Source organism: Jatrophihabitans sp. (assembly GCF_051960575.1).
Taxonomy (GTDB): Bacteria; Actinomycetota; Actinomycetes; order Mycobacteriales; family Jatrophihabitantaceae; genus JBQCEE01.
The window spans coordinates 1-57671 of sequence record NZ_JBQCEE010000306.1; the positions used below are offsets into that span (position 1 = coordinate 1).

The window sequence follows — 57671 nt, forward strand, 5'->3', positions numbered from 1 at the left end:
TCGGTGCGGTCGGTGCGCGACGTGCGTGTCGCGCAGAAGCACGAGCGCAAGGCCGAGTCGCGCCAGCGCAGCGTCACCGAGGCCGCGTACCAGCGGGGCCGTGAGGACGAGGCCGCCGAGCGTGAGCGGGCGATGGCGAACGCGGGTGCCGGCGCCGGTGCCGGCATGGCCGGTGCCCCGGGTACCGAGCCGCAGCACCACCGCGGCCTGCACTTCGGCCACTCGCACGCCGACCGCGTCCCCGAGCAGACCCAGCAGGCCCAGCCCGGCTACCCCCAGGCCACGCCGGACGGCGGCTACCCGCCCGCGCCGCCGCAGCAGGGCTACCCGCAGCCGGAGCAGCCTCCGCGCACCTGAGCGACGCGGAACCCCCCGCTCTGGCCCAGTTTTCGTCTCGGAAACGGGCCAGAGCGGGGGGTTTTCGCTTGTCCGGTCAGCGGTGCTCGGCGAGGACGGCGTCGGCGAGGGCGGGCCAGGCGTCGATCGCCCAGGGTCCGAACGGGCGGTCGGTGAGGGCGACGAGGGCCAGGTCGGCGACCGGGTCGATCCAGACGAACGTGCCGCGCTGCCCGAAGTGCCCGTAGGTGGACGGCGAGTTGCCGGCGCCCGTCCAGTGCGGCTGCTTGTGCGCGCGGATCTCGAACCCCAGGCCCCAGTCGTTCTCGGCCTGCGGCCCGTACCCCGGCAGCACGCCGCGCAGGCCGGGGTACTGCACGGTGCGCAGGTCGGCGAGGGTCTCGGCGGCCAGGAACCCGGTCGGACGCAGCAGCTCGGCCACCACCCGCGCCAGGTCGGCGACCGAGGCGCGGCCGCCGTGGCCGGCCGAACCGTCCAGCGTGGTGGCCGTGAGCCCGAGCGGGCGCACGACGGCCTCGCTGAAGTAGTCGCCGAACGGCATGCCGGTGCCCGCCTCGACCAGCCGCGCGGCCTGCTCGATCGCCGCGTTCGTGTAGATCCGGCGCGTGCCCGGGGGCGCGACGACGCGGGCGCGGCGCAGCGGCGGGATGTCCGTCGGGCCCGTGCGCACGTTGTCCTCGTTCAACCCGGACGCGTGCGCGAGCAGGTGGCGCAGGGTCGCGCCGGGCAGCAGCTCGGGGTCGGCGGGGTCGTCGAGCGACACCGCCTCCTCCTCGACCGCGACCAGCACTGCCAGCGCGGCCAGTGGTTTCGTGACGGACGCGAGCCAGAACGGCTCGTCCACCGGCCCGATCGTGTCGACGACGCCGGACGGCCCGATCACCGCCGCCGCGGCCGTCGGCACCGGCCACGACGCGACCGCCTCGAGCGCGGTCACTGGGTGAGCCGCGCGCGGGCGGCGGCGAAGAGCAGGCGCAGCTCGTCGTCGATGCCGTCGGGCAGCTCGTCCCAGCCGAACCAGCGCAGATCGAGCGACTCGTCGCTGCGCACCGGCTCGGCGCCATCCGGCGCGACGGCGAGGAAGCGGACGTCGAAGTGCCGGGTGGGCGCGCCGAGCGAGCAGGTCAGCGGGTGCACGTCCAGGCCGAGCGGTTGCGGGTCGAAGGACAGCGCGCCGATGCCGCTCTCCTCGCGCGCCTCGCGGGCGGCGGCGTCGAGCAGGGTGCGGTCGCCGGGTTCGCAATGGCCGCCGAGCTGCACCCACCTGCCGATGCGCGGATGCAGCGTCAGCAGCACGGCGCCGCGGCTGCGGTCGACGACGACGGCCGAGGCGGTGAGGTGGCCGGGGGCGCAGCTGCGGGCCATCGCGTCCGGCCGCGCGGCGAGGAAGCCGAGGAACGACTCGCGCAGCGCGGCCTCGGCGGGCGAGTGCGTCGCGAGCGCCGTGATCGTCGCGACCGCGTCGGCGTGCAGGGCAGGGTCGCTGTCGGCGCCGATGCCCGCGTCGGCCCGCCCGGCGGCGATCGCCTCGACGGTGCCGAGCCGGAACATGTCGTCGGCCGCACCGCGCAGCAGCGACCGGCTGCCCAGGCCGTCGTCGACGAGCTTGCCGTCGGGCGCGAGCCCGCGCACGACCGCGACCGGGATGCCCGCGAGCTTGCCCTTCACCAGGTCGGCGGCCGCGGCGATCTCGTCGGCCACGGCCACGCGGGTCACCTCGAGCACGTTGCCGTAGACGTCGCGCTGCCCGCGCGGGTCGGTGACGGCCGCCAGCCCGGCGACGCCGATGGCGTTGTCGACGATGCCGTCGCGCCAGGGGCGTCCCATCGAGTCGGTGACGATCACACCGAGCTCGACGCCGAGGCGTTCGCGCAGGGCCTCGCGCAGCAGCGCGGCGGACGCGTCCGGTTCGGCGGGCAGCAGCGCGAGCTCGTCGCGCGCGACGTTCGAGGCGTCGACGCCGGCTGCGGCGAGCACCAGCCCCTGGCGGGTCTCGACGATGCGCAGCGTGCCGCGCTGGGCGACGACGCGCACGGTCTCCTGCTCGATGGCCCGCTGCCGCGCGGCCTCGCGCTCGGCCGGGTCGTCGGAGTCGAGGCGCAGCAGGCGTCCCTCGACCTTCGAGACGGCCTTCGACGTCACGACCAGCACGTCGCCGTCCTGCAGCGGCGGCGCGGCCTCGGCGATGATCGCGGCCAGGTCGTCGCCCGGACGCAGGTCGCCGATGCCGAGCACCGGGAAGACCTCGAGCCGGGGCGCGTTGTGGTCGGCCGTCACGCGAGCTCCACCGCCGCGCGGGCGATCGCCGCGGAGGCCTCGTCGTCGGTCATCAGCAGCGGCACGGCGCGCACCTCGACACCCGGCACGTCGGCGGTGTCGCCGCTCGCGACGAGCCAGCCGTCGAGCAGCCCGCCGGTCTTGCGGGCGCCGTAGTGGGCGCCGACGCCCTGCGCGGACACCTCGACGCCGATCGCCGGCAGGCAGCGGTCGGCCATGCCGCGCACGGGGGCGCCGCCCACGATCGGCGAGACACCGACGACGGGCGCCGACGTCTCGACCACGGCGGCGCGGATGTCGGCCAGCCCGAGGATCGTGCCGATCGACACGACCGGGTTGCTGGGGGCGACGAGCAGCACGTCGGCGTCCGCGATCGCCTCGAGCACGCCGGGCGCGGCCACGGCCTGGTCGACGCCGACCTGCACGAACGCGAGCGGGTCGAGCGAGGCGCGGTGCTTGATCCACCACTCCTGGAAGTGGATCGCCTTGCGCGCGCCCTCGAGCTCGACCACGACGTGCGTCTCGCAGCGCTGGTCGCTCATCGGCAGCAGCTGCACGCCGAGCTGCCAGCGCTCGCAGATCGCCGCGGTGACGTCGCTCAGCGGGTAGCCGGCGTCGAGCATGCGGGTGCGCACCAGGTGCGTGGCGATGTCGAGGTCACCGAGGCCGAACCAGGTCGGCTCGGCGCCGTAGGCCTCGAGCTCGGCCTTGATGCGCCAGGTCTCGCCTGTGCGTCCCCAGCCGCGGCGGTGGTCGTGCACGCCGGCGAGGGTGTACATGCAGCTGTCGAGGTCGGGGCAGATCCGCAGGCCGTGCAGGGTCACGTCGTCGCCGGTGTTGACGACCGCGGTGATCGTCGCGTCCGGGTAGGCGGCGCGCACGCCGCGCAGGAAGCGGGCGCCGCCGATGCCGCCGGCCAGCACTGTCAGTCGCACCGTTCGAACCTACCCGCGAGCGACGGCCGCCCGCCGACGGCGCAGCAGGGCGCCGACCTCGTGCATCGTCACCTCGATCGCGCCCAGCTCGATCGCCCGCGGACGCAGGGGAGCGGGCAGGTCGTGGTGCCAGCGCCACGGGTGGTCCTGGAAGAACCGCTGCGGGATGCCGAGCGCCTCGGCCATGGCGTGCAGCTCGTCGCGCGTGTCGGCGAGCAGGTGGCAGAACTCGGTGTGCCGCAGTCCCGCGTCCGGATACGACCGCACCGTGTCGACGTAACAGGCCATGATCAACACCCGTCCAGACCGGTCAGGGGCGGTCGCAAGGGGTGTTGATCACTTCTTGGCCGCGACCAGCAGGCCGTCGGACACCGGCAGCAGGACGCTGACCAGCCGGTCGTCGTCGCGCACGGTGCGCGAGAGCTCGCGCAGCACGCTGGTCTCGTGGTCGCGCTGGGTCGGGTCGGCGACGCGGTCGTGCCAGAGCACGTTGTCGAACGCGACGATCCCGCCGGTGCGCAGCAGCCGCACCGCCTGCTCGTAGTACATCGGGTAGGTCGACTTGTCGGCGTCGACGAAGACGACGTCGTAGGCCTCGTCGCGCAGCCGCGGCAGCACCTCGGGCGCCGAGCCGTTGATGAGCCGGTAGCGGGACGCCGCGATGCCGGCCTCCGACCACGCCTCCTTCGCCGCCCGCTGGTGCTCGCCCTCGATGTCGATGCTGGTGAGGATGCCGTCGGGCCGCATGCCGGCGAGCAGGTACAGGCCCGAGACGCCCGCGCCGGTGCCGACCTCGACCACGCTGCGGGCGGCCGTCACGGTGGTCAGCAGCCGCAGCGTCGCCGCGCCCGCCGGACCGATCGGCGTGCAGCCGAACTCGGCGCCGCGCTCGCGGGCCTTCGTGACGGTCTCGTCCTCGACGTGGAACGACTCGGCGTACGACAGACTCGCGGTGTTCAGCATCGCCTCGGCCATGCGCGGAACCCTATGCCATCGAGTCGATGATCAACTTCAGGTCGTCGGCGGTCGTCAGCGGGTTGACGACGGCGAAGCGCGCGCACATGCGTCCGCGATGGGTCGTCGGCGTCACGAAGGCGACCTGCTCGGCGAGCAGCTGCGCGCTCCAGGCGGTGTACTCGGCGTCGGTCCAGCCGAGACGCTCGAACACCAGCACCGACAGGTCCGGCTCGACGAGCAGCCGCAGGTGCTCGGCCTCGGCGATCAGCCGGGCCCCCTCGCGCGTCACGGCGAGCGTCGTCTCGACGGCGTCGCGGTAGGCGTCGCTGCCGTGCACGGCGAGGGAGAACCAGAACGGCAGGCCGCGCGCCCGGCGGGTCAGCTGGATCGCGAAGTCCGACGGGTTCCACTCGCCCTCGACGGTCACCGGGTCGAGGTAGCCCGCGCGCTGGGTGTGCGCGGCCCGGGCCAGGGCGGGCTCGCGGTAGAGCAGCGCGCACGAGTCGAACGGCGCGAACAGCCACTTGTGCGGGTCGACGATGAACGAGTCGGCCCGCTCGACACCCGAGAACAGGTGCCGGACGGACGGTGTAGCCAGCGCCGCCCCGCCGTAGGCGCCGTCGACGTGGAACCACCAGCCGTGCTCCTCGGCCACGTCGGCGATGCCGGCGAGGTCGTCGACGATGCCGAGGTTGGTCGTGCCGGCCGTGCCGACGACGGCGAAGATGCCGTCGCGCACCTTCGGCGACAGGGACGCGACGGTGTCGCGCAGCGTCGCGCCGACCATGCGGCCGCGGTCGTCGCCGGGCACCTCGATCATGTCGACGTCCATGATCACCGAGAGGGCGTGCTTGACCGACGAGTGCGACTCGCCGGTGACGCAGACGGCCCAGCGGTGCGGCGCCTGGCCGCCGCGGCGCTTGAGCGCGGTCTCGCGCGCGGCCACCAGGGCCGACAGGTTGCCGATGGTGCCGCCGGTGGTGAAGACGCCGCCGGCGCCCTCGGGCAGCCCGGCGAGGTCGGCGATCCAGCGCAACGCCTGGTTCTCGGCGTAGACGGCGCCCGAGCCCTCGAGCCACGACCCGGCGTAGACGTTGGCGGCGCTTACCAGCATGTCGAAGCCCGCCGCGGCCTTGGTCGGGGCGTTCGGGATGAAGGCCAGGTAGCGGGGGTGGTCGACCGAGAGGCACGCGGGCCCGAGCACCTTCACCCAGAGCTGGATCGCGGTGTCGACGCCGATGCCGTCCGCCGTGATGGTCTGGCCGACCAGCTCGTCCAGCTCGGCCGGCGGCAGGGGGCGGTCGAGCGGGGCCTGCATGGCCAGGCGCTCGAGGCAGTAGGCGGCGAGTTCACGGACGGCGCGCTCGGTGTCGCCGGTGAGCCTGTGCACGACCGACAAGGCTAGGTCAGGTGCGCGCCGACGGCTTCCCCCGCCCGCGTGTTGCGCAGCACGTGGGCGGGAACGGGAACGTGAGGGACGGCTGCGACGTTCAGCTGGCATCTACATTGGTGGTGTTCCGTCGACCGTGCAGCACACGGTGTGACGGCAGAGGTGAGGACATGAGCACGGTCGAGGCAACCGCGGTCGCGGCCCCCTGGGCGCCGCCGAGCTGGGACGAGATCGTCCGCGAGCACGCGGACCGCGTCTACCGGCTCGCGTTCCGCCTGAGCGGCAACCGCGCCGACGCCGAGGACCTCACGCAGGAGACGTTCATCCGCGTGTTCCGGTCGCTCGCCAAGTACCAGCCCGGCACGTTCGAGGGCTGGCTGCACCGCATCACCACCAACCTGTTCCTCGACATGGTGCGGCGGCGCCAGCGCATCCGCTTCGACGCCCTGCCCGACGACGTCGGCGACCGGCTGGCCAGCCACGAGGCCGGCCCCGACCAGACCTACCAGGACACCCATCTCGACCCCGAGATCCAGCGCGCGCTCGACGCCCTGCCGCCGGACTTCCGCGTCGCCGTCGTCCTCTGCGACCTCGAACAGCTGAGCTACGAGGAGATCGCCGCGACCCTGGGCATCAAGGTCGGGACGGTCCGCTCGCGCATCCACCGCGGCCGCGTGCTGCTGCGCGAGGCGCTCGCGCACCTCGCCCCGGGGGTGCGCCCGGCGGAGCCGGGGCTCGACGCAGTCGCTGCCGGAGGCGCCTGATGTCCGGCACCCACCTCTCGGACGAAGCGGTCGCCGCCTTCGCCGACGGCAAGCTCAGCGGCCTGGCCCGTGACCGCGCCGTGCGGCACACACGCGCCTGCGCCGAGTGCAACCACGCGGTGGCCGTGCAGCGCGAGGCGGTCTGGGCCCTGCGCGCGGCGCCCGCGCCCGGGCTGCCCAGCGGCCTGATGGACCGGCTGCGCGGCCTGCCCGAGGTCACCCCGATCACCCCGCTGCCGACGGTGCTCGCACCCGACGGCACGACGATGCTGTCGGTGTTCGCGCCGACCGCGGCACTGGTCGCCGCCCCCGCCCCCGAGCGTCCGTCGCGGGCCAAGCACGTGGCCGGCGCGGCCGCGTTGCTCACCACCTTCGGCGTGCTCGCTGCCGGGTCGGCGTCCGCCACGGCCGACGGCCCGGCGCTGCCGGCCGCGCCGGTGCACGCCACCTTCGTCCACCAGACAGGTCGTTGATCCGCTCGTTGGCCGCCGGTCGCCGTCCTCAGGCACACTCGACGGGGACGCACGGCGATCGGGAGGTATGGGCGTGACCGAGCACGGCGGGACGCCCGCGCCGCAGGCCGCGCAGCCACCGGTCGATCCGGACGGTGCCTTCGGGCGCCCGGACGGCGTGGCCGGCGGGTTCGCGCCGCGTGCCGAGCCGCCCGCCTACGCGCCGCCGCCGCCGACCGTCTCGCCGGCCGAGCAGGCCGTCTTCGGCCGCCCGCAGGGCGCGGGTGCCTTCGCGCCCGCCCCGGGTGAGCGGCTCGCGCCCACCTACCAGCCGCCACAGCCGACGCCGCGGATCTACAGCGAGGCGTTCGGGCCGACGCCCGGCGCTCGCGACGGCTTCGCGCCGGCGCCGGGTACCCGGCTCGAGCCCCGCGCCGCCGGCCCCGGATCGCCCTGGTGGAAGCCGGACGCCCAGCGCGACCCCTGGCGCGACCCGAACTCGCCGTTCTGGCTGGGCCGGGGAGCGATCTTCGCCCGCGGCCAGTTCGCCCAGCGGGCGCCGGAGCTGGACGAGGAGACCGCGGCCGACGACGAGGTCGAGGACGCCGACGAGGCGACGCCGGCCGCGGCCGCGCCCGTCGCGGCGACCCCGCGGCTGCGTCTGCTGGTGCTCATGACCGTCGTCGCCCTGCTCGTCGGCGCCGTCGGCGGGGTGGTCGGCTGGTTCATCGCCGACACCACCGGCAACGCCCTGCACCGCGACGACGTCTCGCTCGCCCAGGTCGACAAGCCCGCGAACCGGCCGCCCGGCTCGGTCGCCGACCTCGCCCGGCGCGTCGGCCCGGCGGTCGTGCAGATCGACGTCCAGACGCCGCAGGGCGCGGGCGTCGGCTCGGGCGTCGTCATCGACAAGCACGGGTACGTGCTCACGAACAACCCCGTCGTCGCCGGCGCGACGAACATCCTGGTCGTCTTCAGCGACGAGGCGACCTCCGATGCGAAGATCGTCGGGACGGACCCGGTGAGCGACCTCGCGGTGATCAAGGTGTCGGCCGACAAGCTCACCGTGGCGACCCTGGGCAACAGCGACACCCTGGCGGTCGGCGACCCGGTGATCGCTATCGGCTCGCCGCGCGGGCTCACGGGCACGGTCACCGCGGGCATCGTGTCGGCGAAGAACCGGCCGGTGCCGGTGGCGAACGAGGACGGCTCGGCCGACGCCGTGCTGGACGCGATCCAGACCGACGCCCCGATCAACCCCGGCAACTCCGGGGGTGCGCTCGTCGACGCCGCCGGCGCGGTGGTCGGCATCAACTCCGCCGCCGCGCTCGGGTCGTCCAACGGCGTGACCTTCAGCGGGCTGGGCTTCGCGATCCCCATCAACTACGCGCGCGACATCGCCCAGCAGCTGATCCGCACCGGCAAGGCCGTGCACGGGTCGCTGTCGGCGCGCGGGCACAGCGTGCAGTCGGGCATCCGGTTCGGGGCGTACCTGTCGCAGGTGCAGCCCGGCGGCGCCGCGGCGAAGGCCGGACTGCGCAACGGTGACGTCATCGTCGTCGCGACCGGCCGGGTCGTGCAGACCTTCGACGCCCTGCAGGTCGTCGTCGAGGAGCACAAGCCCGGCGACAAACTCGACCTGACGTTCTACCGAGGATCGGCCAAGCACACGGTGACCGTCACCCTCGACAAGGCCTAACCTTCCATCGTGTTCAACATCGGGCCGATGGAGATGCTGGTGCTCGCCATCGTGGGCCTCGTCGTGCTCGGGCCCGACCGGCTGCCCGACATCGCCCGCGACGCCGCCCGCTTGCTGCGCACGCTGCGCGACATCGCGACCGGCGCCCGCCAGCAGCTCAAGGACGAGCTCGGCCCCGAGTTCGCCGACGTCGACCTGCGCAACCTCAACCCGCGCACGGCGGTGCAGCGGGCGCTGCTCGGCGAGGAGTTCGACCCGGCGTCGGTCTCGCTGCGCAAGTACCACCCGCGCAACGCGCTGCAGGACCTGCTCATCGGCGACCCGGACGACGGCATCGCCGAGGAGGTCGCGTCCGCCAACGGGCGTGCGAACGGTGTCTCGAGCAACGGGGTCTCGGCGAACGGCCACTCGCCGAACGGCGCGGTGTCGATGAGCAAGCCCGACGGCCCGTCCGGCACGAAGCCGGCCGATCCTGGGGGCCCGACCGCGCGCCCGCGGCCGCGTCCGGCGCCGGCGGCACCTGAGGACGCGCCGAAGTACGACCCGGACGCGACCTGACCACCACCCGTCGCGACGGGTTCCGTTCAGGCGGGCGGGGGCACGCTGGCCCCGTGCTCGACACCGTCCGGATGACCCGCGCCGAGCGCGTCTCGCCCCGGCGCCCGGCGGCCCTGGTCGTGGCCCTGCCGGTCCTGGTGATCGCGACGCTCGGGCTCTGGGACCTGGGGCGGCCGTCGATGTACGGCACCGAGGCGGTGACGTGGTGGGCCGCGCACCTGAGCCTGCCGCAGCTCGGGCACGTGCTGCTGCACGTCGACGCGGTGCACGGCACGTACTACCTGCTGATGCACGCCGTGCTCGCCGCCGGCGGCGGCACGTTCATGCTGCGGCTGCCGTCGGTCATCGGCGCGTGCGTCGCGGTCGCGGCGACCGCGCTGCTCGTCCGGCGCCTCACCGGACGCGACCGGCCGGCCCTCTTCGCCGGGCTCGCCCTCGCCGTGCTGCCCCTGACCAGCGCGACCGCACAGCAGGGCCGCTCGTACGCCATCGACATCGCCGCCGCCGTGCTCGCCTGGCACCTGTTCGTGCGCGCCCTCGACGACGGGGCGGCTGCCGGCGCGTGGCGCCGCTGGCCGTGGTACGCGCTCGCCCTGGCCGGCTGTGCCTACCTGCACGAGATGACGCTGCTGATGATCGCCGCACACGGGGCGACGCTGCTCTGGGCGGGCGCCGGCCGGGACACCGTGCGCGCGTGGCTGCGCGCCTGCGGGCTTGCGGTCGTGCTCGCGCTGCCGGTGCTCGTGCTCAGCCTGACCCAGAGCGGGCAGGTGCAGTGGATCCGGCCCTCGACGCCGGGCACCCTCGTCGCCGCCTACCGCGCCCTGCTCGGCCCCGGCTCGGCGGTGCTGCTGCTCAACCTAATGTTGATCATGATCTCCGCGACGGCCCTGCTCGCCCGGCACCGTCCGTCGGCAGCGACGGACGGTGCTGCCGACATCGGTGGCGGCAGCGTCGGACGGCTGTCCGTGCCGGTGCTCGCGCTGCCGCTGCTCGTGCTGCCGCCGCTGCTGCTCGTCGGCGAGTCGATGGTCGCGCACCCGCTCTACGGCGGCACCCGCTACGTGGTGTGGTGCCTGCCGGCCGCGGCGATGCTGATCGGTGACGGCCTCGACCGGCTCCTCTCGTCCGACAGCGGCAGGAACCCCCTGCTGTGGCTCGTTCTCAGACGCGAAAGTGGGCCACAGCGGGGGGTTTCGCGCGTTATGGCGACGCTCGCTGCGGTGCTCGGCGTCGGCGTGCTCGCCGGTGCACTGGTCGCGCAGCGGGCCGTGATCGAACGTGCTCACACCGCGGCCGGGGCGCCGCAGGACCTGCTGGCGGTGGCGAGCTACATCCGCGACCACGCACGGACGGGCGACGGGGTCGTGTTCGCGCCGCGGTCGTTCGAGTCGGTGGTGCTGGGCTATCCGCGCGACTTCGCGGGCGTGCGCGACCTCGTGCTCGCCGTGCCGGGCGACCGGTCTGGGACGCTGTACGGCACCGATCGGCCGGGGCCGGCGATCCGGCGGGCCGTCGACGCCACGGCGCGCGTGTGGCTGATCGGCACGCGCACGCCGGCGGCACGGCACGACCGGCCGGAACTCGAGGCGCTGGCCCGGCACTTCCGCGTCGCGCAGCGCACGCACGTGCACGGCGCGACGATCACGCTGTTTGAACGGATCAGCCGCGCGTCGGGGTGAGCCCGAGCGACCGGCCGACCAGGCTGGTCTGACGCCGTGCCAGCCGCTCGGCGACCGCGGCGATGGCCTGGGCGGCCGCCGACTCGGGGGACGCGAGCACCACCGGCGTCCCGGCGTCGCCGCCCTCGCGCACGCGCTGGTCGATCGGGATCTGCCCGAGCAGCGGCACGGTCGTGCCGGTCGACTGCGAGAGCGAGTCGGCCACGGCCTGGCCACCGCCGGAGCCGAACAGCTCCATGCGCTCGCCGGTCGGGAGCTCGAGCCAGCTCATGTTCTCGACGACGCCCACGATCTGCTGGTGCGTCTGCAGCGCGATCGAGCCGGCCCGCTCGGCCACCTCGCGCGCGGCGAGCTGCGGCGTCGTGACGACGAGCAGTTCCGCCGACGGCACGAGCTGCGCCACCGAGATGGCGATGTCGCCGGTGCCGGGCGGCAGGTCCATGAGCAGCACGTCGAGGTCGCCCCAGAAGACGTCGGCGAGGAACTGCTGCAGCGCGCGGTGCAGCATCGGGCCGCGCCACACCACCGCGGTGTTGCCGGGCGTGAACATGCCGATCGAGATGACCTTCACGTCGTGCGCCGACGGCGGCATGATCATCTGCTCGACCTGCGTCGGCTTGCCGGTGACGCCGAGCATGCGGGGCACCGAGAAGCCGTAGATGTCGGCGTCCACGACACCGACCGAGAGGCCCTTCTGCGCGAGCGCGACGGCCAGGTTCACCGTCACCGACGACTTGCCGACACCGCCCTTGCCGGACGCGACCGCGTAGACGCGGGTGCGCGATCCGGGCTGGGCGAACGGGATCTCGTTGGCCGGCGCGTCGCCGCGCAGCTTCTGCCGCAGCTCGGTGCGCTGGGCGTCGGTCATGACGCCGAGCTCGACCGACACCGACGCCACGCCCTCGAGCGGCTGCACGGCCGCCGTGACGTCGCGGGTCAGCTGCTCCTTCATCGGGCAGCCGGGCACGGTGAGCAGCACCTTCACGGCCACGGCGCCGTCGGGCGTCGTGGCGATCGACTCGACCATCCCCAGCTCGGTGATCGGGCGGCGGATCTCGGGGTCGTTCACGCGTGCGAGGGCAGCGCGGATCGCGGTCTCGTTCGGGGCGGGCACGCCGTCGATGGTACGGAACCCCCGAGGGCGGCCTCCTAGGCTGAGGGCGTGACGGAGATCCCGCCGGTGCGCCCCGACGACTGGCGGGTGGCCGTGTGGCGGCGGTTCCTGCACGCGCACGCGGTCGTCGTGCGGGCGCTCGAGCAGGACCTCGCCGCCTCCGCCGACCTGCCGCTCGGCTGGTACGACGTGCTGCTGCAGCTCGCCGAGGCGCCCGGACGACGCCTGCGCATGGCCGAGCTCGCCGACCGGGTGCTGCTGTCGCGCTCGGGACTCACCCGGCTGGTCGACCGGCTCGCCGCCGACGGGCTGGTGCGCCGCGAACCCTCGCCGGACGACGCGCGCGGCACGTTCACCGTGCTCACCGCCGCCGGCGTCGAGCGGCTGCGCCGGGCCGTGCCGCCGCACCTCGCGTCCGTGCAGCAGCACTTCCTCGGGCACTTCGACGACGACGACCTGCGCCGGCTCGACGACCTGCTGCGACGGGTGGTCGGGCGCGACGACGGTGACGCAGGCGGCAGCGCGGGCCCGGCGACCGGCCGCGCGTGAGCGAGGCGACCGAGGACGACCGGCGGGCGGTCGTGCGCGACGCGCTGGGCGTGGGGGTGGCCGTCGGCAGCTACGGCTTCGCGTTCGGCGCCGCGTCGGTGGCGTCCGGGCTGTCGGTGCTGCAGTCGTGCCTGCTCTCGCTGCTCGCGTTCACCGGCGGCACGCAGTTCGCCGTCGTCGGCGTGGTGGCGGGCGGCGGCGGACTCGCGCCCGCGCTGAGCAGCGGCCTGCTGCTCGGCTCGCGCAACATGCTCTACGCGATGCGCATGGCGCCGGTGCTGCGCGTGCGGGGCCTGCGGCGGCTGCTCGCGGCGCACGGCACGATCGACGAGTCGACGGCGATGGCGGTGGCGCGTCCGAACGACGAGCTGGCGCGGGTGGCGTTCTGGTGGACCTTCGCCGGCGTCTTCACGTTCTGGAACCTGACGACGCTGGGCGGCGCGCTGGCGGGGTCGGTGATCGACCCTGCCAGGATCGGTCTGGACGCCGTGGTGCCGGCCGCGTTCCTCGCCTTCCTGTGGCCGCGGCTGCGCACGGGCGCGGTCGAGCGGCGGGTGGCGGCGGCCGGTGCGGTGATCGCGCTGGTGCTGATCCCGTTCACGCCGCCGGGCGTGCCGGTGCTCGCGGCGACGGCGGCACTGCTGCTGGCCGGTCGGGTGCGCGCGTGAACCTCTGGACGCTCGTGCTGCTCACCGTCGCCGGCTGCTACCTGCTCAAGCTGGCCGGCTACCTCGTGCCCGCGCGCGTCCTCGACCATCCCGGCGTGCGGCGGCTGGTCGAGATGGTGCCGGTGGCGCTGCTCGCGGCGCTGGTGGTGGTCGAGGCGGTGGCCGACGGCCGGCACCTGCGCCTCGACGGCCCGCGGCTGGCCGGCTTCGCCGTGGGCGCGCTCGCCCTCTGGCGCCGCGCCCCGTTCCTCGTCGTGATCGTCGCGGCCGCTCTCACCGCCGCGCTGCTGCGGCTCGGGATCTCGTGACGGATTCCGCGTCGAGTGACGGATCGTCGCGTCGGGTGACGGGCCGACACGCCGTCACGCGAGGGCCGAATCCGTCACTCGGCGGCAGATCCGTCACCAGATGGGCGGACGAGGCAGGCTCAGCCCCGCGCGGCGAGGTAGGCGCGGGCACGTGAGCGGTACCAGAGCGACCAGGCAGCGCCGAGCAGCGTGAGGACGGCGAGCAGCGCCGCGGCGAGCCGGGCGCCAGGCCGTTCGGCCAGCGCGAACAGGCCGAGCGCGAGGACGAGGGCGACGAGGCAGACCCCGGCGGCCCACGCATAGCCACGCACGACGCGGGACGCCTCGCCGTCGGCGATGGCGCGCACCACCGGGTCGGCGGGCGGCGTCGCCGAGCGGATGGCCCGCCCGACGGCGAGCCGGTCGGTGCGGGGGAGCCCGAAGACGAGCGGCAGCCGGGGGTCGGCGGCGCCCGGCCGACGACGGACGGTCGCGCCGAGGGCGACGACGAGCGCGATCACGGTCGCCGCCGCGACGAGGGTCGCCGTCGTCGCGGCCTGCACCGACCGCCCGTCCACGAGGGTCAGCAGCGGCGTCAGCACGACCACCGCCGCCGGCAGCGCGAGCATGCGGCGGCGCGAGCTCACCACGGCGCGCTCGCGGATGTCGTCGAGGGTCACGCCATCAGTGTGCGGTCGCGGCGCCGTTCCGGCACGGCGCAACCGTGATCAACACCCGCCGCGCCCGGTCTGCGCCGGTTCGGACGGGTGTCGATCACGGGATGCGGCCCGACGCCGCCCGCGGCCCGGTCAGCGCGCGAGCAGTGCCTCGATGCCGGCGGCGGAGGTCGGGGCCTCGACGGCGCGCAGGTAGGCGCGTCCGCGGCCCGCGCGCCGCCGGATCGCCGCGGCGATCACCAGCCAGCAGCCGGCGAGCACGACGTCGAACACCGTCTGCGCGGTCGGTGTGCCGGGGAACAGCGGCTGCAACAGCAGCAGCACCGCGAACGCCGCCCAGTACAGCCCCATCGTGCGCACGCGCACGTACCGCGCCGCCTCGTGCACGGTGATCGCGGCGAGGTCGGCGGCGGACGGCGGCGTCGCGGTACGGATCGCCGTGTCGAGCTCGCGCCGCTGGTCGGCCGGAAGGCCGAGCCGCAGCGGCAGGCGCCGGTGGGCGAAGAGGGGACGCCGCCACAGCCACAGCCCGACGACGAGCGCCACCACGGCCGCTGCCGTCAGGGCCGCGTCGCCGGGCGCCGTGTTGCCGTCGCCGTCGATCGCGGCGTTGACGAACGCCAGCGCCGCGCCGAGCACCGGCGTCGTCCAGGCGAGCCGCTTCGTGCGCACCGCCGCGAGCGCCCGCACCGCGTCCAGGTCGATCGGCATGCCAGCAGTGTGCGGCACGCGCCGGACCTTGGCACCCTGCTGCGGTCGCCCTGACGATCGACTTGCGGCCACAGCAGGGGACGGAGCGGCTCAGTCGGCGGTGACCGGCCGCTCGACCGGTGCGATCGGCGTGTCTGCGACCTTCGGCTGCTTGGGCTGCTTGGGCGCCTTCGGTTCCTTGACCGGCTTGTCGTCGCGGCCGTCGCGGGACTCGGCGAGCCGGGTGACCTCCGAGCGCAGGAAGTCGCGGGTCGCGACCTCGCCGACCGCCATGCGGATCGCCGCGATCTCGCGCGCCAGGTACTCGAGGTCGGCCTTCGACTCGCGCGCCTCGTCACGGTCGGCCTCGAGGTTCACGCGGTCACGGTCGTCCTGCCGGTTCTGCGCGAGCAGGATCAGCGGCGCCGCGTAGGCCGCCTGCAGCGACAGCACCAGGGTGAGGAACTGGAACGGGTACGGGTCGAAGTGCGGGACGCCCGGAAGGTAGTTCTCGACGATCCAGACCAGGATGATCAGCGTCTGGATGACCAGGAACCGGCCGGTCCCGAGGAACCGGGCGAACCCCTCCGTCCACTGCCCGAAGGCCTCGGGGTCGACACGGAACCGCGGCGTGCGGCGCTCGAAGCGCGGCTGGTCGAGGCGGAACCGCGGCTCACTCATCGTCGGACCGATCGGCGTCGCGCCAACCCTCGGGCAGCAGGTGGTCGAGGACGTCGTCGACCGAGACCGCGCCGAGCAGCCGGTCGTGGTCGTCGACGACCGGCACCGCGACGAGGTTGTACGTCGCGAGGTGGCGGGTCACGTCCTCGATGGACGCGTCGGGGTGCAGCGATCCGGTGTCCTTCTCGCACACTCCGCTGACCAGCGACGACGGCGGTTCGCGCAGCAGTCGCTGGATGTGTGCGGTGCCGAGGAAGCGCCCGGTCGGCGTCGCCTGCGGTGGGCGCACGACGAACACCTGCGCGGCGACGGCGGGGGAGAGCTCGGGGTTCCGCACCCGTGCCAGCGCCTCGGCCACGGTCGCGTCCGGCAGCAGCACCACCGGCTCGCTGGTCATCATGCCGCCGGCGGTGTAGTCGCCGTAGGTCATGAGCCGCCGCACGGGCGCTGCTTCGTCCGGCTCCATCAGTTCGAGCAGGCGCTCCTGGTCCGCGGCGGACATCTCGCCGAGCAGGTCGGCCGCGTCGTCGTCGTCCATCGCCTCGAGCACGTCGGCCGCGCGCTCGTCGGCCAGCCCGCGCAGCAGGTCGACCTGGTCGTCCTCGGGCAGCTCGGACAGCACGTCGGCCAGCCGCTCGTCGTCCAGCGCGGTGGCGATCTCGAATCGGCGCTTCGGGGTCATGTCCTGCAGCGCGGCGGCGACGTCGGCCGGGCGCAGGTCGGACAGCGTCGCGAGCAGCGCGTCGGTGCCCTGCTCGGGACCGCTCAGCGCCAGCCCGTCGACCTCGTTCCACTCGACCTGGAACAGCTGGCCGCGGCGGCGCGCCAGCCGGCCGGTGCTCGTGCGCACCGCGAGGCGCGTGATCACCCAGTCGCGGTTGCGATTCGGCTCCATGCCGACGTCGACGACCGACGCGCTCTGGCCGTTCTCGCGCACGGTCACGGTGCGGTCGAAGAGGTCGTTGATCACGAGGACCTCGTTCGCCCGGCGTTCGAACCGCTTCATGTTCACGGTGCCGGACGAGAGCACCACGCTGTCGGGCTCGATGCGGGTGACGCGTCCCATCGGCACGAAGATGCGCCGGCGCTGGACGAGCTCGACGACCAGCCCGAGGATGCGCGGCGACTGCCGGTCGCTGCGCAGCATCGTGACGGCGTCGCGCACCTTGCCCAGCTGCTCGCCGTAGGGGTCGTAGACGTCGATGCCGACGAGGCGGGCCAGGAATACCCGCGTGCCGGTCATGTCGTCTCTCCCACGAGAGAACAGGCTATCCGGCGGCCGTGACGTCGCCGCGCAGGCGGACGCAGCCCCTCAGCGGATCACGTCGAGACGCGCCGGTGCGTGCTCGCGCGTCCGGACATGATCGCCGCGGCGGCTACCCCAGCGCGGCGATCGCGTCGGCGATGGCCAGCGTGCGCCGCGCCGACTCGACGTGCAGGTTCTCGATCATGCGGCCGTTGTAGGTGACCACGCCCGTGCCGCCGGCGTTCCAGGCCTCGAGGATGCCGCGGGCCTCCTCGACCGCCTTGTCCGACGGCGCGAAGGTCGCGTTGGCGCCCTCGACCTGACCCGGGTGGATCAGCGTCTTGCCGTCGAAACCGAGCTGCCGCCCCTGCTCGCACTCGCGCAGGAAGCCCTCGGTGTCCTTCACGTCGTTGTAGACGCCGTCGATGATCACGATGCCGGCGGCGCGCGCGGCGAGCAGCGCGAGACCGAGGCCGGGCAGCACCGGCTGGCGTCCGGGCACGTGCTCGGCGTAGAGCTCCTTGACCAGGTCGTTGGTGCCCATGACAAAGCCGGTCAGCCGTGGGGACGCGGTCGCGATCTCGAGCGCGCGCAGCATCGCGATCGGCGTCTCGACCATCGCCCAGAGCGTCGTGTGCTCCGGCGCACCGGCGGCCTCGAGCCCGGCGACCAGCTGCCGCACCTCGTCGGCCGAGTTCACCTTCGGCACCAGCACGACGTGCGGGCCGGCGTTGGCGGCGGCGGCGAGGTCCGCCTCGTGCCACTCGGTGCCGATGCCGTTGACGCGGATGATCAGCTCGCGGCGTCCGTACTCGCCCGACTGCACGGCCGCACAGGCCGACTCGCGCGCGGCGGGCTTCGCGTCAGGGGCGACGGCGTCCTCGAGGTCGAAGATGATCGCGTCGCACGCGATCGACTTCGCCTTCTCGAGCGCCCGCTCGTTCGAGCTGGGCATGTAGAGGACGGAACGACGGGGACGGAAGCTCATGCCGACACCTCGATCGCGTCGTACTGCTCCTTGAGCTTCGGGTCGATCGCCGCGAGCTGCTCGGCCAGCTGCACCAGCACGAGGCACTGCTTGAGCGACGCGTCGTCCTCCATCTTGCCGTTCAGCATCACCGCGCCGGTGCCGTCGCCCATCGCGGCGACGACCTCGCGGGCGTGCTTGATGTCCTGCACCGACGGGCTGAAGACCCGGTTGGCGATCTCGATCTGCTTCGGGTGCAGCGACCACGCGCCGACGCAGCCGAGCAGGAAGGCGTTGCGGAACTGGTCCTCGCACGCCACGACGTCGGCGATGTCGCCGAACGGGCCGTAGTAGGGGTAGATGCCGTGCATCGCGCACGCGTCGACCATGCGGGCGATCGTGTAGTGCCAGAGATCCTGCTGGTAGATCGTCCGGTCGCCGGTGATGTCGCCGCCGACCGGGTCCTGCCGCACGAGGTAGCCGGGGTGGCCGCCGCCGACGCGGGTCGTCTTCATACGGCGGTCTGCCGCGAGGTCGGCCGGGCCGAGCGACAGGCCCTGCATGCGCGGGGACGCCGCACAGATCTCCTCGATGTTCGCGACGCCGCGCGCCGTCTCGAGGATCGCGTGGACGAGCAGCGGCTTCTGCAGCCCGGCCTTCGCCTCGAGCTGGGCGAGCAGCCGGTCGACGTAGTGGATGTCCTCGGCACCCTGCACCTTCGGCACCATGATCACGTCGAGCTTGTCGCCGATCTCGGAGACAAGGGTGACCAGGTCGTCCAGCACCCACGGCGAGTCGAGCGCGTTGATGCGCGTCCAGAGCTGCGTCGGGCCACTGGAACCGAGACCGTCCGTCTCCTTGGCGATGCGGACGAGTCCCTGCCGCGCGGCCTCCTTGTTGTCGGCCTTGATCGCGTCCTCGAGGTTGCCCAGCAGCACGTCGACGGTGCCGACCATGCCGGGGATCTTCGCCGCCATCTTCTCGTTGCTCGGGTCGAAGAAGTGGATCGCGCGCGACGGCCGGGCCGGGATGTCGCGGGGTGGCGTCGGCGCGCCGACGGCGAGCGGGGCGAAGAAGTCCTTGGCGGGACGCATCGGGGCGACCTCCTGGCGTGTCCGGGCCGGAATGTGGGCGTTGGGCGACCGTAGCAATGGGGTGCCCGTCAGAGCGTCCCGAACGGGCCGGGCTGTGACGAGGACGGCGATCAGGGCTGGTTCGTCGCCGGGGTGAGGTAGAGCTCCTGCTCGAGCGCGAGCAGCTGCGGATCCTGCGGGGTCGTCGGTCCGTCGAGGTACCAGGCGTCGAAGACGGCGACGCCGTTGTCCTGGCCGACCACCCGGAACGCCTCGTCCGCCGGGATGTGGTCGGCACCGGGGATGACGTACCCCTCGCGCAGCAGGTCGTCGATGCTGCCGGTGTTGTCGGCGTTCTCGAGGGCGATGAACCGCTCGGCCCACCGGTAGATGTCCGGCGCGGGCGCGGGCGGCAGCCCGACGTCCTCCACCGCCAGCGCGACGGTGCGGGCCTGTCGGGGGAACGTCCAGAGCAACCGGTCGGCGCCACGGCACTGGTGCTGCCGGAAGAAGGCGGCCACCTGCCCGTACGAGTGGGCGGCGCAGTCGGTGATCCGGTCGTGCGCCCAGAGGTCCATCGTCAGCGCACCGCCCTGCGGCAGCGGCACGTGCACCGTGCGCATCGGCACGGCGGGTGCACCGCTGCCGGACGGGCTCGCGGTGCCGGGCGCGGGCAGGCCCGGGCCCGCGGGCGGCGCGGCAGTGGGCGACGCCGACGGGCCCGACGGCGTGGACGACGTGGCGGAGCCCGTGCCCGTGCCGGTGCCCGTCACGACGGTGCTGCTGCACGCCGCCAGCAGGACGGCCGCGGCGCCGAGCAGGAGGCCACGCACGGGCGCAGCCTACGACCGCACCGGGCGTCCCGTCAGTCGTCGATACTGGACGCAACGAGTCGGCAGGGAGGTGGCGACGCGGTGATCGATCCGATGCGGGTGGGCGCCGGCGCGGCGCGCGCGGTGGCCAACGCCCGGTCGCACTTCCTGGGCGAGGGCGTCGAACCGCCGCACGCCACGGCGTCCGAGGTGGTGAGCGAGAACCCGCACGCGCGGCTGGTCCGCTTCCGTCCCTCCAGCGGACCCGGCCGCGGTGAGCCGATCCTGCTCGTGCCGCCGCTGGCGGTGCCGATCGCGTGCTTCGACCTGCGCCCGCAGCAGAGCCTCGCCGCGTTCCTGATCGAGCGCACCGGCCGGCCGGTGTACGTCGTCGACTACGGCAGCATCGGCTTCGCCGACCGGCGGCTCGGGTTCGAGGCGTGGATCGACGGCATCCTGCCGATGACCGTGCGGCAGGTGTCGTACATGCACGGCGGGGCGCCGGTCGACGTCGTCACCTGGAGCCTCGGCGGCACGCTCACGCTGCTGACCGCGGCCGCGCACCCCCGCCTGCCGCTGCGCGCGATCGCCGCCGTCGGCACGCCGATCGACTACAGCAAGGTGCCCCACCTCGTGCCGCTGCGGCAGCTGGGGCGGGTGACCGGCGGGCAGCTCGTGCACACCCTGAACCGCGCGCTCGGCGGGCAGCCGGGGGTCGTCGTGCGGGCCGCGTTCCGGTTCACCGCGCTGCAGCGCGAGCTCACCCGGCCGTGCTTCCTGCTGCGCAACCTGCACGACACCGAGGCGATCGCCCGCATGGAGTCCGTCGACCGGTTCATCGGCGGCATGCCCGGCTACCCCGGCCGGTTCTACGGGCAGCTCTACGCCCGCGCGATCCAGGCCAACGAGCTCGCGTCCGGGCGGCTCACCCTGCGCGACCGCGGCCGCGACCGGGTCATCGACCTCGGGAAGGTGCGGCAGGACGTGCTCATCGTCGCCGGCCGCACCGACGTCATCGCCCCGATCGCGTCGGTGAAGCGCGCGATCGACGTGCTCACGGGCGCACGGTCGGTGAACTACGCCGAGGCGCCCGGCTCGCACCTCGGCGTGCTCACCGGCCCCGAGGCGGCCGGCACGACGTGGCTGGCCATCGACGAGTTCCTCGCCCGCGTCGCGTCCCGCCGCCGCCCGCAACCCCTCGCCCCCCGCTGACGGACCTCAAGATCGGGTGACGGACCTCGAGTTCGGGTGACGGCGAAAACACCGTCACCGGGCGTCCCGACCCGTCACCCGATCACCGGATGCGTCACCCACAGGCGCGTCGTGTAGGTCACCTCACGTCACGAAAGTTGGTCGTCCCAGCAACCTGCGCGCAATACTCGCCGGGAATCGTCCGCCGCTGCGAAGGAGATCCGCCATGGCGCGCCTCGCCCAGACTGCAGGCCTGACCGACATCCAGCAGGAGATCCTGCGCACGGTCAAGGACTTCGTCGACAAGGAGATCCTCCCGTACGCGAACGACCTCGAGCACAAGGACGAGTTCCCCGAGGCGATCGTCGAGGGCATGAAGGAGATGGGCCTGTTCGGCCTGATGATCTCCGAGGAGTACGGCGGCCTCGGTGAGTCGCTGCTGACCTACGCCCTCGTCGTCGAGCAGATCGCCCGCGGCTGGATGAGCGTCAGCGGCGTCATCAACACCCACTTCATCGTCGCCTACATGATCAACCAGCACGGGACGCCCGAGCAGAAGCAGTACTACCTGCCGAAGATGGCGACCGGCGAGATCCGTGGCGCCTTCTCGATGAGCGAGCCCGAGTGCGGGTCCGACGTCAGCGCGATCAAGTCCCGTGCCACGAAGGACGGCGAGTTCTACGTCCTCAACGGCCAGAAGATGTGGCTGACCAACGGCGGGCGCGCGGGCGTCGTCGCCACCCTGGTGAAGGACGACACCGGCGGCGACTCGGTCTACAAGAACATGACGACCTTCCTGGTCGACAAGGAGTCGGGCTTCGGCGAGACGGCACCGGGCGTCACCATCCCCGGCAAGATCGACAAGATGGGCTACAAGGGCGTCGAGACCACCGAGATGGTGCTCGACGGCGTGCGCCTGACGGCCGACAAGATCCTCGGCGGCGAGGCCGGCCGGGGCAAGGGCTTCTACCAGATGATGGACGGTGTCGAGGTCGGCCGCGTCAACGTGGCCGCCCGCGCCTGCGGCATCTCGATCCGGGCCTTCGAGCTCGCCGTCGCCTACGCCCAGCAGCGGCGCACCTTCGGCAAGCAGATCGCCGACCACCAGGCCATCGCGTTCAAGCTCGCCGAGATGGCGACCAAGGTCGAGGCCGCGCACCTGATGATGGTGAACGCCGCCCGGCTCAAGGACGCGGGCCAGCGCAACGACGTCGAGGCCGGCATGGCCAAGCTCATCGCGAGCGAGTACTGCGCCGAGGTGACGCAGGAGAGCTTCCGCATCCACGGCGGCTACGGGTACTCGAAGGAGTACGAGATCGAGCGGCTCATGCGCGAGGCGCCGTTCCTGCTCATCGGCGAGGGCACGTCGGAGATCCAGAAGACGATCATCAGCCGCGGCCTGCTCAAGGAGTACCGCCTGCAGCAGTAGGCGCGACGGGCGGGCAGTAGGCAGATCGCACCACCGCTGCCCGCCGAAGGTCCCGCGCGACGTCACAGCGGCGCAACGATCGTGACCGGCCGGGTATCTCCCGGTTGGTCTGAGTTCCCCGGCGGGTTAACCTGGGTGCGCCCCGCGTCGCATTTCGGACGGCCCGGGACCCCCAGAGAGGTAGCGCCCGTGCGTCGTCGCGCTGCGTTGTCCGGCGCGGTCGTCGCCACCGCCGCCGTGCTCGCGTCCCTGTCCGCCGTCGTCACGGGCCCCGCGTCGGCGTCGACGCCGCTGCGCACCGTCTGGCGCGAGCAGGCGGCGTGCCGTCCGGCCGTGTCCGGCGCCGCCACCTGCCACGCCATCGCGCTCGTGCCGCACCGCGTCGCCGCCACGGCGAAGCTGGCGACGACCGACGTCGCCGCCCCGCCGGCGGCCGCGCTGCCCAGCGCCCTGCGCGGCCCGGCCGGCGGGTACACGCCGGCGGCGCTGGCGAAGGCCTACAACTTCAATCCGCGCACCGCCGCGAGCGCCGGGCAGGTGATCGCCATCGTCGACGCGTGCTACGACCCGACGATCGCCACCGATCTCAACACGTTCGACGCGCAGTACGGCCTGCCCGCCGAGACCGACGACACCTTCCGCGTCGTGCACACGGCGTCCGGCGCCGACCAGTGCGAGCAGCCGGACCAGGACGGTTGGGCGGTCGAGACGTCGCTCGACGTGCAGGCCGTCCGGGGCATCTGCCAGCGCTGCCGGATCGTGCTCTTCGAGGCCCCCAGCGCGTGGCTCCCCGACCTGGCTCGCGCGGTCGACCGCGCCGCCGCCTACCGCTGGGTGATCGGCGGCCGGAAGGTCGCCCCCACGGCGATCTCGAACAGCTACGGCGCCGCCGAGAATGCCATGCTGCCGGCCGGCTACGCGCGACACTACAACCACCCCGGCATCGCGGTGATCGCGGCGAACGGCGACGACGGCTGGTACGGCTGGGACACCATCAACGGCGGGGATCAGCCCGAATCGGCCTCGGAGGTGCCCGCGTCGTTGTCGACGGTCGTCGCCGTCGGCGGCACGAAGCTGACGCTCACAAAGACGGGTGCCCGGGCGGCCGAGACGGTGTGGAATGAGAACGGCAACTCAGATTCAAACGGCATAAACGGACCGCAGGGCGCGACGGGTGGGGGCTGCAGCCACCTGCACGGCGCGGCCGGCTGGCAGCGCAGCGTGGCGACCTACGTCTTCACCCGCTGCGGGACGAAGAAGAACTCGACCGACATCGCCGCCATCGCCGACCCCCGCACCGGCTACGACATCCGCGTCAGCACCAGCGACCCGCAGCAGAAGCCGTGGATCACGGTCGGTGGCACCTCGCTGGCCGCCCCGGTGATCGCCGCGCTCTGGGGACTCGCCGGTGGCACGGCCGGCGTGCCGAACCCGGCGCTGACGCTCTACGGCAACTACAAGAGCCGGCCCCGCTCGCTCTACGACGTGACCCGCGGCGGCAACGCCCTCTGCGGGTCCGCGACGATCAGCAGCTGCGCGCGCGACTGGGACGGCAACCCCAACGCCCAGGCCGCAGCGGTCGCGGGGAAGGGCACGGTCGTCGACTGTGCGTTCGCGCGCACCGGCACCACCACCTACCCGACCACCTCGGAGTGCCGCGCCCGGAAGGGCTACGACGGCCCGAGCGGTGTCGGCACGCCCACCGGGTTGCAGGTGTTCCGCGCGCTGTCGCCGACCGCCGTCGTGGGCGGCCCGCACCGCGTCACCCACCGCACGCGGGTGACCTTCACCGGGGCGTCGTCGATCGACCCGTTCCCGGGCGGCCGCATCGTGCGTTGGACGTGGTCGTGGAGCAACGGCTCGCCGACGACGGTGCGCACCCCGACGACGCAGCACGTCTTCTTCCGCAAGGGGACGTTCATCGTGCGGCTCCAGGTCACCGACAGCTACGGACGCACCAGCGCCTCGACGCCGTACCGGGTGGTCGTGGGCTGACGCCGCTGGTGGCGCCCGCTTGACGGCGCGCGTCCAGAAGTCGAACATGTGTTCGTGAGCGGTGCGACGATCCTGCATGCGGATCTCGACTCGTTCTACGCCTCGGTCGAGCAGCGCGACGACCCGCGGCTGCGCGGGCGGCCCGTGCTCGTCGGCGGCGGGGTGGTGCTCGCCGCGAGCTACGAGGCCAAGGCGTTCGGCGTGCGCACCGCCATGAGCGGACGCCAGGCGCTCGCCCTCTGCCCGCAGGCGATCACGGTGCAACCCCGGTTCGACGCGTACGTGACGGCCAGTCGTGCCGTGTTCGACGTCTTCCGGGCGACGACGCCGCTCGTCGAGGGGATGTCGATCGACGAGGCGTTCCTGGACGTCGGGGGGCTGGCGAAGGTGTCGGGCACGCCCGTCGAGATCGCCGTGCGGCTGCGCCGGGAGGTACGCGACCAGGTCGGCCTGCCGATCACCGTCGGCATCGCCCGCACGAAGTTCCTCGCCAAGGTCGCCAGCGCCTCGGCCAAGCCCGACGGCCTGCTGCTCGTGCCGCCGGAGGGCGAGGCGCACTTCCTGCACCCGCTGCCCGTGCGGCGCCTCTGGGGTGTCGGGGCGGTGACGGCCGAGAAGCTGCACCGCCACGGCATCCGCACCGTCGCCGAACTCGCCGCCCTGGACGAGGCGACGCTGAGCGCGATGCTCGGGCCGGCGGCCGGGCGGCACCTGCTCGCCCTCGCGCAACTGCGCGACCCCCGCCCGGTCACCGTCGGCCGGCGCCGCCGTTCGGTCGGCGCCCAACGAGCCCTCGGGCACGGACGGTGGTCGGACGAACACCTCGACACCGCGCTGCTCGGTCTCGTCGAGCGGGTGACGCGGCGGATGCGGAGGGCCGAGCGGCGCGGGCGCACGGTGACGCTGCGCCTGCGCTTCGACGACTTCTCGCGCGCGACCCGGTCGCACACCCTGGCCGCGGCGACGAGCGAGACGGCGCTCGTGCTCGGCGCGGCACGGCAGCTGTTGCGTGACGCGCGGCCGCTCGTGCGCGAACGCGGTGTCACGCTGATCGGCGTCGCGGTCGCGAACCTCGACAGCGACAGCGAGCAGCTCGAGCTGCCCTTCGGCCGGGCCGGGTCGGTGCTCGACGACGCCCTCGACGACGTGCGCGAGCGGTTCGGCAGCGCCTCGATCGGCCCGGCCGTGCTGCTGGGCCGCGACCCGAGCGAGACGGTGCCGATGCTGCCGGACTGATCCCGGTCCGCGGCCCGTGCCGGGTCAGAACGAGACGCGGGCGTAGCCGTCCAGGATCTGCTTGATCTTCTCGTCGTCGCGGTCGGCCGCCGGGATCAGCACCTCGGCCACGATGTCGGTCAGCTCGGCGACGCGCTGCTGCAGCCGGCGCGACTCCTGGATCTCGCGTTCGAGTTCGGCGACCCGGCCGCGCAGGCCGTCGATCTCGTCCCGCTGCCGGTCGAGCCGCTCGCGCTGCCGGTCGAGCCGGTCGGCCTGCCGGTCGAGCCGCTCGGTCAGCCCCCGCACGGCGGCCGCCGAGTCGATGACGCTCGGCGCGACGGCGCGGGCGACGCGGCGCCCGCCGGCCTGCAACCTGCTGCTCAGCGCTGCCATGTCGCCACCATCCGGCACACCAGCGGGTCCTCGTTCTTGTACACGGCCATCCCGTAGCCCTCCTCGTGGTACTCCACCGAGCCCCCACGTCGTTCGATCTCGGCGCCGACCTCGTCCGGCGTCAGATAGGTGCGGAAGTGCTTGCCGAACTCGTAGGTCAGATTGCGGTCGTCACCCGTCCGGAACTCCAGGTAGAGCCGCCCACGCCGACGCAACGCCATGTTCGCGACCTGCCACAGCGCGTCGCGTCCGCGCGCGTTCAGGGCATGGATCAGGAAGCGGCCGTAGATGTCGAGCGGACCGTCGACGTGCGCGAGCCGGGCGCCCATGGCGAGCACCTGGCGGCTGTCGTACAGGTTGAACACCTCGAACCTGGTGTCGAGCCCGCGCGCCGCGGCCTCGCCGCGACCGATGTCGACCGCGGGTGGCGCGTAATCGAGGCCGGTCACCGTGTAGGCCTGGGTGCTCAGCCAGAGCGAGTCGCGGCCGGTGCCGCAGCCGACGTCCACGAGCTCCCCGTGGGTGTCCGACCGGTCGGCGACCCAGCGGGCGAAGGCCGACGGTTCCGTCGGCACCCGCCGGCCGCCGGGGCCCTCGTAGAAGGGGAGCCAGTGCTCGCGGTTCGCGATCGCGTTGCGGAACCAGCCGTCCATGCGCCGATCGACCGCACGCGGCACCGCGTACTTGAACGACGGGTCGGGGACGCGCCAGTTCGGCCCGTAGGTCGCCTCGAGCAGCGACTCGGGGTCGGCGGGCGCCGGCAGTCGACGCCCCTCGAGCACGACCTCACCGAGCGGCTCGATCCGCACCTTGTACGGCTCGACGGCCACGGTCGGCATCACGTACAGCATGCCGTCGGTGACGTAGGCGCCGAAGATGTCGATCCAGCGCGCGGTCGACCGCACGCCGGGCGCGAGCACCTTGAAGTCGTTGGCCGAGAAGCGCCACGACTTCCAGCCGGCGCGCAGAAACGTGCGCTCGAGCCGGAACGACTCACGGGCGATGTCGGCCGGCACGGTGTGGCGGCTGAGGTAGGAGACGTCGAGGTCGACGTCGTGCCCGATGAGCCGCCCGTCACGCACCGCCCCGAGCAGGCCGCCGAAGGCGAGGAAGCCGGGGACGCCGCACTCGGTGCGCAGGAAGTCGAGCACCCGCTCGGTCGCGTCCATGAGGGCGTCGATCTCGCCCTGGTCGCGCTCGGAGAACTCCCTGCCGAGCGCACCCGTCTTGTCGACGGCGAGCGGGTGGCCCTCGGCGTCGACGAGGCGCACCCGCTGCTCGCCCGCGCCGAGACGGAACTCGCCGTCGATGAGGACGGCGCCGCCGACGTGCTCGCGCACCGTGAACGATCCGATCCCCTTGACCCGGTGGGCGAGCGCCCTCGGCCACGGCACGCGGTGGAGGGTGCCCTCCGGCCTGGCGTCCCGGCGCGGGTTGAACGACCAGATGCGACGACCGTCGAGCAGCACGTCGAGGGCGACGTCATCGGCGCGGTCGAGCCAGATGCCGTCCGTGCGGACCGTCGGCGAGGTGGGCAAACTCGACAAATCCGATGGACGAAGATCTGCCAGCACGGAGTGAAGCTAGCATGAACGCTTCATCTCCCGTTCAGGTGAGTGTCACTCGCGTGTCGCCCGGCGGACAGGGCCCGGCATGAAATCGACGGGTATCTCGGCCAGGAATGGCGCCGCCTGTGCCCTGTGCGTTGAATGTCGTTCATGTCCGGTTCGCATGTGCGCCCCCTGTGCGCCGGAAATCCTCCCTAGCGTCGCTTGTGCCGCGAACGCAGCAAGGGAGACTTCATGGTCGAGAGGCCCACGATCCGGGCACGGGCGATCCGCAAGGTCTTCGGTGACGTCCTGGCGCTCGACGGGGTCGACCTCGACCTGCCGGCCGGGCAGGTCCACGGCCTCATCGGCCCGAACGGTGCCGGCAAGACCACACTGCTCGGCCTGCTGCTCGGCCTCGCGGTGGCCGATGCCGGCGAGCTCGAGGTGCTGGGCAGCCGCATCGACCGGGCGTCGAGCCTTCCCGACGGGGTGGCCGGTTTCGTCGACGGACCAGGGCTGTACCCATCGCTCACCGCCAGGCGCAACCTCGTCGCCCTCGCCCGGTTGCGCGGGCACGGCGGCGACCGCGTCGATGACGCGCTCGAGCGGGTCGGGCTCACCGACGTCGCCGACGACCGCGTGCGCGGCTTCTCACTCGGCATGCGGCAGCGGCTCGGCCTCGCCGCCGCACTGCTGACCGAGCCGCAGGTGCTGGTGCTCGCCGAACCGGCCAACGGACTCGACCCGGCGGGCGCCCGCCACGTGCCCCGCGTGCTGAGCGCGCTCGCCGCCGGCGGCGCCACGGTCGTGCTGTCGAGCCATCACATGGACGACCTCGCCGCGCTGTGCAACGAGGTGACCCTGCTGCTGCGCGGACGCGTCGTGTTCAGCGGCCCCGTCGCCAAACTCGCCGCCGAGACCGACGAGCTCGACCACCGGCTGCGCGCGTCCGACCCCGTCGCGGCACGCACCATCGCCCGGCTGACGCCGCACGTGCAGCTGCTGCCGGACACCGAACCGCGTAGTGGCGACGACGTGCTGTTCGTGCGTGGCACGGTCGCGGCGCTCGACGACTACGTCCTGCGCCTCGGGGCCGGTGACGTCGCGGTGCGCGAGCTGAGCCCGGTCGTGCCGCCGCTCGAGGCCGCCTACCTGAAGCTGACCGGTGCCGAGGCAGGAGCATCATCATGACCGCTGTCATGACCCGGCCGGCGGCCGTGCCGGTGCCGCCCGCACCGACGGTGCACGGGCTGCGCTTCGAGCTGGTCAAGCTGCTCTCGCAATGGCGGATCCGCCTCATGCTGCTCGGCTGTTGGGTCGCGCCGGCGCTGCTCGTGGCCGTCGTCAGCGACCAGAGCTCGCTGCCGTCGGACACCGTCTTCGGGCGCTGGATGGGCCAGAGCGGCTGGGCGGGCCCACTGGTCGTCCTGACGTTCTGCTGCAGCTGGGTGCTGCCGCTGGTCACCTCCCTCGTCGCGGGCGACGTCTTCGCCGTCGAGGACCGTCTCGGTACCTGGCGGCACCTGCTCGTGGCAGTGCGCTCGCCGCGTCGCATCTTCGTGAGCAAGGCCCTCGCCGCGCTCGTCGTGACGCTGGTGCTCACGATCGGGCTCGCGCTGTCGTCGGTCGTCGGCGGGCTCGTCGCGGTCGGCGACCAGCCGCTCGTCGGGTTGAGCGGGCAGTCGATCGCCTCGGGGGACGCGGCGGTCGCCGTGCTGCTCGCCTGGGGGATCGCCCTGGTGCCGACGCTCGCGTTCGCCGCCGTCGGCCTGCTCGGCTCGGTGCTGCTCGGCCGCTCGCCGATGGGGCTGCTCGTGCCGGCGGTGCTCGCGCTCGCGCTGCAACTCGTCCAGATGCTGCCGCTGCCCGTTGCCGTGCGGGTGTCCCTGCCAAGCTGGGCGTTCCTCGCCTGGCGCGGCCTGTTCACCGAGCCGACGCAGCCGGGCCCGATCGTGCTCGGTGTCGTCGTCAGCGCGCTGTGGGCCGTGGCCGCGACCGCGCTCGCGTACCGCCTGTTCCTGCGGCGCGACTTCACCGATCTCGCGCAGGACGGTCTCGGGCGTCGCGCGCTTGCGGTCGGCGTCGCGCCGCTCGCCGCACTGCTGGTCGCGACCGTCGCCGTCATCACGGCGACCACGGACGCGTCCGGCTCGGGCATCGACCGCGGCAAGCTGCAGACCTCGCTCGCCACCGCGTACGCCCATCTCTACCGCCTCCAGACCCGCGAGCTGCATCGTCCGGACGTCACCGAGGCGCAGCTGCGCACCTCCGCGACCTGTGACAAGGGTGGCTCGCTCGTGGCCGCCTCGGCTTCCAGTGGCCCCGGCACCGACTGGCGGTGTGTCGTCGTCTGGCACATCCCCGGCGCCCGCGCCACCGGCTCGGCCATCTACCAGCTCGACGTGACCGCCGACGGGCGGTACGTCGCCGACGGTGACGGACCGCAAGAGGTGAACGGCTTCTTCCAGGTCCGCACGTCGACGGGGGACGCACCCAACCCCCTGTGGCAGTTCGACGGCTCCGTCGAACTGATCAGCCCCACCTCGAAGGGATGACCCATGCACGTCACACGACAACGAGTGGCGAAGGAGCGGTCCGGTCTGCTCGACCGGGTCGGTCGCCGGAAACTCGTCGTCACCGGCACGGTCGCGGTGCTCGCCGCGGGCACCGGACTGGCCTCCGCCTCATCTGCGATCTTCGGCCACAACCAGGTCGGCACGCAGTACGCCGACGGCCTCCAGGTCTCGGACAACCAACTGCTGCAGCCGCTGGGTGACCGCCTGGTCACCCAGATCGGCAAGATCATGGGTTCGTCGGTCAGCCCCGACGGACGCTTCCTCGCCGCGTCCAGCGCGGACAAGAGCATCGTGCTGCAGATCTTCGACCTCGCGTCCTACAAGCTGGTGTGGACGGTCGGCAAGGGCGCGAACGCGAACCAGACCCTCGCCGACGGCAGTGTCGGCCAGGAGGCGCCGATCTTCTCGCCCGACGGCAAGGTCGTCTGGCTGTCGCAGACCAACGGCCTGACCCGGTTCCCGGTGAACGCCGACGGCTCGCTCGGCACGCCGACCACCGTCGCCCTCCCGGTCGTCAACGGCACGTCGGCCCTGCCCGGCAAGCCGGCCTACTCGGCCGACGGCAAAACCCTGTACGTGCCGGTGAACGGCCAGAACACCGTCGTCGCCCTCGATCCGACCACCGGCGCCGTGCAGCACACCTGGAACGTCGGCATCGCCCCGCGCGAGATCGCGGTCGTCGGCAGCAGCCTCTACGTGAGCAACGAGGGTGGCCGCCAGGCGCGCTCGGGCGACACCACGATCAACTCCTACGGCACGCAGGTGCCGGCCGACCCGTTCCTCGGCACGTCGACGACCGGCACCGTCAGCGTCATCGACACGAAGCACCCGAACGCCACCGTCGGCTCGATCAAGGTCGGGCTGCACCCGACCGCCCTGTACGTCAGCGGTCAGGCGCTGTTCGTCGCGAACACCAACAGCGACACCGTGTCGGTGATCGACACGCGCAAGGACAAGGTCGTGCAGACCATCGCCACGCAGCCGTGGCCGGAGTCGAAGGTCGGCTACGAACCGACCGCGATCACCCTCACCCGCGACAACCACCTGCTGGTGACGCTCGGCCGCGCGAACGCGGTGGCGACCTACCAGTACTGGGGCAGGCCGCAGGAGCCGGTGAACTACATCGGCCTGCTGCCGACCGACTACTACCCGGCCGACATCGCCACCGTCGGCGACCAGATCGTCGTCACGAACACGCGCGGCCTCGACGCCCGCGGGCCGCTGCTGACGTTCAAGAAGGGCCAGGGCACGACCAACGCGACCGGCCACGGCACGCACAGCACCACCGCGTCCCTCACCCGGTTCACCCTGCCGAGCGACCGCCAGGTCGAGGCCGACACCGCGACCGTCTTCGCGCAGAACGGCTGGACGGACAGGTCGGTGCAGGAGGCGAGGAAGAACACCAAGAAGGTCGCCCCCGTGCCGGTGCCCGTGCACATCGGCGACCCGTCGACGATCAAGTACGTGTTCCTGCTGGTCAAGGAGAACCGCACGTACGACCAGGTCTACGGCGACGACTCGCGCGGCAACGGCGACCCGACGCTCGCGCAGTTCGGCGCGAAGGTGACGCCGAACCAGCACAAGCTCGAGCAGCAGTTCGGCCTGTACGACAACACCTACGACATCGGCACGAACTCCGCCGAGGGCCACAACTGGCTGATGCAGGGCGACGACCCGGAGTACACCGAGTCGTCGGCCGGTGAGTACGTGCGCAGCTACGACACCGAGGACGACGTGCTCGGTCACCAGCGCTCCGGCTTCCTCTGGACAAGTGTTGAGGCAGCCGGCGGCAGCGCCCGCAACTTCGGCGATTTCACGCAGTTCGAGACCAAGCCGGCCGGCGCGACGTGGCAGAAGTACTACTGCGTGACGAAGGCCGTCGACAACGGCACGGCCCCGGCCGCCACGCTCACCGACCCGTCGGTGCGGCAGGACACCGAGTCGCCGATCCCGTCGCTGAACGTGATCACGAACCACGACTACCCGAAATTCGACACCGACATCCCCGACATCTACCGCTACCAGATCTGGAAGCAGGACTTCGAGCAGCACGGTCCCTCGAACCTCAACATGTTCTGGCTGTCGAGCGACCACACCGGTGGCACGCCCGACCCGGAGGCGCAGGTCGCCGACAACGACCTCGCCGTCGGGCGGATCGTCGACGAGATCTCGCACAGCAAGTACTGGAAGCAGTCGGCCATCTTCATCGCCGAGGACGACAGCCAGGACGGCGCCGACCACGTCGACGGCCACCGCGCGCCGGTGCAGATCATCAGCCCGTGGGCGCAGCACGGCGTGGTGGACGACACCTACTACTCGCAGATCAACATGGTGCGCACGATCCAGCAGATCCTGGGTGCCCAGCCGCTGAACCAGAAGCTGGCCGCGGCGACGCCGATGTACGGCGCGTTCACCGGCAAGCCGGACTTCACGCCCTTCACCGCGGTGCCGAACCAGGTGCCGCTGACCGAGGGTGTGGCGACGGTGCCCGACTGCGGGCCCGACACGCTCGGCCTCACCGGCACCGCGGCGACGAACCTGGCCGCCTACGAGGCGCAGGTGAGCGCCGTGCCGGACGCGGAGAGCGACATCGCCCAGCAGTGGGCGGCCTGGGCGAAGCACCAGCGCTTCACGGGGTCGTCGGCCGTGCCCGACCACGCGAACCCGGAGCAGATGAACCGCTGGACGTGGTACCGCACCCACCAGTGGAAGGTGCCCTACCCGGGCGACACGAAGATCTACGCGCCCAGCCAGGTGCCCGGTGCGTACGTGCCCAGCAACGATCACGACTGATCACGACCTGATCACGACCTGATCACCCGCACACCACGACGGCCCCCCGGAAAGATACGGCGGGCCGTCGCTGGTTGCGCGGTGCAACGATCGTGCGAGACTGCCGCCATGCCCGCCCCCGTGATCGCGCGTGGACGCCTGCGTGTCAGCGCGATCGCGCTCGTCGTCGGCGTCGCGGCGCTGGTCGTCTCGATCGCACTCTCGGTGGCGGCCTTCCTGACGAACGACCACACAGAGAACCGGCTGCTGCACCTCAAGGTCGCCGAGACGGGCACCGTCTTCCAGACCGCGCTGCCGTCCGTGGCGACACCACTGGTCGCCGCGGCCGAGTTCGCCCACGGCACCCCGGCCGAGGCGCGCGCGGCGTTCCGACAGTTCGCGCGCACGGCCGTCGGCGGCAAGCAGCCGTTCGTGTCCATGACGCTGTGGGATCTCACCGGCTCCGCCCCCCGGCTGGTGGCCACCGTCGGGTCGCGTCCACGACTGGCGGGCGACCTGCCGACGCTCGCGGCGTTGTTCCGCCACGAGACGACGCAGAACGGCATCAGCGTCATCGGCCTGCTCACCGGGCAGCCGCGTCGGCTGGGGTACGCGTACGCGGTCGCGGGCGACCACCCCGACTACGTCGTCTACGCCGAGTCGATGCTGCCGGCCTCGACGCACGTGCCGACGCAGCCCGGCACGCCCTTCTCCGACCTGAACTACCGGCTGTACGTCGGCCGTAAGCCGGTCGCCGCGAACCTGCTGACGACCAACGTCGACGAGCTCGGCAGCCGCACGGCCAGCGTCACCGTGCCGTTCGGCGACAGCGCGTTCACCCTCGTCGGCGCACCGCGCGTGCCACTGGCGGGCGCGCTGGCGAACTGGCTCTGGCTGATCATCCTGATCGCCGGCATCGCGCTGTCACTGGTCGGCGGGGTCGTCGCCGAACGCCTGGCGCGTCGCCGGGCCGCGGCCGAGCAGCTGGCGGCGGACGTCGGGGCGCTGCTCGAGCGCCAGCGCGCGGTGACGACGGCGCTGCAGGAGGCGATGATCCCGGCCACGCCGCCGGCCCTGCCGGGCGCCGAGCTCGCGGTGCGCTACCTGCCCTCGGCCGACGACGTGCAGATCGGTGGCGACTGGTACGACGCGCAGGTGATCGAGGGGGGCCGACTGTTCCTGTCGATCGGGGATGTGAGCGGCCGCGGCATCGGCGCCGGCACGGTGATGGCGTCGCTGCGCACCGCCACGCAGGCCTTCGTCAGCGAGGGCAACGGGCCGGCCGAGGTGCTCGACCGGCTCAACCGGCTGCCGTCGATCCGCACCAGCTCGCACTTCGCCACCATCCTCTGCGTCCAGATCGATCTCGAGCGACGGCGGCTGTGTGTCGCCAGCGCGGGTCACCTGCCCGCCGTGATGCTGTCGGCGCTGGGGCCGGCGCTGCTCGAGGTCGAGCCCGGCCCGCCCGTCGGTGTGCTGCCCAAGCCGCAGTACCGCGAGGACGAGCACGAGCTGCCGGACGGCGCGACGATGCTGCTCTTCACCGACGGGCTGGTCGAGCGCCGCGGCGAACCGATCGACGTCGGGCTCGCTCGGCTCGTCGCGGCCTGCCGCGAGGTGCCCTGCGCGCTCGACGAGCTGCTCGACGGCCTCATCCGCACGCTGCGGGCGGAGGCCCAGGACGACGACACGGCCGTGATGGCCGTCCGACTGCGCTGACCCGATCGTCCGCCGCTCGCGGGAGGGGGGTCAGGGCCAGTGCGTCGCGAAGTGGGTGCACGTGGTGTCGTTCTTCCCGTACCAGTAGGTCAGGCGTTGCCCCCAGCGGATGGTCGCGCCCGGCGCCACCGACTGCCGGAAGATGCGGTTGCCGTCGCCGGCCGGGTCGTAGGCGCAGCCGAAGTCGGGCTTCGGCGGGCTGATCCACGACACGTCGTAGGCCATGCGGTCGTCGCTGCACGGCCCGCAGCCGTCCTTACCGATGTAGTTCGGCATGGACAGTGCGGTGTCGCGCACCGTCCAGGTGAAGCGCCGCGTGGTCGTGTGGTGGTGGGTGTCGCTCGCGCTGACCGTCACCGTGAAGGTGCGGCTGCCGATCGAGTCGGCGTGCGTGGTGACGACCGCGGCGTCGGCGGCGATCGTGCCGCTGATGGTGGAGCCTGACGCCTGCAGGCCGCTCGGCAGCCCGGTGACCCTGACGGTGACCGAGTCGCCGTCGGGATCGCTCACACCCACGGTCACGCGGGGGGACGCGAGTTCGTCGTCGGTGCGCGCCGCGATCGCCGCGATCACCGGCCACCGGTTCGGCGTCGTGGTGGTCGTGCCGGTCGGCGTGCCGGTGCCCCCGCCGCCTGCGGGGGTCGTCCCGCCGGTGATCGGCCCGCCGCCGGTGGCGATGCCGCCGCCGCCCGGGGTGGTGGAGCCCTGGTCGGCGCCCGGGTTGAAGCCGCCCGGCGTCCCGCTCGTGCGGGTGAGGCTGCGCAGCACACGCGTGATGCGGTCGGTGGCGGCGTCGACCGCGGCGGCGTGCCAGGTCGCCACCTGGATCAGGTAGTCACGGGTCGGGGCACCGGCGGCCGGCAGCGGCGTCGACCACCCGAGCTGCCGGCTGGCGCCGGGCAGGATCTGCACCTTCCACAGCACGACGGGGTCGCGCTGGACGATCTGCGCCGGCTTCGGCGTGAATGTCACCGCGCCGACGTCGCGGGCCAGCTGCTCGGGCACCGCCTCGGCCCAGTATCGCGTGATCGGTGACCCGGTCGTGTTGGTGAGGCGGATGCTCGAGCGCACCGTGTGATCGGTGCCGATCGTGTAGCTCTGGCGTACCTCGACCCCCGCGGTGGTCACCGTCGGGTCGGACACCGTGAGGTCGGCGACGGGCGCGACCGGTGCGGACGTCGACGGGTTGCTGCTCGACGGCGCGGTCGCGCGGGGGCGGTCGGACCCATCCGGCCACGCGGCGATCGCGGCGGCGCCCCCGCCGACGAGCACGACCGTCGCAGCGGCCGCGACCGCGATCCGGCGCCCGCTGCGGCGTTGGCGACCCGGCGTCGTGGGGACGGCGGGGAGGGGGAGCGGTTCGGGGACTCCGGCCGGCAGCGCGGGCGCGCGCACGGTGGTGTCGTCCTTCCCTCTAGGCATGCGGTCGGTGACCTCGCCGATCACTGCGGCAGCACGGGCCACCTGACCGTCGGAGCCGACCGGGACCTCGACCTCGTCGGTGCCCATCGACCGCCCGGCGCGCTGCAGGGCGCGTCCGAACTCGGCCGCCGACGCGTACCGCTCGGCGGGTGCCTTCGCCAGGCCCCGTTCGATGACGAGGGCGAGCGCATCGGGCACACCGCGCGTCCGGAGGTCCGGCGGTGGCGCGGTGACGATGCGCGAGAGCAGCGGCAGCAGCGTCTCCTCGTGGTCGCCGCCGTCGAACGGCGGCCTACCCCAGAGCAGGGTGAACAGCACGGACGCCAGTGAGTAGATGTCGGCCGCAGGCGTCACGGGGGCACCGGCGACGACCTCCGGTGCGGCATGGTTCAGCGTCGCCGTGACGTACCCCGACCGCGTCTCGTAGGCGGTGCGGATGCGGGCGATGCCGAAGTCGACCAGCTTCAACGCGCCGTACTCCGAGAACAGGGCGTTCTCGGGTTTCACGTCGCGGTGCACGATGCCGGCGCGGTGCGCTGTCTCGAGGGCGCCCGCGAGCGCGCCGCCCCAGAGCACCACATCGGCGGCCGCGACCGTCCCCTGCGTCGAGAGCCGGTCGGCGAGCGACCCGCCGCCGAGGTACTCCATCACCAGGTAGTGGTCGCCGTCGTCGCTGACACCCGAGTCGTACACCGACACGATGTTCGGATGCCCGGACAGGCTGCCGAGCGCGAGGCACTCGCGTTCGAAGCGGGCGACGACGTCGCGGCCGAGGCCGACGTCGCGGATGATCTTCACGGCGACGGCGCGGCCGAAGCGCTGGTCGTGAGCCCGGTAGACGACGCCGAAGCCGCCGCGGCCGACTTCGACGAGCTCGGTCAAGCCGCGCACCGCGGGCACCGCCACCTGTTCCCCCAAGAACGGCCGTCCTGGTGGCAGATCGTAGGTCTCCCGGCCCGGTCGGGCCACCGGACGGTGATCGCGGCGGTCCGCTCCGTCCCCGATCGACCGGTTCTGACAGTCGACTGGTTCCGCCGAGGACTTAAGTCCCGTGTGAAGTGGTCGATAGGTCCGGTGTCAGCTGCGCGGGGTTGTCACTTGGAGTGATCGTTGTCCACGCACCGTGCCGCCCGCCCGTCGCCCGCTCCCCGCCCCCGTCGACGTCCCGTGGTGCTGACATCGGTCGTCGGTGTGCTGGCCGCCGCGGCTACCGTGGCCGTGGTGGGCATCGATGTGAGCGCGGTCGGCGCCCAGGGCGGCTCGACGACGAGCAGCCCGGCGTGGAAGGCGGCGCACATCGCACCGGCACTGCGACGGTCGAGGACCACCAGCCCGACCCCGACCTCGACGTCGCCCGCGCCGACGACCTCGAGCACGACGTCGTCGGCCACGCCGCCGCCCACCACCAGCACGACCTCGCCGGCGCCGACGACCTCGCCCGCGCCGACCACCTCGACGAGCAGTGCGCCGGCCCCCGTGGCGTCCACGAGCGCCGCGCCGACGCCGTCCGCGACGACGGCCCTCGGCACGCTCGTCACCCAGACGGGACACGCCTCGTACGAGTCGTCCCGTGGCGTCCGGGTCGCGATGCTCGAGCTCAACTGGGGCGCGTACGAGCCCGCGGACGGCCAGTTCAGTGCGACGTACGCCGCGAGCATGAAGTCGCAGCTCAACGCGTACCTGTCGGCCGGCATGCGGGTGACGCTCGGGCTCGGCATCCACTACACCCCGTCGTGGGTGTTCGGCCTCCCGAACAGCAGTTACGTCGACGAGCACGGCAGCGTCGTGCAGTCGCCCAACCTGGTCTTCAACCAGCAGGTGCGCAACCGCGTGGCCGGGTACCTGGCCCGGATCAACAGCGACCTGGGCCTCGGCAACTTCTGGGCCGTCCGGGTGAACACGACCGCCGAGATGCTGTACCCGGGCAACGGCTCGTACTTCGCCTTCGACGCCAACGCGCAGAACGGTCCCGACCTGCCCGCCTCGCAGGCGCGCAACCCGTTCCCCGGCTGGCACCCCGGCACGACCGGGCTCACCTCGGCCCAGGTCGACCAGTGGGCGCGGTGGTACGTCGGGGCGCTCTCGAACACGGCCGACTGGTTGATGACGACGATGCAGGGCCTGGGCTTCCCGGGCTGGTTCCAGATCCTCACGCCCGGCTCGGGCATCCGTCCGGACGGCTGGAAGCGGGCGATCGCCGCCAACCTCCCCGATGGCCTGATCGGCGTCGGTGCCGCCTGGGACGTCTTCTACGGGGCCCTGACCCAGCGCACCCACGTCGTCGTCTACGTCTCGTCGGTCGCGGACGGATCGGGCGGCAACGACTCGTGCCAGAGCGCCGACACCTCGGTCTCGCTCACCGACCCCGCCGCCGACTCGTGGTCCGCCACGCGGTGGCTCACCCGGATCGCGCGGGCGTCGGGCATGCAGGTCGCCGGCGAGAACCCCGGGTACAGCAGCGCGTCCGCCGCGTACTACACGGATCTCTCGAGCGCGGGGCTCATGGCGACGTCCCTGCGCCAGGCCGTGAGCTGCGGGTTCCAGGTGCTGTACTGGGCGCACGACGACCGGCTCTGGGACGGCACGGTGCCCTTCGACTCGTACGCCACGCAGGGCGCCGCCGCCATCGGCTCGACGCCCGGCCTCCCGGCCCTGGCGGGCTGACCGGCCGCGGCGTCAGCGGTCGGGCGAGCCGGCCGCGTCCGAGGTCGAGGACGTGCCGGCGCCGACCGGCGCCGTGTCGCTGCGACGACGCTGCAGGCGCGCCGCCACGGCGATCACGACGAGGTCGGCCAGGAGCAGGCCCCCGCCGATCGCGCCGAACTTCAACGCCGATGCAGGCTCGTCGGGCTTGGGCAGCGGGTCGACGCACCCCGGCAGGGTCGAGCCGGCCGGGACGACCGGCGTGCCGACCTCCCACAGCGAGATGCTGTCGCTCGTCGTGCTGGACGCGGCGAACACCTCGCGTCCGTGCGACTTGATCCACGCCTCGAGTTCGGGGCTGCTCGGGCCGTACCGCAGGTCGGCGTCCTTGGGGGAGAGCAGGAACAGGTGCACGCCCTGCTGCAGCGCCTCCGGACCGGTCGTGTACTCGGTGATCGGGTTGGTGCGCAGGGTGTACGCCCAGTGCGTCGTGTCGCCGGTCGAGTTGATCGGGATGCACGCGGCGTAGTGCGCGCGGATGTAGCGCTCGACGCGGGCCGTGGCGTCGTCCGACGCGATGATCGAGTACTGCAGCCAGCTGGCCAGGCCGAGCACCGTGGCCACGGCGGCGACCGCGGTGCCCGCACGGACGGCGGTGTCGCGCGACGACGTCTGCACGAGACGGTCGAGCCCGACCGTCGCGAGCAGGACGGCCGCCGGCACCGCGTAGACGGTGAGCTGCTCGTTCGACTGGCCCGCGACGAAGCTGTAGCCGAGGAAGGCGTACGTCGTGACGCCGAGGGCGACGACCGACGCGAGCGCCTCGTCGGCCAGCCGCAGCCTCGCCCGCGCCCAGCGCCAGGCCGCGACGAGCAGCACGACGGCGCCGAGCAGGAACAGGACGTAGCCCCCGAGGTACTGCCACAGCGTGTCCAGGGCGCTCGCCGACCTGTTGACGCCCGGACGGTTCAGGCCGGTCACCTGCACCACGCCGAACAGGCGCCGGATGCTCAGCGTCTGGGTGTCCTGGAAGTTGTGCCACTGGCCGATCGAGGCGGCCCAGAGCGGGAATGCCGACCAGAGCACGGCACCGACGGCGAGTGCGGCGACGTCGCGCACGACCTGCCGCCCGGCACGCTGCAGGATCGCCGCGACGAGCGGGGCCAGCACGATGAACAGTGCCGGTTCCTTGATCAGGATGGTGACGCCGATCATCCCGCCCACGGCGGCGACGTAGAGCGCCGTCGAGGCGTGCCGGAGGCGCCACGCGACGGCGATCGTCCCGATGCCAGCGAGGACGGCCATCGGCTCGAGGATGAGCGTGCGGCCGAAGCGGATCAGGAACGGGTTGAGCGCCGCGAGGACGACGGCGAGCACGACCACGCGGCCGCGTGCCGCGGACGGTCGCCCCACCGTCCACTGCCGGGCCAGGCCGCCGATGCAGACGACGAGCCCGATGTCGAACGCCGCGTTGAGGTACCGGCCGGCGTGGATCGTCGTCACCACGCCGCTGTGCAGATGACCCGTGAGCCCGAGCCAGCCCGCGACGGCGAGGAAGAACAGCGGTGGGTGCACCAGGATCGGCGAGTACTCGAACGTCACGGCGTTCCCGCCGCCGATGTGCTGCCCGGCGAGGGCGTAGACGGTCTCGTCGAAGTTGAAGTCCGGCGCGCTGCTGAGGTTGATCAGGAACGTCAGCGCGGCGAGTGCGGCACCGCCGAGCAGGACGAGCCCTGCGTGCGCGTCGGCCGTCTGCCACGCGCGGGACAGCGGTCCGGGCGCGCGGTGCACGGACCCGTGTCGCGGCCCGCGGTCGCCGTGGGTCGCAGCACCAGGTTCGCCCATGTCACGGTCAGTCCTTCGTCATCGCACGGTCCCGGATCGGGACGAGTCGGGCGCTCGGCGTACCCCGCGCCGGTCCGGCCGGACGCGGCACAGCGCAAGAGGGTACGTGGGACTCAGCCCGCCTTGGCGGCCGGGGCGTCGTCGTCCGCCTGCCGCCGCAGCACCGAGACACCGGCGAGCTGGTGCGAGACGCGACCGGCGTGGTCACGCAGGGTGTCCCGGAAGAGCGCCTCGTGCCGCGTGGCCGTCGCCTCCGCGGTCAGAGCGCTGGCCCGCCGCACGGAGGCAGCCGCCAGCTCGCGGCGATGGGTCGGGTCGGCCTGCAGACGCCGCAACGCCTCGCGGATCGAGTCGGCGTCGCCCGGCCGCACCAGCACGCCCGACGGACCGGCCACCCCACGGACCCCGGGCAGGTCGGACGCGAGTGGCACGCACCCGGCGGCCATCCCCTCGACGAGGACGATCCCGTAGGCCTCGGCGCTGGTGACGCTGGGCAGCGCGATCACGTCGTGGGCGCTGTACGCCCGCCACAGCTCGTCGTCGTCGACGCGGCCGAGGAACCGCACGTTCGACAGCCCCCACTCGGCCACCTGCGCCTCGAGTGCCGACCGCTCGGGCCCGTCGCCGATCACCGTGAGCCGGATGTGGTCGAGGCCGCGCAGACCCTGCAGCAGCACGGGCAGACCCTTGTAGGGCCGGAGCTGTCCGACGAAGAGCACCCGCAGGTCGTCGTGCCCGTGCTCGGCGCGCTCGACCACCTTGTCGGCGGTCTCGATGCCCCAGGGCACGACCTCGACGCGCGTCTCCTCCAGGGCGGCGAACTGACCGGCGTACTCGTCGCTGCTGACCAGCACCGCGTCGGCGACGCGGGCCAGCCGGCGCTGCAGCAGGTTGTACGGCGCGCACAGCAGCCGGAGGCCGGGGATGGCGAGGTCGCTGTGGTGGGTGTAGACGATCCGCGGTCGCGCGACGGCCGGCCGGCGGGCCATCAGCATCAGGAAGACCTCGCTCATCGTCGGCACCGGGCCGTGCACGTTGACGACGTCGTACTCCTCGAGGCGTGCTGCGAAGCTGCGCCACGAGAAGACGAAGGCGGAGAAGCGGAACTCGCGGTAGCTCAGGTGCGGGAAGTCCGCGCGGCTCACGACATCGACCTGATGGCCTCGTGCGGAGAGCGACCGGTGCAGGTTGCCGACGGCGCGGGAGATGCCGCTGACGACGGGCGGTGCCTCGGACGTCAGGATCAGGATGCGCAGGGGCCGATCGGCGGCGTGCGTCGCGACCGCGTGCGTCGACCGCCGGTACAGGGCGGGATCGTCGATCAGGGCGAAGGCCGCGCGGCGTTCACGCACCGCGTGCCGCCGCAGGCGCGCGAGGTGGCCGGCCCGCCGTCGTGCCGCGCGGGCGGACGGAACGCGCCGACCGCGGCCGGTGGTCGTCGGGGCCGCCGGCACGTCGGTGCACCGGGCCCACCGGCCCTTCACCAGCACCTCGAGCAGCAACGTCTCGGCGTCCGGGCGCACCTCGACGCCCTCGAGCACGTGCCGGCGCATGGCGAACAGGGTCGAGGTCGGGTCGGCGGTGACCCGCGAACGACGCAGCAGCAGGTGGGCGGCCGACCGCGGGCGCCGACCGGAGCGGTGCGGGCGACACGAGACCGCGAGGTCGTCGGTGCCGTTCAGCGCAGACATGAGCGCGGGCACCGACGCCGCCACCTCGTCCAGCGCAGCGGACGCGACGACGATGCGGTCGGCGGTGCTCAGCCGGACCGCCGCGAGCAGCGCCTCGTTCCGGCCGATCGGGCCGCGGTGCTCGTAGCGGACGTGCGCACTGGCCGCGGCGAGCGTCGCGAGCTCGCCCGGACCGGCGTCGCCGTGCTGCACGACGACGAGCTCCCACGGCCGGTCGTCGAGCATGCGGACGAGCCGGTCGTGCAGGTCGATCACGTCCTGGCCGCGGCCCTGCGCGGTCACGCAGATCGAGACCCCGTGCGCCCTGAGTCGGGCAGATGGCAAAGCGCCAGCGTGATTCGTCGACATAGAAAAGAAACCCCCCGCGACGCGTCCCCCCGGATCAGCGTCAGGATCATGGTACCCGGCAGGGCCGCCCTCGGCAGACCGACGACGAGACTCGGCGAATGCCCGATATGAGGCGTGTCACGCTTCCTGGTCGGCGTCCTGCGCCGACCGGTCGAGCAGGTGCCGGAGGCGGTGCACGCTCGAGGTCCAGGTCAGCTGCGTGATGGCCGCGCGTGCCGCCTGCGCACGGGCCGTGCGCTCGCCGGGCGCGGCTGCGGCGACCGCCGCCCCGGCCCAGCCGGTGACGTCGTCCGGCGGCACGAACCGCACGCCCTGTGGTGCGAACTCGTGGAACACGGGGATGTCGCTCGCGACGACGGGCGTGCCGACGACGAGGGCCTCGAGCAGCGGCAGACCGACACCCTCGATGTGGGACGGGTACAGGAACGCCGCGGCGCCGAGGTAGAGGTCGCGCAGTTCCGCGTCGGTGACCGACGGCAGGTGCACGACGCGGTCGGCGAGACCGAGCTCGTCCACCAGCGCCGGCACAGGGTCGGGGAACCGTGCGTCGACGGTGCCGACCAGGACGAGCCGGAACTCGGGAGGCACGACCGCGAGCGCCCGGACGAGCACGGCGACGTTCTTGTGCGGGCGGCGCGCGCCGACGTGCAGGAAGTACGGCTCCGCGAAGGGACGCGCCGGGTCCGACGACCCGGTGTCCGCGAGGAAGTCGGTGTCGGCGCCCCACGGCACCACCTCGATCGAGGCCGCCGGACGACGGTAGAGGCGCGCGACGTCGCGCGCCGACCACCTGCTCGGGGCGATGACCTCGGTGCGGCGCACCACCACCGCGGTGAGCAGGCGGTACAGCAGCCGGGTGCGGGTGTCGGGCGCGAAGGCCGGGTCGGTCTCGAGGATGCAGTCGTGCACGACGCTCAACCGGCGCGCGCGACCGCTCAGCGCCGCACCGAGGTGGTACGGGAAGAGTGCCGCGTCGGCCCGCAGCCCACGCAACAGCCGCGGCCAGGCGAGGTACTGCCGGGGCGAGGTCAGGGTCGGCGCGAAGCGGGCGACACGATGGCCGAGACCGGTGGTCAGCGCGTCGAGGTCGAAGCGTTCGGCCCGCTGGTCGGGGTTGAGCACGACGGTGACGTCGCAGAAGTCCTGGGCGGCGATCTCGCGCAGCAGCGCGGCCGTGACCCGGCCGATGCCGTGGTACCGGTCGTCCAGGACGCGGCCGTCGACGACGAGGTGCATGCGGCTCATGACGTCCCCCCGGCGTGCTTCGCGCGGCGGAGGTACGGACGCAGCGGACCGAGCACGCGGTCGACGTCCTCGTCGTCGAACACCTTGAGCAGACGGGCGGACACGACGTACACCAGCAGTCCCACGACGATCAGCGACCACGCCGCGAAGGTGCCCGAGGCCGAGGCGGCCAGGAAGGCGAGCGCTGCGGGCACCAGCGCGACGAGGTACCTGAGCGCCACGCGCGTGGGGAACTCCCGCACCCGCTGCACGGCGACGTAGGTCGGCAGGAGGACGAGCACGGCGATCCAGCAGCCTGCGCAGAAGGCGATGCCGGCGCCGGTGATGCCGTCGCGTGGCACCAGCACGGCCAGCAGCACGATGAGCACGGCCGCGCCGACGGGCAGGCCGATCGCGGCCGCGCCCGGGCGGCCGAGCGCGAACAGCGACTTCATCACGTAGTTCGCGACGACCAACCCGACCGTGCCGATCGCGACCAGCCGCAGCACCTGTCCCTCGTGCGCGTAGGCGGCCGGGAAGAACAGGCGCAGCAGGGGGATCGGTGTCAACGCGAAGACGAGCTGGATCGGGACGATCAGCAGCGGGATCCAGCGCGCGGCCGTCGTCACCCAGCGATGCGAGTGGTACGGCGATGCCCTGTTCGCGGCGATGAACGGGAAGATGGCGTCGATGATCGCGTCGGACAGGTAGTACGCCGCGCGGGCCAGGATCACGCATGCCTGGTAGCGCGCGATCTCCGCGGCGTCGAGGTGGGCACTCGGGCCGAGCACGCTGAGGCCGAGCACGTCCGCCGTCTGCAGCAACGAGAAGGAGACGAATGCCACCCACGTCGGCAACGCGCTGAGCACCGTGCCGGCGCCCGCGAGCGGCCCGACACCGGGCAGCACGTCGTGCAGGGTCCTGAGCGCGATCACCGTCGCGACGGCCGAACCGGCCACGAACGCGACGCCGACGGAGATGGCGGCGGCGTGGAAGGCGAGGATCAGCGCCAGGGCGACACCGGTCTTGACCAGGATCTCGACACTCTGCATCGCACCCTGGCCGGCGAAGCGACGCGTGCCCTGACATGCCGACACGAGCACCGAGTTGAGCGCGAGCAGGACGATCTCGACCGCGACGGTGAGGTTCAGCGGCCAGGACTCCGAGGGGACGATGCGGACGCCGGACGCCTGCGCCGCCAGGAAGGCGGCGGCGAGCACCACACCGAGCGCGAGGTTGCCCGCGAGCGCCGTGCGGAACTGCTGCGCCTTGTCCGCCGCGCCCAATGACGGGTCGGCCAGACGGCCGGCGAGCACCCACGGGAAGCTCGCCGTCAGCAGGCCGGCCGCGAGCAGGTAGACGTTCTGCATCGCAGCGACCGTGCCGAAGGCGTGCTTGTCCAACAACCAGGTGAGCGAGACGCCCAGCGCGTAGTTGAGGACGGCGCCGACGGCGAAGCGGATGACCAGGATGCGGCCGCCCGACCGGGCCGACTGCTCGGCCGACAGTGACGAGGTCCGCGGACGACGGGCCCCCCGGTTCAGCGCGGACGTGCGGAGTGCCACGTGAGCACCGACGTCAGTTCACGTCGGCGTTGTCGACGGACATCGCCGCGGGGAGTCGACCCTGGTACGTCCGCGCTGCGGTCGTCGCCGGCTGGTGCGTCCAGCCGTAGACATACCCGGCGAGCACGGCATACGTCGAGAGCGTCTTCAACGGCCGGAACCCCATCTCGAAGCGCCGATCCGGGTCGAAGTACACGTGCACGAACAACGCGACGGGGAACGCGAGCACGGCGAGCGGGACGAGCACGCGGCCCCGCCAGTCGCCCAGGTGCAGCAGGTCCATGCCGCGGCTCGGGTCACGCCGTGCCTCGTGCGCGTGGCCGACGCCGTAGAAGAAGCTCTTGCGCAGCAGGAACTTCAGCGACGGCGGCGGATCGTGGTAGACCCAGGTGCGTCCGGCCAGCACGATCCGATGACCGTCGGCGCGCACACGCGCGAAGAACTTCGTGTCCTCGCCACCGGTGCCCATCGATTCGTCGAACCCGCCGATCTCGTCGAACACGCTGCGTCGCACGGCCGCGCACGTCGTCGTGATCGCCGTGAAGCCGTACTCGCCGAGCGGCGGATTGCTCTCGGTGTCCTCGTCCTCGACCGGGTACGACATGCGCGGCACCTGGTCGACGACGGCCCGCTGGAACCTCGAGGCGTCCGGCGGTGCCAGCTTCGACGTGCCGGTGACGGCGATGGACAGGTCACCGTCGAGCACGTCGACGAGACGTTGCATCACGTGCTCGTCGCCGAGGTAGGCGTCGTCGTCGACGAAGAGCAGGATGTCGCCGGTCGTGTTCTGGGCGCCCAGGTTGCGAGCGCGCGCCGCGGGGGAGACGCCCCGGACGATCTTGATCTCGAAGTCGGAGAAGGTCTGCTCGCGCAGGCTCGCGACCAGGCGGTCGACCTCGCCCGTCCACGACGGGACGATCACCGAGACGCGGGGCGAGGCGGAGCTCATGGCGTCCAGTGTGCCGCATGGATCATGCCGCGAAGGCTGAACGCAGTGGCACGCTGATTTTGCCGGGGCACCGTCGCGAGGCGAAGATCTCACGGTGACGGCCGCGCCAGCATCGCCAGGTGCCCTGCGCAACGCCCTTGCGAACTCGGGCGGTCAGATCACCGCACTGGTGATCGGCATCGCACTGACGCCGCTGCTCGTCCGGCACCTCGGCGACACCGGCTACGGCGTCTGGGCCCTGGTCGCCGCGTTGCAGGGGTTGGGCGGCGTGCTCGATCTCGGCGTCACGGCGAGTGTGGTGAAGTACGTCGCCGAGTACCGGGCGCGCGGCGAGGACGCGGTCGTCAACCGGATCATCGGCACCTCGGTCGCCGTCCACTTCGTGCTCGGCAGTCTCGCCGGCGTGCTGACGGCGGCCGTCGCGGTGTGGGGGCTGCCGCATCTGCACGTGGGCGCTGCCGAGCAGCACGAGGCACGGGTCGCCCTGCTCATCGCCGGGGTGGGTCTGGTCGTGGGCCTGCCGACGGGCGTGCTCGCCAGCGTCCTGACCGGACTGGCGCGCTACCCCGCGTCCAACGCGGTGACGGTCGTCCAGGCGGTGGTGAGCGCGGGCGCCACCGTGGCACTGGTGGAGGCGGGCACCGGCCCGGCCGGCCTCATCGCGCTGAACACGGTGTCCCTCGTCGGGGGGAACGTCGCACGGTGGCTGCTCGCCCGCCGGGCCGCGCCGGGTCTGACGGTCGACGTCCGCCTGGCGAGTCGGGCCACGATGCGGCTCATCGGTGCCTACAGCGTGTGGGCCCTGCTGCTGGACGTCGCGAACCGGTTGTTCCGCAGCGGCGACGCAGTGATCATCGCGTCGGTGCTGCCCGTCGCCGCGGTCACGGAGTACAACCTCGGCTTCCGCCCGTCGGCCGCCGTCGCCTATCTCTCGGCACCGGCCGTCGGCGTGCTGCTGCCACTGACATCGGCGCTGGGTGCTCGCGGTGCGAGTGGCGAGGTGCACCGTCTGCTCGTGGCGGCGACCCGGCTGGCCGTCGCGATCACGATGCCCGTGGTGCTCTGGCTGGCGATCTGGGGCGGTCCCGCCATCACGGTGTGGGTCGGGCCGAAGCATCATGCGGCGGTGCCCATCCTGTGGGCCTTCCTCGGTCTCGCGCTGACGGCTGCCGCGCAGAGCGCCCCGGCGACCATTCTGCGCGGCACGGGCCGCATCCGGTCGCTCGCGCTGGTCGTCGGATGTGAGTACGTGCTCAACATCGCCCTGACCATCTGGCTCGTGCACGAGATCGGGGCGCTCGGCGCGGCGCTCGGCACGTTGATCCCGGGAGCGGTCAACGGGGCGCTGGTGATCCCCTGGCTCGCGTGCCGCGCGCTCGGGGTGCCGTGGCGCCGGCTCGCCGGGCAGGCCCTGCTGCCACCGGTGCTCGTCGCCGTGCCGGTCGCGGCCGGCCTGCTCGTGCTGCGCACGGTGCTCGACGCGCCGACCTTGACCACGCTCGTGCTCTCGGCCGCGACGGCGGGTCTTTCATACCTCGCGCTCTACGGCTGGTGGGGCGCGGGTGACGAGGAGCGGCGGATCGCCGCGGCGACCGTCGGCGGTCTGCGCGCGCGCCGGATGGCCCGTGGCGGCGCGGCGGCGGCGGACGCCTCGTCGGAGGGGCGGGGGCGATGACGGACACCTCGGTGAGCGTGGTGATCTCGACCCTCGACCGGCCCGAGCGGCTCGCCCGCTGCCTCGACGCGCTGCTGTCGGGCGACCGCCTGCCGGACGAGATCGTCGTCGTCGACCAGGGCGACGCCGACCGCACCGCCGGGATTATCACCGCACGGTCCGCCCGCGGCGTGCCGCTGGTGCACCTGCCGCAGCGACGCCGGGGGGTGTCGGTCAGCCAGAACGCCGGGGTCGCCGCGGCGCGCTCGGACCTGGTCGCCGTCGTCGACGACGACTGCATCGCGGCGTCCGACTGGCTCGCGGAGATCGTGCGGCTGCACACCGCCGTCAACGGTCCCGTGCTGCTCACCGGCCGCGTCCTGCCGCAACCGCCGGTCGGCGACCGGGTCGTGCCGATCTCGTCCCGGACGTCGCTGCGGCCCGCGACGTTCGACGACCGGTCGGCGTCGTGGGATGTCGGCACGGGCGGCAACTTCGCTGTGACGCGCGCCGCCTATCTCGCGGTGGGCGGCAACGACGAGCGGCTGGGCACTGGTTCGCCCGGCCTCGGCGGCAACGACCTCGACCTGTTCCGTCGACTGCTGCGCGCCGGCGTGGTCGGGCGCTACGAGCCGACGCTCGTCGTCGAGCACGAGCGCGGCACCGTCGCCGACCACCGCAGCCGCCGGTGGTCGTACGGCTTCGGTCTGGGCGCCGCGCTCGCGCTGTGGTGGCGGGACGGCGACCCGCTCGCCCGGCCCTTGGCCTGGCAGTGGTTCCGGCTGCGGGCCGGACGGGTGCGGCGCCACCCGCGGTGGTCGGTGGTCCGCGACGAACTCCGTGTGCTGGCCGGCACGGTCGCCGGCTTCCGCCACGGGCTCAGGGTCGCTCGGCTGCCGTCCGGTCGGACGGGGACGTCGTGACGGACGCAACGATCGACGTCGAGGCGCCCGCCGCGCCCGGCGGCGTCGAACCGCTGCGCGAGCCGCCGACTCTCTCGGTGCTGATCGCGGCGCGGAACGCGGCGCGGACGATCGGCGAGGCCGTCGAGTCGGTGCTGACCCAGACCCCGGCTCCGGCCCAGGTCATCGTGAGCGACGACGGGTCGGAGGACGATCTCACGGCTGCACTGCGCCCGTTCGGCGACCGGGTCGAGCTGGTGCGTGGCCCGTGGGGTGGCGTGTCGGTCGCGCGCAACTGGGGCGCCCGGGCGGCGCGCAGCGACTGGATCGGGCTGCTGGACGCGGACGACGTCTGGCTGCCCGGCCGGGCCGCGGCCCTGACGACCGCGGCACGGGTGCGGCCGGACCTGTCGATCATCACCACCGACGCGATCGTCGTCCGTCAGGGGCGACCCGAGCAGGGCAGCTACTACGCGACGCGGCGGTTCGACACGACCGACCAGCTCACGGCGATGCTGCGCGAGAGCTTCGTCTTCGGCGCCGCCGCCCTCCGGGCCGACGCCCTGCGTGCCGTCGGGGGGTGGTCGCCGGAGGCGCGGGCGGCCGAGGACTGGGACCTGCACCTGCGGCTCGTCCTGGCCGGCGCGCGCGCCGGGCTCGTGCGCGCGCCGCTCTACGAGTACCGCCGGAGCGGCAGCAGCATCACCGCGTCCAGGGTTGAGCTGGCGCTAGAGGTGCGCGCGATGCTCTCGCGCCTCCGCCCGACGGTGCCGACCGACCGACAGCACGTGCTCGACGCGACCGACCGCGAGTGGGCGTACCGCGCGGCCCAGTCGGCCCGGGCCGCTCGCGATCCGCGGGCGCACGCGCTCGCCGGCACGGCGCTGCGCGGGACGACCCAGCCCCCGCTGCGGCGGGCGCGGCTCGCCGCGTGGTGGGCGACGACGCGGTGACGATGTGGCACGTCGCCGGTCAGCGGCGCCGTGCGCGCGCCAGCAGCCTGCGGAACGGCGCCTGCCCGAGCAGCAGTTTCGCGCCGAACCGGATCGCGCCGTCGGTGCCGTCGATCGCGATCCTGCGGTAGGCCCAGCGGTCGGTGCCGACGTCGTTGAAGCCCGCGTGCACCGCGAACGCCGCCGTGTAGCCGGCATCGCGCGCGGCCGCTTCGACGGCCGCGTCGTGTGCGCCGTAGGGGTAGGCGAGCAGCCGCACCTCGCGGCCGAGGGTCGCTTCGAGCACGTTCCGCGACTCCCTCAACTCGTGTTGTAGCTCTGCCTGCTCGAGGCGCGTCAGGTCGCGGTGGGTCATGGCATGTGACTGCACGCGGAAGCCGGCTGCGTCCAGCCGACGCAGCTGCGCGCGGTCGAGCAGCGGTTTCGGTGCGGTGCCGGCGCTGCGGTCCCACGCGTTGTCACGGCCGATCAGCCCGGCCACGGCGAAGAGGGTGGCCGGCGCGCGCTTCCGTGCGAGTACGGGGGCGGCGTGGTCGAGGTTGTCGACGTACCCGTCGTCGAAGGTCAGCGCCACCGACCGGCGGGGTACCGGGCGGCCCGACTGCAGCGCGGCCACCGCCTGCTCGAGATCGATCACGCGCCGGCCGAGCACCCTCAACACCGTCAGGTGCCGTCGCAGCCGGCGGGGCGGCACGGTGTAGCGGTCGGCGCGCCCCGGGGCGACGCTGTGATACATGAGCACCGCGAGACCGGGGCGGTCGAGCTCGCGCCACCGGGCGGCGGGCGCGGCGCTACGGACACCCTGCCAATAGCGGTGGCTGCGCACCGCCGTGAAGACACGCTCGTGGGCGAACTCGACGCCGGACCTCGCCCACGCGACGACCACGCGCTCGACGACGCGGTCGACCGCCGGGATCGAGGTGGCGGCGAGGGCGAGCCGGCGGACGACCCGGAGCTGGACGGTGCCGTCGCTCGGCCGACCGACGGGCAGGTCGGCGATCGCCTCAGGGTGCTTGGCGACAATGGACACCGCCGCCTGGCCGGCGTGGAACAGGTCGCGCAGCTGCCGCTCCGGCGACTTGGGGTTGTCGACGACGACGGCGGCGTCCGACTCGTACACCAGCGGCACCCCGCCCCGCACGAGGCGGTACCCGAACTCGGCGTCCTCGCCGTAGGGCAGGGCTGCGTCGAAGCCGCCGAGGCGGACGGCCGCTGCGCGCCCGACGCTGAGGTTGCCGGTGTAGACGTCGGTCCAGCGCGGTGTGCGGTGCTCGAGCCTGCGGTAGTGCTCGGCCCACCACTCGTCGAGCGAGCGACCGGCCATCCCCGGCGTCGGGCGCTGCACCATGCGTCCGAGCACGACGCACCCGTCGTCGCCCGCGCGCCGCTGCGCGCGCACGTGCGCCTCGAGCAGTCCCGGCTGCGCCTGGACGTCGTCGTCGAGGAAGAGGACGGAGCGTCCTCGTGCCGCGTCCAGGCCGGTGTTCCGCGCGGCCGCAGCGCCCGCCCACTCCTGCGTCCGGACGGCGAGACGCAGGCCGTGCCAGTCGGTACTCGCGGCCAGGTCGGCGACGGCCGCCTCGCTCTCGTCCTGCGGGCCGTCGAGCACGACCACGATCTCGGTCTCGATGCCCGCCGCCGCGGCTGCGCGCAGCTCCGGGGCGAGGCCGGCCAGGCAGACGAGCAGTCGGTCGCGGCGGTCCTTCGACGGGATGACGACCGTGAGGTCCAGCTGCTGGTCGCTCATCGTCGCGCCTCTCGGGCGGTCGACTCGAGCAGCGCGCGAAGTGCCCGGACGCGAGTCCTGTCGTCGGTGAGGGCCGACGGGGCCGCGGCGGACAGCCGGTCGCGCGCCGCCGGATCGGTCAGCAGGCGCACGACTGCAGCGGCGAACGGCTCGGTACCGTCGGCGACCTCGAGATGGTGACCCGGCCGTGCCGCGAGCCCGGCGGCGCCGACCGTGGTGGTGACGATCGGCGTTCCGGCGGCCAGCGCGTCGAGCAGCTTCATCCGCATCCCCCCACCCTGGCGCAGCGGGGCGACGAAGACGGTGCACCGGCGCAGGAACGGCTCGACCGACGGCACCTCGCCGGTGACCTCGACCCCGTCGCCGGCGAGCGCCCGGATCTCGTCGGTCGGGTTCCGCCCGACGAGGCGCAGCCGTGCCGTGGCGTGCCGCCGGCGGATGCTCGGCAGGATCTCGTGCGCGAGCCACACGGCGGCGTCGCGGTTCGGCGGGTGGTCGAAGTTGCCCACGAACAGCAGCTCGTCGTCGACGCGGAGCGACGGGTCGTCGTGCTCGTCCGGGCGCGGTCGCCCGTCGCCGAAGGGGATGACGCTCACGGACGCGCGCGACACGGCGCGTCGCACCAGCGCGGCGTCGGCCTCGGTCGGCACGGTGACGGCGCGGGCCCGTCGGTACACCGCGTGCGCGTAACGGCGCCACCGGACGGTCTCGTAGCGGTCGATGAGCCGGCGCACCGGGCCGATCGGGACCTCGTGCTCGGCGCGCAGCGTCGTGGCGGCGTCGTGCTCCGAGACCACCACCGGTGCCTCGATGGCCGGTGTCGCCCCGTATTGCGCGGCGAGCACGTGCTCGACGAGGACGACGTCGGGGCGCATCCGCCGCGCCGCCGCTGCCACGGCGCTGACCATCGCGCGCGAGCGGAACTCCTGCACCAGCATCGGTCGCGTCGGCAGCACGAGCCCGAGGGCGAGCACGAACCGCTTCCGCACGGTGCCGCGGCGCGGGGGCGGCACCGCGACGATCCGTGCGCCGGCGACCGAGTGCGGCGTCGGCCCGTCGGGTTCGGCGAAGCACACGACCTCGACGTCGTCGGTGCGCGCCAGGGCGGCGACGCGGTCGTACACCGCGCGCGGCGCACCGCTGTGTGCGTCCGCGTCGGGCAGGAACGGCGTCACCAGCAGGACCCTCACGACGCGCTCCCGCCGAGCAGGGCGCGCAGTCGCCGCACCGACGCACCGGCCGCGGGCCGGGTGCTGCGGTTCCATTCGTTGCTGGCATGGTGCAGGTACGTGGCTGCGAGCAGCATCGGCGTCCACTCGCTCGCGATGCCGAGGCGCCTGAGGTGGTCGGCGAGCGCGGCGTCGGCCGCCTCGCAGTAGCCGGGTGCCGGCGGCGCCTCCTCGCCCAGACGGGCGAGGAAGTACGCGAGGTCCGCACCCGGCAGGCCCCACCCGGCCGCCTCCCAGTCGACGAGGCCGGTGAGCCGGTCGTCCTGGCCGACCAGCACGTTGGGTGGTCCGACATCGCCGTGGACGAACACGGCGGGCAGGTCGTGATCGTGCTGCAGGCGCCGAGCCGTGTCGGCCAGCCCGCGCAGTCGGGTCGCCTGGATCGCATCGACGAGCCCCGGGGGAGGGTCGTCCAGGGGAGCGAACCAGGCCCGACACTGCTCGTCGGTCGCCGGTCGGCGACTCCGTGCGGCCAGCTCGGTCAGCCAGTCCGCCAACGGTTGCATGCGGCGCAACCAGTCCGTCGCCGTCCGGCGCCCCTCGCTGAGTGCGACCAGCAGCGGCCGCCCGGGCACGACCTCCTCGGCGCAGACGCGGCGTCCCCGCACCATGCCGCTGCCGACCGCACGCGGCGTGCGACAGATGGTCGGCAGTGCCCACCGGGCGAGGTCGGCCTGGGCGGACGGTTCGACCAGGCACCGGTCGTTGTCGCGCGCGTCGCGCGGCATCTTCACCGCGAGGGCCGGCTCGGCGTCGCCGGCGCCCCACGCGAGGAACGTCATCCGCCAGCCGGGCCCGCCCCCGCCGGGGATGAGCGTGAGATGGGGCGGGGGAGCCGTGTGGTGCGACGACGATCGCTCGGCTGGAACCTCGTCGAGCCACGACGAGACGAGCCGGCGGAGCGCGCCGAAGTCGCCGGACGCTCCTCGCCCGGCGATCACGGCGATCGCGGGGACGGCGGCGCAGAACACCGGTGAGCCGACGAGCGGCCGGAGCGTCGCGCGCATGGCCCGACGTGCTTGCGTCGACGCGTGCAACAGGTGTTGCAGATACCAGCGACGCACCGCGGGCGCGTCCAGCGAGAGCCAGAGGTCGGGTGCCCCTCCGGTCGAGCGGGGCCAGTACCACCGGATGTCGGTGAAGCCGTCGCGGCGCAACCGTCGCTCGACGGACGCCCGTCGCGGGCGCAGGCGTCCGTGCCACAGCACGACGAGCGCCCCGCCGGGCCGCACCCTCGCGCCGAGCTCGCCGACGCCGCGCGCCGAGCGAGCCGTCGACGCGGGCACGGCGACGAGGTCGGCCGCGGCGCCGACGCCGTCGGTGATCCAGCCCTCGCGCGGCAACGCCTCCCGGACGCCGGCGGCCCTGTCGCCGATGACGATCGCCTCGCCGGGCGGCTCGGCCGGCACGAGGGAGAGCCAGTGCGGGGACGTCCCGGCCGGCGCGCCGTCACATCCTGGCAACGAAGCTCCAGGCGCTGGCGGTGCGCAGGGCGAGGTGGCGTTCCTCCGACGACGTCGCCCGGCGTGACCGCAGGCGGTGCTGCCGGGTCTTGATCACGGCCATACCGCGGACGAGCAGACGCGCGAACAGCTGGGCCGACCGCGAGTGGAACCGCGAGTAGTAGCGGTAGAGACCCCGGAAGAACTCCGGCAGTGCGACCGGGCCGTCGGTGCTGCCGCCGCCGAGATGCATCGCCCCGGCCGCCGGCTCGAACCAGACCTGCCAGTGCAGCTGGTCGAGACGGCGGCAGAGGTCGATCTCGTCCCAGTAGAAGAGGTATGCCGGGTCGAACCCGTCCGCCTCGTCCCAGGCGCTGCGCCGCACCAGCCAGCACGCCGCCGCGACCCAGTCGGCCTGACGCGCACGGTCGTGCCGACCCGCGAGCGGCAGACGATCGCCGAGCCGTCGGTCCTTGACGAGCCGCCACAGCGAACTCTGTTCGAGGAACAGCGTCATCGGGCCGGGGAAGCCGTGACAGGACCGTTGCAGGCTGCCGTCGCCGTTGCACAACCGGGGCGCGACCACCGCGATCCGGTCGTCGCTGGTGATGCGCTCGAGCAGCATCGTCAGGCTGTCCGGCGCCAGGAAGCAGTCGGTGTTCACCAGCAGCAGGTACTCGCCCCTGGCCTGCGCGGCGCCGAGGTTGTTGCCCTGCGCGAAGCCCAGGTTGTTCGGCGAGCGGATGAGCCTGTCCGGCCGCAGGTCCGGCGGTACCGAGTCGACGCTGTCGTCGGACGACCCGTTGTCCACGACGATGATCTCCACCGGGTGCCCGGCCGTGCCCTCGCGCAGGCTGCGCAGGCAGCGGGTGAGCAGGTCGCCGCCGTTGAAGTTGACGACGATGACCGAGACGAGCACGTCCAACGGTCACCCCTCCGCTGTGTTGATCGACGGCCAACCTATCGAGGCCGAGTGGCCACCCGCATGACGAATGGTCCCTGTTCGTCGCCCGGCGGGCAGCCGCTCGGTCGCCCGGCGATCGATTCGACCGGTGCGGCTGTCCACACCCTGCCGCTTCGGCGCGCGGCTGAACGCAACCTGTGCCTACCATCTTCGCACTGCTGCGCATGGGGGGGCGGGTGGTGGCGATGTCGGCTGTGTCGATCCTCGAGTCCGAGGTGCGCGAGCTGGTGCGGCGTCGTGGGCTCGACCCGATCGCGCAGGCCGAACAGGTCGCCTCGATCGTCGACGAGGTCGTCGCCGACTACCGCGACCGCGCGATCACGGCGGCGCTCCCGCCGCTCGGTGATCCGCTGGCCGTGTCGCGGTCACTGCTCGATGCCGTCGCCGGCTTCGGCCCGCTGCAGCCGTTGCTGGACGATCCGACGGTCGAGGAGATCTGGATCAACGAGCCTGGTCGGGTCTTCGTCGCCCGGCACGGCCGTTCCGAGCTGACGACCGTCATCCTGACCGCCGAGCAGGTCGCCGACCTGGTCGAACGGATGCTGCGGCCGACCGGCCGGCGCATCGACCTGTCCACGCCCTTCGTGGACGCGATGCTGCCCGACGGTTCGCGCCTGCACGTGGTGATCCCGACGATCACCCGTCGTCACATGGCCGTGAAGCTCGCGAAGTAACACCAGGGTCTTCACACCCTCCTCACGGCTCGTTGCTTCTGTCCGCTGCCGGGGATCTGTCACCGATTGGTGCGGCAGTCCCTAATTGGCCCAGACGACGTCGGTAATTCTGGCGGTCGAACTCGTCCCGCCGCTCCGAGATCTTCGGCATGTCAGGCGCGGTCGGCAATGCCGCGCGCACTTCGGGTACTCGAAACGCCTGCGCGACAGGGCCGCGAGCAGCCGTGCTAGCAGGGCTGTTCACAGCTGCGGTAACCGATGATCTTGGTCGTGTGATCCGGTTCCAGAGTGCCGGCTAATCTGGAGGCTGTGAGCGATGGCCCGCAACCAGTCGCGGGGAAGGGTCGCAGGTGACTGCCGGCGCCCTGTTTCTGGCGGTCTTTCTCGCCTGCGTGGTGGAGGCTGTCGAGGCGACCACCATCGTGCTGGCAGCGGGCATAGCTCGGGACTGGCGTTCGGCACTGCAAGGTGTCGTTGGGGGTCTGGTCGTGCTTGCCGCGATTATCGCCGGACTGGGTCCTGCGGTTTCTGCGATTCCGCTGGGTGGACTGCGGCTTGTCGTGGGCGCCATTTTGCTGATCTTCGGCCTGCAGTGGCTACGGAAGGCTATTTTGCGCGCCAGCGGTTACAAGGCGCTGCACGATGAAGATTTGATCTTCCGGACCGAGGTGGCCGCAGCCCGGGCTGCCGAGCGGCAATCACGCCGCGGCGTCTCCGACTGGTACGCCTTCACCTTGTCGTTCAAGGGGGTCTTGCTTGAGGGCCTCGAAGTCGCCTTCATCGCGCTGACCTTCGGCAGTAACCAGCACGACATCCCGCTGGCCAGCATCGCGGCGGCCGCCGCTGTCCTGGTCGTTGCTGTTGCTGGCGTTGCAGTGCGCGGGCCGCTGGCTCGAGTCCCGGAAAACACGCTGAAGTTCATCGTCGGAGTCATGCTGACCGGCTTCGGCATGTTCTGGGGGGCCGAGGGCGCTCAGGCTCACTGGCCTGGCTCGGATGCCGCGTTGCTCGTGCTTGTTCCGGGGATCGCTGGCCTCGCGCTCGGTCTCGTCGCCGCGCTGCGCCGCCGCCGCAGGCCGGAGCCAGCCTTGTCCGCGTCGGTGCTTGCGAGGGAGCGGCCATGATCGCCAGGATTCGTGCGTTCGGCGCGTTCTGGTACGACTTCGTCGTTGGGGATGACTGGCGGGTCGCGGTGGCTGTCGTGATCGGCCTGGCTATCACCTACGGGGTGTCGCAGGCCGGTGTTCCCGCGTGGTGGGTCTTGCCCGCGGCGCTTGTCGTCGTCTTGCCGGTGACGCTGTGGTCGGCGACCCGACCGAAGTCCTGACCCGACCCGAGGACGGGCGGCCCGAGGACACATTGCACCCGGCCCCCGCTCGCCGGGCGCGGGACGGTGTTGACGGCCGTTCGACGGACAACACGATGGTTCACCTCGGCGGCCGGGTCGTGGCTGGTGTGTCTGAACTGAGGATCGGCGGCGCGTGAATTGAGCTTTTCCTCGTCGGCGAAACATGATCCCTTCATGCACACTGTGATCGCCTGGACCGCGCAGGACCTGCTGTGGGTGATGGTCGTTGCCTTCGCCGTCGTCTGGGTTGTGCTGGAGTCGAGGCGCGGAAAGGTCGAGGTTGGTGCGCAGGCAGTCGTGGGCTTGGCGCTCGCGCTGGTGTTGATGTACGCCGCGAAGTCGGTGCACCACGACCCCCGACCGTTCGTCGCTGATCCCGGTGTCCGCCCGTTG

50 protein-coding genes and 2 pseudogenes (1 of these 52 running past the window's edge) are annotated in these 57671 nt (G+C 72.9%); 25 read left to right on the plus strand and 27 right to left on the minus strand.

Going from position 1 to position 57671, the window contains the following annotated elements; all coding sequences use genetic code 11:
• Positions 1-357, plus strand: a pseudogene (locus ACTHMS_RS16920) (hypothetical protein); the annotation flags it as partial.
• A gap of 76 nt (positions 358-433) precedes the next feature.
• Here ACTHMS_RS16920 and ACTHMS_RS16925 read toward each other — a convergent pair.
• Genes ACTHMS_RS16925 through ACTHMS_RS16950 form a run of 6 tightly spaced genes read right to left on the minus strand, consistent with a single transcriptional unit; the run spans position 434 to position 5916 of the window.
• Entirely contained in the window at positions 434-1294 is an 861-nt protein-coding gene (locus tag ACTHMS_RS16925; protein WP_440307831.1) for a serine hydrolase domain-containing protein, read from the minus strand.
• Positions 1291-2634, minus strand: coding sequence for a coenzyme F420-0:L-glutamate ligase (locus tag ACTHMS_RS16930; RefSeq protein ID WP_440307832.1), 1344 nt, complete (start codon positions 2632-2634; stop codon positions 1291-1293). Before ACTHMS_RS16930 ends, ACTHMS_RS16925 begins: the two co-directional genes overlap by 4 nt.
• Complete coding sequence (gene cofD / locus ACTHMS_RS16935) at positions 2631-3569, minus strand: 2-phospho-L-lactate transferase (protein WP_440307833.1); 939 nt, start codon at positions 3567-3569, stop codon at positions 2631-2633. Before cofD ends, ACTHMS_RS16930 begins: the two co-directional genes overlap by 4 nt.
• Before the next feature lie 9 nt (positions 3570-3578).
• Positions 3579-3857: a DUF4031 domain-containing protein gene (locus tag ACTHMS_RS16940; protein WP_440307834.1), complete on the minus strand. Its 279-nt coding sequence runs from the start codon at positions 3855-3857 to the stop codon at positions 3579-3581.
• A 48-nt stretch (positions 3858-3905) separates the two neighbouring features.
• Positions 3906-4544, minus strand: coding sequence for an O-methyltransferase (locus ACTHMS_RS16945; RefSeq protein ID WP_440307835.1), 639 nt, complete (start codon positions 4542-4544; stop codon positions 3906-3908).
• Between the two features lie 10 nt (positions 4545-4554).
• On the minus strand, positions 4555-5916 hold the full coding sequence (locus ACTHMS_RS16950) for a pyridoxal phosphate-dependent decarboxylase family protein (protein WP_440307836.1): 1362 nt from the start codon (positions 5914-5916) through the stop codon (positions 4555-4557).
• A gap of 170 nt (positions 5917-6086) precedes the next feature.
• Between ACTHMS_RS16950 and sigE the strand changes: the two genes are divergently transcribed.
• The 5 genes from sigE to ACTHMS_RS16975 all read left to right on the plus strand — a co-directional run bounded on the left by sigE (position 6087) and on the right by ACTHMS_RS16975 (position 11071).
• Positions 6087-6680 (plus strand): RNA polymerase sigma factor SigE, encoded by a 594-nt coding sequence (gene sigE / locus ACTHMS_RS16955; RefSeq protein WP_440307837.1) that lies wholly within the window; start codon positions 6087-6089, stop codon positions 6678-6680.
• A complete protein-coding gene (locus ACTHMS_RS16960) occupies positions 6680-7153 on the plus strand; it encodes a hypothetical protein (RefSeq protein ID WP_440307838.1) in 474 nt (157 codons plus the stop codon). Before sigE ends, ACTHMS_RS16960 begins: the two co-directional genes overlap by 1 nt.
• A gap of 73 nt (positions 7154-7226) precedes the next feature.
• Positions 7227-8831, plus strand: a complete 1605-nt coding sequence (locus tag ACTHMS_RS16965) for a trypsin-like peptidase domain-containing protein (RefSeq protein ID WP_440307839.1) — start codon at positions 7227-7229, stop codon at positions 8829-8831.
• A gap of 9 nt (positions 8832-8840) precedes the next feature.
• Positions 8841-9389 carry a sec-independent translocase gene (locus ACTHMS_RS16970; protein ID WP_440307840.1) on the plus strand — a complete coding sequence of 183 codons (549 nt, stop codon included), beginning with the start codon at positions 8841-8843 and terminating at the stop codon, positions 9387-9389.
• A 53-nt stretch (positions 9390-9442) separates the two neighbouring features.
• Complete coding sequence (locus ACTHMS_RS16975; RefSeq protein WP_440307841.1) at positions 9443-11071, plus strand: glycosyltransferase family 39 protein; 1629 nt, start codon at positions 9443-9445, stop codon at positions 11069-11071.
• On the opposite strand, the gene ACTHMS_RS16980 is transcribed toward ACTHMS_RS16975, so the two are convergent.
• Positions 11052-12185, minus strand: a complete 1134-nt coding sequence (locus ACTHMS_RS16980; RefSeq protein WP_440307842.1) for an Mrp/NBP35 family ATP-binding protein — start codon at positions 12183-12185, stop codon at positions 11052-11054. The genes ACTHMS_RS16975 and ACTHMS_RS16980 overlap by 20 nt on opposite strands.
• Positions 12186-12233: 48 nt before the next feature.
• Between ACTHMS_RS16980 and ACTHMS_RS16985 the strand changes: the two genes are divergently transcribed.
• Genes ACTHMS_RS16985 through ACTHMS_RS16995 form a run of 3 tightly spaced genes read left to right on the plus strand, consistent with a single transcriptional unit; the run spans position 12234 to position 13710 of the window.
• Positions 12234-12734 carry a MarR family winged helix-turn-helix transcriptional regulator gene (locus tag ACTHMS_RS16985; protein WP_440307843.1) on the plus strand — a complete coding sequence of 167 codons (501 nt, stop codon included), beginning with the start codon at positions 12234-12236 and terminating at the stop codon, positions 12732-12734.
• Positions 12731-13402, plus strand: coding sequence for an AzlC family ABC transporter permease (locus ACTHMS_RS16990; protein ID WP_440307844.1), 672 nt, complete (start codon positions 12731-12733; stop codon positions 13400-13402). The genes ACTHMS_RS16985 and ACTHMS_RS16990 overlap by 4 nt, the downstream gene beginning before the upstream one ends.
• On the plus strand, positions 13399-13710 hold the full coding sequence (locus ACTHMS_RS16995; RefSeq protein ID WP_440307845.1) for an AzlD domain-containing protein: 312 nt from the start codon (positions 13399-13401) through the stop codon (positions 13708-13710). Before ACTHMS_RS16990 ends, ACTHMS_RS16995 begins: the two co-directional genes overlap by 4 nt.
• Before the next feature lie 119 nt (positions 13711-13829).
• Here ACTHMS_RS16995 and ACTHMS_RS17000 read toward each other — a convergent pair whose 3' ends face one another.
• From ACTHMS_RS17000 to ACTHMS_RS17030, 7 genes are all read right to left on the minus strand, one after another.
• Positions 13830-14369: a hypothetical protein gene (locus tag ACTHMS_RS17000; RefSeq protein ID WP_440307846.1), complete on the minus strand. Its 540-nt coding sequence runs from the start codon at positions 14367-14369 to the stop codon at positions 13830-13832.
• A 129-nt stretch (positions 14370-14498) separates the two neighbouring features.
• Complete coding sequence (locus ACTHMS_RS17005) at positions 14499-15077, minus strand: hypothetical protein (protein ID WP_440307847.1); 579 nt, start codon at positions 15075-15077, stop codon at positions 14499-14501.
• 90 nt (positions 15078-15167) lie between these two features.
• Positions 15168-15737, minus strand: a complete 570-nt coding sequence (locus ACTHMS_RS17010; RefSeq protein ID WP_440307848.1) for a DUF1003 domain-containing protein — start codon at positions 15735-15737, stop codon at positions 15168-15170.
• Positions 15730-16980 (minus strand): magnesium transporter MgtE N-terminal domain-containing protein, encoded by a 1251-nt coding sequence (locus tag ACTHMS_RS17015; protein ID WP_440307849.1) that lies wholly within the window; start codon positions 16978-16980, stop codon positions 15730-15732. The genes ACTHMS_RS17010 and ACTHMS_RS17015 overlap by 8 nt, the downstream gene beginning before the upstream one ends.
• Before the next feature lie 133 nt (positions 16981-17113).
• Entirely contained in the window at positions 17114-17971 is an 858-nt protein-coding gene (locus ACTHMS_RS17020; RefSeq protein ID WP_440307850.1) for an HpcH/HpaI aldolase/citrate lyase family protein, read from the minus strand.
• Positions 17968-19044: an HpcH/HpaI aldolase/citrate lyase family protein gene (locus tag ACTHMS_RS17025; RefSeq protein ID WP_440307851.1), complete on the minus strand. Its 1077-nt coding sequence runs from the start codon at positions 19042-19044 to the stop codon at positions 17968-17970. The genes ACTHMS_RS17020 and ACTHMS_RS17025 overlap by 4 nt, the downstream gene beginning before the upstream one ends.
• Positions 19045-19154: 110 nt before the next feature.
• The gene (locus tag ACTHMS_RS17030; protein ID WP_440307852.1) at positions 19155-19856 is read right to left on the minus strand and encodes a hypothetical protein; all 702 of its coding nucleotides are present in this window, start codon (positions 19854-19856) and stop codon (positions 19155-19157) included.
• 81 nt (positions 19857-19937) lie between these two features.
• Here ACTHMS_RS17030 and ACTHMS_RS17035 point away from each other — a divergent pair, with 81 nt between their 5' ends.
• The 4 genes from ACTHMS_RS17035 (at position 19938) to dinB (ending at position 25686) form a co-directional block, all read left to right on the plus strand.
• Entirely contained in the window at positions 19938-21047 is a 1110-nt protein-coding gene (locus ACTHMS_RS17035; RefSeq protein ID WP_440307853.1) for an alpha/beta hydrolase, read from the plus strand.
• Between the two features lie 205 nt (positions 21048-21252).
• Positions 21253-22455: an acyl-CoA dehydrogenase family protein gene (locus ACTHMS_RS17040; RefSeq protein WP_440307854.1), complete on the plus strand. Its 1203-nt coding sequence runs from the start codon at positions 21253-21255 to the stop codon at positions 22453-22455.
• A gap of 189 nt (positions 22456-22644) precedes the next feature.
• Positions 22645-24450 (plus strand): PKD domain-containing protein, encoded by a 1806-nt coding sequence (locus ACTHMS_RS17045; RefSeq protein ID WP_440307855.1) that lies wholly within the window; start codon positions 22645-22647, stop codon positions 24448-24450.
• A 48-nt stretch (positions 24451-24498) separates the two neighbouring features.
• A complete protein-coding gene (gene dinB / locus ACTHMS_RS17050; RefSeq protein WP_440307856.1) occupies positions 24499-25686 on the plus strand; it encodes a DNA polymerase IV in 1188 nt (395 codons plus the stop codon).
• 24 nt (positions 25687-25710) lie between these two features.
• On the opposite strand, the gene ACTHMS_RS17055 is transcribed toward dinB, so the two are convergent.
• Entirely contained in the window at positions 25711-26061 is a 351-nt protein-coding gene (locus tag ACTHMS_RS17055) for a DUF6752 domain-containing protein (RefSeq protein WP_440307857.1), read from the minus strand.
• Complete coding sequence (locus ACTHMS_RS17060; RefSeq protein ID WP_440307858.1) at positions 26049-27599, minus strand: class I SAM-dependent methyltransferase; 1551 nt, start codon at positions 27597-27599, stop codon at positions 26049-26051. Before ACTHMS_RS17060 ends, ACTHMS_RS17055 begins: the two co-directional genes overlap by 13 nt.
• 264 nt (positions 27600-27863) lie before the next feature.
• Here ACTHMS_RS17060 and ACTHMS_RS17065 point away from each other — a divergent pair, with 264 nt between their 5' ends.
• The 4 genes from ACTHMS_RS17065 (at position 27864) to ACTHMS_RS17080 (ending at position 34678) form a co-directional block, all read left to right on the plus strand.
• Positions 27864-28802 carry an ABC transporter ATP-binding protein gene (locus ACTHMS_RS17065; RefSeq protein WP_440307859.1) on the plus strand — a complete coding sequence of 313 codons (939 nt, stop codon included), beginning with the start codon at positions 27864-27866 and terminating at the stop codon, positions 28800-28802.
• Positions 28799-30166: an ABC transporter permease gene (locus ACTHMS_RS17070; RefSeq protein ID WP_440307860.1), complete on the plus strand. Its 1368-nt coding sequence runs from the start codon at positions 28799-28801 to the stop codon at positions 30164-30166. The genes ACTHMS_RS17065 and ACTHMS_RS17070 overlap by 4 nt, the downstream gene beginning before the upstream one ends.
• A gap of 3 nt (positions 30167-30169) precedes the next feature.
• Positions 30170-32980 (plus strand): phosphoesterase, encoded by a 2811-nt coding sequence (locus ACTHMS_RS17075; protein ID WP_440307861.1) that lies wholly within the window; start codon positions 30170-30172, stop codon positions 32978-32980.
• A gap of 108 nt (positions 32981-33088) precedes the next feature.
• Entirely contained in the window at positions 33089-34678 is a 1590-nt protein-coding gene (locus tag ACTHMS_RS17080; RefSeq protein ID WP_440307862.1) for a PP2C family protein-serine/threonine phosphatase, read from the plus strand.
• A gap of 30 nt (positions 34679-34708) precedes the next feature.
• On the opposite strand, the gene ACTHMS_RS17085 is transcribed toward ACTHMS_RS17080, so the two are convergent.
• Complete coding sequence (locus ACTHMS_RS17085; RefSeq protein WP_440307863.1) at positions 34709-36982, minus strand: protein kinase domain-containing protein; 2274 nt, start codon at positions 36980-36982, stop codon at positions 34709-34711.
• Between the two features lie 212 nt (positions 36983-37194).
• Complete coding sequence (locus ACTHMS_RS17090) at positions 37195-37794, minus strand: hypothetical protein (RefSeq protein ID WP_440307864.1); 600 nt, start codon at positions 37792-37794, stop codon at positions 37195-37197.
• Between ACTHMS_RS17090 and ACTHMS_RS17095 the strand changes: the two genes are divergently transcribed.
• Positions 37757-38764 carry a hypothetical protein gene (locus ACTHMS_RS17095; protein ID WP_440307865.1) on the plus strand — a complete coding sequence of 336 codons (1008 nt, stop codon included), beginning with the start codon at positions 37757-37759 and terminating at the stop codon, positions 38762-38764. The genes ACTHMS_RS17090 and ACTHMS_RS17095 overlap by 38 nt on opposite strands.
• 12 nt (positions 38765-38776) lie before the next feature.
• Here ACTHMS_RS17095 and ACTHMS_RS17100 read toward each other — a convergent pair whose 3' ends face one another.
• From ACTHMS_RS17100 to ACTHMS_RS17120, 5 genes are all read right to left on the minus strand, one after another.
• Positions 38777-40588, minus strand: coding sequence for an ArnT family glycosyltransferase (locus ACTHMS_RS17100; RefSeq protein ID WP_440307866.1), 1812 nt, complete (start codon positions 40586-40588; stop codon positions 38777-38779).
• Positions 40589-40701: 113 nt separating this feature from the next.
• Entirely contained in the window at positions 40702-42561 is a 1860-nt protein-coding gene (locus tag ACTHMS_RS17105) for a glycosyltransferase (RefSeq protein ID WP_440307867.1), read from the minus strand.
• Positions 42562-42744: 183 nt separating this feature from the next.
• Entirely contained in the window at positions 42745-43872 is a 1128-nt protein-coding gene (locus ACTHMS_RS17110) for a glycosyltransferase family 4 protein (RefSeq protein ID WP_440307868.1), read from the minus strand.
• On the minus strand, positions 43869-45416 hold the full coding sequence (locus ACTHMS_RS17115; RefSeq protein WP_440307869.1) for a lipopolysaccharide biosynthesis protein: 1548 nt from the start codon (positions 45414-45416) through the stop codon (positions 43869-43871). The genes ACTHMS_RS17110 and ACTHMS_RS17115 overlap by 4 nt, the downstream gene beginning before the upstream one ends.
• Positions 45417-45429: 13 nt before the next feature.
• Entirely contained in the window at positions 45430-46365 is a 936-nt protein-coding gene (locus ACTHMS_RS17120) for a glycosyltransferase family 2 protein (RefSeq protein WP_440307870.1), read from the minus strand.
• Between the two features lie 94 nt (positions 46366-46459).
• On the opposite strand from ACTHMS_RS17120, the gene ACTHMS_RS17125 reads away from it, so the two are divergent.
• The 3 genes from ACTHMS_RS17125 to ACTHMS_RS17135 are packed head-to-tail and all read left to right on the plus strand — an operon-like array spanning position 46460 to position 49874.
• Positions 46460-48040: an oligosaccharide flippase family protein gene (locus ACTHMS_RS17125; protein WP_440307871.1), complete on the plus strand. Its 1581-nt coding sequence runs from the start codon at positions 46460-46462 to the stop codon at positions 48038-48040.
• An 11-nt stretch (positions 48041-48051) separates the two neighbouring features.
• The gene (locus ACTHMS_RS17130) at positions 48052-48942 is read left to right on the plus strand and encodes a glycosyltransferase family 2 protein (protein ID WP_440307872.1); all 891 of its coding nucleotides are present in this window, start codon (positions 48052-48054) and stop codon (positions 48940-48942) included.
• Positions 48939-49874, plus strand: a complete 936-nt coding sequence (locus ACTHMS_RS17135; protein ID WP_440307873.1) for a glycosyltransferase family 2 protein — start codon at positions 48939-48941, stop codon at positions 49872-49874. Before ACTHMS_RS17130 ends, ACTHMS_RS17135 begins: the two co-directional genes overlap by 4 nt.
• Before the next feature lie 19 nt (positions 49875-49893).
• Here ACTHMS_RS17135 and ACTHMS_RS17140 read toward each other — a convergent pair whose 3' ends face one another.
• From ACTHMS_RS17140 to ACTHMS_RS17155, 4 genes are read right to left on the minus strand one after another with little or no spacing between them, the layout of a single operon-like run.
• Positions 49894-51621 (minus strand): polysaccharide deacetylase family protein, encoded by a 1728-nt coding sequence (locus ACTHMS_RS17140; protein WP_440307874.1) that lies wholly within the window; start codon positions 51619-51621, stop codon positions 49894-49896.
• The gene (locus tag ACTHMS_RS17145; protein WP_440307875.1) at positions 51618-52811 is read right to left on the minus strand and encodes a glycosyltransferase; all 1194 of its coding nucleotides are present in this window, start codon (positions 52809-52811) and stop codon (positions 51618-51620) included. Before ACTHMS_RS17145 ends, ACTHMS_RS17140 begins: the two co-directional genes overlap by 4 nt.
• On the minus strand, positions 52808-54313 hold the full coding sequence (locus ACTHMS_RS17150) for an aminoglycoside phosphotransferase family protein (RefSeq protein ID WP_440307876.1): 1506 nt from the start codon (positions 54311-54313) through the stop codon (positions 52808-52810). The genes ACTHMS_RS17145 and ACTHMS_RS17150 overlap by 4 nt, the downstream gene beginning before the upstream one ends.
• Positions 54300-55211, minus strand: a complete 912-nt coding sequence (locus tag ACTHMS_RS17155; protein WP_440307881.1) for a glycosyltransferase family 2 protein — start codon at positions 55209-55211, stop codon at positions 54300-54302. The genes ACTHMS_RS17150 and ACTHMS_RS17155 overlap by 14 nt, the downstream gene beginning before the upstream one ends.
• Before the next feature lie 230 nt (positions 55212-55441).
• On the opposite strand from ACTHMS_RS17155, the pseudogene ACTHMS_RS17160 reads away from it, so the two are divergent.
• The 4 genes and pseudogenes from ACTHMS_RS17160 to ACTHMS_RS17175 form a co-directional block, all read left to right on the plus strand.
• Positions 55442-55927 (plus strand): annotated as a pseudogene (locus ACTHMS_RS17160) (CpaF family protein); the annotation flags it as partial.
• 353 nt (positions 55928-56280) lie between these two features.
• Entirely contained in the window at positions 56281-57054 is a 774-nt protein-coding gene (locus ACTHMS_RS17165) for a COG4280 domain-containing protein (RefSeq protein ID WP_440307877.1), read from the plus strand.
• On the plus strand, positions 57051-57257 hold the full coding sequence (locus tag ACTHMS_RS17170) for a hypothetical protein (RefSeq protein ID WP_440307878.1): 207 nt from the start codon (positions 57051-57053) through the stop codon (positions 57255-57257). The genes ACTHMS_RS17165 and ACTHMS_RS17170 overlap by 4 nt, the downstream gene beginning before the upstream one ends.
• 195 nt (positions 57258-57452) lie before the next feature.
• Positions 57453-57671: the start of a phosphatase PAP2 family protein gene (locus ACTHMS_RS17175; RefSeq protein ID WP_440307879.1), read on the plus strand. 309 nt of this gene lie beyond the right edge of the window; 219 of the gene's 528 nt are visible here — the first part of the coding sequence; it begins with the start codon at positions 57453-57455; the stop codon falls past the right edge of the window.

What these genes read in the sequence shown, in the direction of transcription:
- ACTHMS_RS17010 (WP_440307848.1), bottom strand. Translation starts at nt 15,737, where the DNA reads ATGAGTGAGCCGCGGTTCCGCCTCGACCAGCCGCGCTTCGAGCGCCGC.
- ACTHMS_RS17090 (WP_440307864.1), bottom strand. Translation starts at nt 37,794, where the DNA reads ATGCCGGCCGACAGGTACGCGTTGAGCTGCGACTTCATGCTCGCGGCG.
- ACTHMS_RS17120 (WP_440307870.1), bottom strand. Translation starts at nt 46,365, where the DNA reads ATGAGCTCCGCCTCGCCCCGCGTCTCGGTGATCGTCCCGTCGTGGACG.
- ACTHMS_RS16940 (WP_440307834.1), bottom strand. Translation starts at nt 3,857, where the DNA reads ATGGCCTGTTACGTCGACACGGTGCGGTCGTATCCGGACGCGGGACTG.
- ACTHMS_RS17100 (WP_440307866.1), bottom strand. Translation starts at nt 40,588, where the DNA reads ATGGGCGAACCTGGTGCTGCGACCCACGGCGACCGCGGGCCGCGACAC.
- sigE (WP_440307837.1), top strand. Translation starts at nt 6,087, where the DNA reads ATGAGCACGGTCGAGGCAACCGCGGTCGCGGCCCCCTGGGCGCCGCCG.
- ACTHMS_RS17075 (WP_440307861.1), top strand. Translation starts at nt 30,170, where the DNA reads ATGCACGTCACACGACAACGAGTGGCGAAGGAGCGGTCCGGTCTGCTC.
- ACTHMS_RS17080 (WP_440307862.1), top strand. Translation starts at nt 33,089, where the DNA reads ATGCCCGCCCCCGTGATCGCGCGTGGACGCCTGCGTGTCAGCGCGATC.
- ACTHMS_RS16945 (WP_440307835.1), bottom strand. Translation starts at nt 4,544, where the DNA reads ATGGCCGAGGCGATGCTGAACACCGCGAGTCTGTCGTACGCCGAGTCG.
- ACTHMS_RS17070 (WP_440307860.1), top strand. Translation starts at nt 28,799, where the DNA reads ATGACCGCTGTCATGACCCGGCCGGCGGCCGTGCCGGTGCCGCCCGCA.
- ACTHMS_RS17065 (WP_440307859.1), top strand. Translation starts at nt 27,864, where the DNA reads ATGGTCGAGAGGCCCACGATCCGGGCACGGGCGATCCGCAAGGTCTTC.
- ACTHMS_RS17025 (WP_440307851.1), bottom strand. Translation starts at nt 19,044, where the DNA reads ATGCGTCCCGCCAAGGACTTCTTCGCCCCGCTCGCCGTCGGCGCGCCG.
- ACTHMS_RS17095 (WP_440307865.1), top strand. Translation starts at nt 37,757, where the DNA reads ATGAAGTCGCAGCTCAACGCGTACCTGTCGGCCGGCATGCGGGTGACG.
- ACTHMS_RS17020 (WP_440307850.1), bottom strand. Translation starts at nt 17,971, where the DNA reads ATGAGCTTCCGTCCCCGTCGTTCCGTCCTCTACATGCCCAGCTCGAAC.
- ACTHMS_RS17055 (WP_440307857.1), bottom strand. Translation starts at nt 26,061, where the DNA reads ATGGCAGCGCTGAGCAGCAGGTTGCAGGCCGGCGGGCGCCGCGTCGCC.
- ACTHMS_RS17170 (WP_440307878.1), top strand. Translation starts at nt 57,051, where the DNA reads ATGATCGCCAGGATTCGTGCGTTCGGCGCGTTCTGGTACGACTTCGTC.
- ACTHMS_RS17015 (WP_440307849.1), bottom strand. Translation starts at nt 16,980, where the DNA reads ATGACCGGCACGCGGGTATTCCTGGCCCGCCTCGTCGGCATCGACGTC.
- ACTHMS_RS17140 (WP_440307874.1), bottom strand. Translation starts at nt 51,621, where the DNA reads ATGAGCGACCAGCAGCTGGACCTCACGGTCGTCATCCCGTCGAAGGAC.
- ACTHMS_RS17110 (WP_440307868.1), bottom strand. Translation starts at nt 43,872, where the DNA reads ATGAGCCGCATGCACCTCGTCGTCGACGGCCGCGTCCTGGACGACCGG.
- ACTHMS_RS16960 (WP_440307838.1), top strand. Translation starts at nt 6,680, where the DNA reads ATGTCCGGCACCCACCTCTCGGACGAAGCGGTCGCCGCCTTCGCCGAC.
- ACTHMS_RS17005 (WP_440307847.1), bottom strand. Translation starts at nt 15,077, where the DNA reads ATGCCGATCGACCTGGACGCGGTGCGGGCGCTCGCGGCGGTGCGCACG.
- ACTHMS_RS17040 (WP_440307854.1), top strand. Translation starts at nt 21,253, where the DNA reads ATGGCGCGCCTCGCCCAGACTGCAGGCCTGACCGACATCCAGCAGGAG.